The organism is Pseudomonas sp. TWI923 (assembly GCF_039673365.1).
In the GTDB taxonomy this organism is placed as follows: Bacteria; Pseudomonadota; Gammaproteobacteria; order Pseudomonadales; family Pseudomonadaceae; genus Aquipseudomonas; species Aquipseudomonas sichuanensis.
Map to the genome: position 1 here is coordinate 1 of NZ_JBDJLM010000023.1, position 57,671 is coordinate 57,671.

At 65.4% G+C, this 57,671-nt stretch carries 49 protein-coding genes and 1 pseudogene (1 of these 50 running past the window's edge); 18 read left to right on the forward strand and 32 right to left on the reverse strand.

Annotated features, from left to right (window positions below):
• Positions 1–150 precede the first annotated feature (150 nt).
• The 6 genes from paaK to paaF form a co-directional block, all read right to left on the reverse strand.
• The gene (gene paaK, locus ABE459_RS11735) at positions 151–1,470 is read right to left on the reverse strand and encodes a phenylacetate--CoA ligase PaaK (protein ID WP_125464039.1); all 1,320 of its coding nucleotides are present in this window, start codon (positions 1,468–1,470) and stop codon (positions 151–153) included.
• Positions 1,471–1,564: 94 nt separating this feature from the next.
• Positions 1,565–2,785, reverse strand: coding sequence for a 3-oxoadipyl-CoA thiolase (pcaF, locus tag ABE459_RS11740; protein ID WP_323831074.1), 1,221 nt, complete (start codon positions 2,783–2,785; stop codon positions 1,565–1,567).
• Positions 2,778–3,218: a hydroxyphenylacetyl-CoA thioesterase PaaI gene (gene paaI, locus ABE459_RS11745; RefSeq protein WP_125466197.1), complete on the reverse strand. Its 441-nt coding sequence runs from the start codon at positions 3,216–3,218 to the stop codon at positions 2,778–2,780. Before paaI ends, pcaF begins: the two co-directional genes overlap by 8 nt.
• A gap of 1 nt (position 3,219) precedes the next feature.
• On the reverse strand, positions 3,220–4,737 hold the full coding sequence (gene paaH / locus ABE459_RS11750; protein ID WP_323831075.1) for a 3-hydroxyacyl-CoA dehydrogenase PaaH: 1,518 nt from the start codon (positions 4,735–4,737) through the stop codon (positions 3,220–3,222).
• A 2-nt stretch (positions 4,738–4,739) separates the two neighbouring features.
• The gene (gene paaG / locus ABE459_RS11755; RefSeq protein WP_125464042.1) at positions 4,740–5,534 is read right to left on the reverse strand and encodes a 2-(1,2-epoxy-1,2-dihydrophenyl)acetyl-CoA isomerase PaaG; all 795 of its coding nucleotides are present in this window, start codon (positions 5,532–5,534) and stop codon (positions 4,740–4,742) included.
• Between the two features lie 32 nt (positions 5,535–5,566).
• A complete protein-coding gene (paaF, locus tag ABE459_RS11760; protein WP_323831076.1) occupies positions 5,567–6,340 on the reverse strand; it encodes a 2,3-dehydroadipyl-CoA hydratase PaaF in 774 nt (257 codons plus the stop codon).
• A gap of 343 nt (positions 6,341–6,683) precedes the next feature.
• Here paaF and paaY point away from each other — a divergent pair, with 343 nt between their 5' ends.
• Together paaY and paaX are read left to right on the forward strand one after the other, a co-directional pair.
• A complete protein-coding gene (paaY, locus tag ABE459_RS11765) occupies positions 6,684–7,283 on the forward strand; it encodes a phenylacetic acid degradation protein PaaY (RefSeq protein WP_323831077.1) in 600 nt (199 codons plus the stop codon).
• A gap of 59 nt (positions 7,284–7,342) precedes the next feature.
• Entirely contained in the window at positions 7,343–8,266 is a 924-nt protein-coding gene (gene paaX / locus ABE459_RS11770; RefSeq protein WP_125464045.1) for a phenylacetic acid degradation operon negative regulatory protein PaaX, read from the forward strand.
• On the opposite strand, the gene ABE459_RS11775 is transcribed toward paaX, so the two are convergent.
• Entirely contained in the window at positions 8,267–8,764 is a 498-nt protein-coding gene (locus ABE459_RS11775; protein WP_323831078.1) for a DUF4019 domain-containing protein, read from the reverse strand. It abuts the gene before it with no gap.
• Positions 8,765–8,965: 201 nt separating this feature from the next.
• Here ABE459_RS11775 and ABE459_RS11780 point away from each other — a divergent pair, with 201 nt between their 5' ends.
• From ABE459_RS11780 to ABE459_RS11795, 4 genes are all read left to right on the forward strand, one after another.
• Complete coding sequence (locus ABE459_RS11780) at positions 8,966–9,976, forward strand: aldo/keto reductase (RefSeq protein ID WP_125464047.1); 1,011 nt, start codon at positions 8,966–8,968, stop codon at positions 9,974–9,976.
• A gap of 72 nt (positions 9,977–10,048) precedes the next feature.
• Positions 10,049–10,459, forward strand: a complete 411-nt coding sequence (locus ABE459_RS11785; RefSeq protein WP_125464048.1) for an SRPBCC family protein — start codon at positions 10,049–10,051, stop codon at positions 10,457–10,459.
• A gap of 88 nt (positions 10,460–10,547) precedes the next feature.
• Positions 10,548–11,444 carry a LysR family transcriptional regulator gene (locus tag ABE459_RS11790; protein ID WP_323831079.1) on the forward strand — a complete coding sequence of 299 codons (897 nt, stop codon included), beginning with the start codon at positions 10,548–10,550 and terminating at the stop codon, positions 11,442–11,444.
• Between the two features lie 7 nt (positions 11,445–11,451).
• The gene (locus ABE459_RS11795) at positions 11,452–12,372 is read left to right on the forward strand and encodes a LysR family transcriptional regulator (RefSeq protein ID WP_125858590.1); all 921 of its coding nucleotides are present in this window, start codon (positions 11,452–11,454) and stop codon (positions 12,370–12,372) included.
• A 34-nt stretch (positions 12,373–12,406) separates the two neighbouring features.
• Here ABE459_RS11795 and ABE459_RS11800 read toward each other — a convergent pair whose 3' ends face one another.
• Positions 12,407–13,708: an MFS transporter gene (locus tag ABE459_RS11800; RefSeq protein ID WP_323831080.1), complete on the reverse strand. Its 1,302-nt coding sequence runs from the start codon at positions 13,706–13,708 to the stop codon at positions 12,407–12,409.
• Positions 13,709–13,987: 279 nt separating this feature from the next.
• Here ABE459_RS11800 and ABE459_RS11805 point away from each other — a divergent pair, with 279 nt between their 5' ends.
• The 4 genes from ABE459_RS11805 to ABE459_RS11820 all read left to right on the forward strand — a co-directional run bounded on the left by ABE459_RS11805 (position 13,988) and on the right by ABE459_RS11820 (position 17,972).
• The gene (locus ABE459_RS11805) at positions 13,988–15,151 is read left to right on the forward strand and encodes an iron-containing alcohol dehydrogenase (protein WP_323831081.1); all 1,164 of its coding nucleotides are present in this window, start codon (positions 13,988–13,990) and stop codon (positions 15,149–15,151) included.
• Positions 15,152–15,188: 37 nt separating this feature from the next.
• Positions 15,189–15,503 (forward strand): NIPSNAP family protein, encoded by a 315-nt coding sequence (locus tag ABE459_RS11810; protein WP_125858593.1) that lies wholly within the window; start codon positions 15,189–15,191, stop codon positions 15,501–15,503.
• A 26-nt stretch (positions 15,504–15,529) separates the two neighbouring features.
• The gene (locus ABE459_RS11815; protein WP_323831082.1) at positions 15,530–17,104 is read left to right on the forward strand and encodes an aldehyde dehydrogenase (NADP(+)); all 1,575 of its coding nucleotides are present in this window, start codon (positions 15,530–15,532) and stop codon (positions 17,102–17,104) included.
• 82 nt (positions 17,105–17,186) lie between these two features.
• Positions 17,187–17,972: an SDR family oxidoreductase gene (locus tag ABE459_RS11820; protein ID WP_125858595.1), complete on the forward strand. Its 786-nt coding sequence runs from the start codon at positions 17,187–17,189 to the stop codon at positions 17,970–17,972.
• A gap of 29 nt (positions 17,973–18,001) precedes the next feature.
• On the opposite strand, the gene ABE459_RS11825 is transcribed toward ABE459_RS11820, so the two are convergent.
• The 7 genes from ABE459_RS11825 to ABE459_RS11855 form a co-directional block, all read right to left on the reverse strand.
• Positions 18,002–18,988 (reverse strand): zinc-binding dehydrogenase, encoded by a 987-nt coding sequence (locus tag ABE459_RS11825; RefSeq protein ID WP_323831083.1) that lies wholly within the window; start codon positions 18,986–18,988, stop codon positions 18,002–18,004.
• A gap of 87 nt (positions 18,989–19,075) precedes the next feature.
• A complete protein-coding gene (locus ABE459_RS11830) occupies positions 19,076–19,873 on the reverse strand; it encodes an SDR family oxidoreductase (RefSeq protein WP_258646516.1) in 798 nt (265 codons plus the stop codon).
• A gap of 85 nt (positions 19,874–19,958) precedes the next feature.
• Entirely contained in the window at positions 19,959–20,870 is a 912-nt protein-coding gene (locus tag ABE459_RS11835) for a LysR substrate-binding domain-containing protein (protein WP_323831084.1), read from the reverse strand.
• A 76-nt stretch (positions 20,871–20,946) separates the two neighbouring features.
• On the reverse strand, positions 20,947–22,119 hold the full coding sequence (locus ABE459_RS11840; RefSeq protein ID WP_323831085.1) for an MFS transporter: 1,173 nt from the start codon (positions 22,117–22,119) through the stop codon (positions 20,947–20,949).
• Positions 22,116–22,466, reverse strand: a complete 351-nt coding sequence (locus tag ABE459_RS11845; protein ID WP_323831086.1) for an adenylate cyclase — start codon at positions 22,464–22,466, stop codon at positions 22,116–22,118. Before ABE459_RS11845 ends, ABE459_RS11840 begins: the two co-directional genes overlap by 4 nt.
• Positions 22,467–22,662: 196 nt before the next feature.
• A complete protein-coding gene (locus ABE459_RS11850) occupies positions 22,663–23,601 on the reverse strand; it encodes a cyclase family protein (RefSeq protein ID WP_323831087.1) in 939 nt (312 codons plus the stop codon).
• A gap of 447 nt (positions 23,602–24,048) precedes the next feature.
• A complete protein-coding gene (locus tag ABE459_RS11855; RefSeq protein ID WP_323831088.1) occupies positions 24,049–24,954 on the reverse strand; it encodes a LysR substrate-binding domain-containing protein in 906 nt (301 codons plus the stop codon).
• 117 nt (positions 24,955–25,071) lie between these two features.
• On the opposite strand from ABE459_RS11855, the gene ABE459_RS11860 reads away from it, so the two are divergent.
• The gene (locus ABE459_RS11860) at positions 25,072–26,397 is read left to right on the forward strand and encodes a serine hydrolase (protein ID WP_323831089.1); all 1,326 of its coding nucleotides are present in this window, start codon (positions 25,072–25,074) and stop codon (positions 26,395–26,397) included.
• A 161-nt stretch (positions 26,398–26,558) separates the two neighbouring features.
• Here the strand turns inward: ABE459_RS11860 and ABE459_RS11865 are convergent, their stop codons facing one another.
• The 5 genes from ABE459_RS11865 to ABE459_RS11885 form a co-directional block, all read right to left on the reverse strand.
• Complete coding sequence (locus ABE459_RS11865) at positions 26,559–27,125, reverse strand: isochorismatase family protein (protein WP_346648032.1); 567 nt, start codon at positions 27,123–27,125, stop codon at positions 26,559–26,561.
• An 86-nt stretch (positions 27,126–27,211) separates the two neighbouring features.
• Complete coding sequence (locus ABE459_RS11870) at positions 27,212–27,634, reverse strand: hypothetical protein (protein ID WP_258706568.1); 423 nt, start codon at positions 27,632–27,634, stop codon at positions 27,212–27,214.
• Positions 27,635–27,696: 62 nt separating this feature from the next.
• Positions 27,697–28,623 (reverse strand): copper homeostasis membrane protein CopD, encoded by a 927-nt coding sequence (copD, locus tag ABE459_RS11875; protein WP_323831091.1) that lies wholly within the window; start codon positions 28,621–28,623, stop codon positions 27,697–27,699.
• 3 nt (positions 28,624–28,626) lie between these two features.
• Positions 28,627–29,010, reverse strand: coding sequence for a copper homeostasis periplasmic binding protein CopC (copC, locus tag ABE459_RS11880; RefSeq protein ID WP_125858614.1), 384 nt, complete (start codon positions 29,008–29,010; stop codon positions 28,627–28,629).
• Between the two features lie 709 nt (positions 29,011–29,719).
• Positions 29,720–30,334: a dTMP kinase gene (locus tag ABE459_RS11885; protein ID WP_323831092.1), complete on the reverse strand. Its 615-nt coding sequence runs from the start codon at positions 30,332–30,334 to the stop codon at positions 29,720–29,722.
• 211 nt (positions 30,335–30,545) lie between these two features.
• On the opposite strand from ABE459_RS11885, the gene ABE459_RS11890 reads away from it, so the two are divergent.
• A complete protein-coding gene (locus ABE459_RS11890) occupies positions 30,546–30,716 on the forward strand; it encodes a hypothetical protein (RefSeq protein ID WP_189654471.1) in 171 nt (56 codons plus the stop codon).
• A 143-nt stretch (positions 30,717–30,859) separates the two neighbouring features.
• Positions 30,860–32,146, forward strand: a complete 1,287-nt coding sequence (locus tag ABE459_RS11895) for an outer membrane protein transport protein (protein WP_323831094.1) — start codon at positions 30,860–30,862, stop codon at positions 32,144–32,146.
• Here the strand turns inward: ABE459_RS11895 and ABE459_RS11900 are convergent, their stop codons facing one another.
• From ABE459_RS11900 to ABE459_RS11955, 12 genes are all read right to left on the reverse strand, one after another.
• Positions 32,147–34,678 (reverse strand): fused MFS/spermidine synthase, encoded by a 2,532-nt coding sequence (locus tag ABE459_RS11900; protein WP_323831095.1) that lies wholly within the window; start codon positions 34,676–34,678, stop codon positions 32,147–32,149.
• A 41-nt stretch (positions 34,679–34,719) separates the two neighbouring features.
• Positions 34,720–36,276, reverse strand: a complete 1,557-nt coding sequence (locus tag ABE459_RS11905) for an arylsulfatase (RefSeq protein WP_323831096.1) — start codon at positions 36,274–36,276, stop codon at positions 34,720–34,722.
• 104 nt (positions 36,277–36,380) lie between these two features.
• Complete coding sequence (locus ABE459_RS11910; RefSeq protein WP_323831097.1) at positions 36,381–37,382, reverse strand: HAD family hydrolase; 1,002 nt, start codon at positions 37,380–37,382, stop codon at positions 36,381–36,383.
• A gap of 42 nt (positions 37,383–37,424) precedes the next feature.
• Entirely contained in the window at positions 37,425–38,708 is a 1,284-nt protein-coding gene (locus ABE459_RS11915) for a hypothetical protein (RefSeq protein ID WP_346648033.1), read from the reverse strand.
• Positions 38,705–40,303, reverse strand: coding sequence for a VWA domain-containing protein (locus tag ABE459_RS11920; protein ID WP_323831099.1), 1,599 nt, complete (start codon positions 40,301–40,303; stop codon positions 38,705–38,707). Before ABE459_RS11920 ends, ABE459_RS11915 begins: the two co-directional genes overlap by 4 nt.
• 2 nt (positions 40,304–40,305) lie before the next feature.
• A complete protein-coding gene (locus ABE459_RS11925; protein WP_323831100.1) occupies positions 40,306–41,289 on the reverse strand; it encodes a VWA domain-containing protein in 984 nt (327 codons plus the stop codon).
• Positions 41,276–41,767 carry a DUF4381 domain-containing protein gene (locus tag ABE459_RS11930; protein WP_322360391.1) on the reverse strand — a complete coding sequence of 164 codons (492 nt, stop codon included), beginning with the start codon at positions 41,765–41,767 and terminating at the stop codon, positions 41,276–41,278. Before ABE459_RS11930 ends, ABE459_RS11925 begins: the two co-directional genes overlap by 14 nt.
• Positions 41,764–42,714: a DUF58 domain-containing protein gene (locus ABE459_RS11935; RefSeq protein ID WP_125858623.1), complete on the reverse strand. Its 951-nt coding sequence runs from the start codon at positions 42,712–42,714 to the stop codon at positions 41,764–41,766. The genes ABE459_RS11930 and ABE459_RS11935 overlap by 4 nt, the downstream gene beginning before the upstream one ends.
• Positions 42,715–42,724: 10 nt before the next feature.
• Positions 42,725–43,690, reverse strand: coding sequence for a MoxR family ATPase (locus ABE459_RS11940; RefSeq protein WP_323831101.1), 966 nt, complete (start codon positions 43,688–43,690; stop codon positions 42,725–42,727).
• A 75-nt stretch (positions 43,691–43,765) separates the two neighbouring features.
• Complete coding sequence (locus ABE459_RS11945; RefSeq protein ID WP_323831102.1) at positions 43,766–46,051, reverse strand: tetratricopeptide repeat protein; 2,286 nt, start codon at positions 46,049–46,051, stop codon at positions 43,766–43,768.
• 58 nt (positions 46,052–46,109) lie between these two features.
• Positions 46,110–47,726 carry a mechanosensitive ion channel domain-containing protein gene (locus ABE459_RS11950; RefSeq protein ID WP_323831103.1) on the reverse strand — a complete coding sequence of 539 codons (1,617 nt, stop codon included), beginning with the start codon at positions 47,724–47,726 and terminating at the stop codon, positions 46,110–46,112.
• Between the two features lie 16 nt (positions 47,727–47,742).
• Positions 47,743–48,825, reverse strand: a complete 1,083-nt coding sequence (locus ABE459_RS11955; RefSeq protein ID WP_125464085.1) for an AI-2E family transporter — start codon at positions 48,823–48,825, stop codon at positions 47,743–47,745.
• 192 nt (positions 48,826–49,017) lie between these two features.
• On the opposite strand from ABE459_RS11955, the gene wecB reads away from it, so the two are divergent.
• The 5 genes and pseudogenes from wecB to ABE459_RS11980 form a co-directional block, all read left to right on the forward strand.
• Positions 49,018–50,154 carry a UDP-N-acetylglucosamine 2-epimerase (non-hydrolyzing) gene (gene wecB, locus ABE459_RS11960; RefSeq protein ID WP_323831104.1) on the forward strand — a complete coding sequence of 379 codons (1,137 nt, stop codon included), beginning with the start codon at positions 49,018–49,020 and terminating at the stop codon, positions 50,152–50,154.
• A gap of 299 nt (positions 50,155–50,453) precedes the next feature.
• The gene (locus ABE459_RS11965; protein ID WP_323831105.1) at positions 50,454–52,634 is read left to right on the forward strand and encodes a hypothetical protein; all 2,181 of its coding nucleotides are present in this window, start codon (positions 50,454–50,456) and stop codon (positions 52,632–52,634) included.
• Between the two features lie 16 nt (positions 52,635–52,650).
• Positions 52,651–54,291, forward strand: a pseudogene (locus ABE459_RS11970) (glycosyl transferase family protein); the annotation flags it as partial.
• A gap of 83 nt (positions 54,292–54,374) precedes the next feature.
• Positions 54,375–57,131 (forward strand): hypothetical protein, encoded by a 2,757-nt coding sequence (locus ABE459_RS11975; protein ID WP_258704199.1) that lies wholly within the window; start codon positions 54,375–54,377, stop codon positions 57,129–57,131.
• 11 nt (positions 57,132–57,142) lie between these two features.
• Positions 57,143–57,671, forward strand: partial view of a twin-arginine translocation pathway signal gene (locus tag ABE459_RS11980; RefSeq protein WP_323831106.1) — the 5' portion only. The gene runs 467 nt beyond the window's last position; the window shows 529 of its 996 coding nt (coding positions 1–529); it begins with the start codon at positions 57,143–57,145; its stop codon lies beyond the right edge, outside the window.

Consider the following 57,671-nt stretch of genomic DNA (forward strand, 5'->3'; position numbering starts at 1 on the left):
CTTTCGCGACACACGGCCGCCCATCCATTCGCACGCGCCCCCCCTTTTGGTGCGGCTTTTTGTCGCGAAAGGGGCGCAAAGCGCCCCCAGCTTTCATACAGGCAAAAAAAAGCCCCGGACCATGCCGGGGCTCGATGGACAGCTGCCGAGTCAGCCAGCCAAACGCTTGTCGTACACGTGGCAAGCCTTGCCCTCGGAACGCTTCAGCGCCCCGCACGGCTGCAGGTGCACCTGGGTGCTGATGCCGATATAGGTCTTGATCTGCTTCGCCAGCTCACCCACCACCTGCTTGCGCTGGCCTTCATCCAGGTACTGGCTGTCAGCGCGCAACTCCACATGCACCTCGACGCTGTCGAGGTTGCCATTGCGATACAGATGAATCTCATACAGCTCAGAAAGCTGTTTGATTTTCAGTACCTGCTCTTCGATCTGCGTGGGGAACACGTTGACCCCGCGGATGATCAGCATGTCGTCGCTGCGCCCGGTGATCTTGCCGATGCGCCGCATCGGCCGGGCGGTACCGGGCAGCAGGCGGGTGAGGTCGCGGGTGCGGTAGCGCACCATCGGTAGTGCCTCCTTGCTCAGCGAGGTGAACACCAGCTCGCCGAGCTGGCCGTCCGGCAGCACGGCGCCGGTTACCGGGTCGATGATCTCGGGGTAGAAGTGGTCTTCCCAGATGGTCGGACCGTCCTTGGTCTCGATGCACTCCATGGCAACGCCCGGGCCCATGATTTCCGACAGGCCATAGATGTCCAGGGCGTCGATGCCCAGGCGCTGCTCGATGGAGCGGCGCAGTTCATCGGTCCAGGGCTCGGCACCGAAGATGCCCAGGCGCAGCTTGAGGTCTTCGGGGGCAATGCCCTGGCGCTCGATCTCGTCGGCCAGGTTGAGCATGTACGACGGCGTGACCATGATGATGTCGGGCTGGAAGTCGCGGATCAGCTGCACCTGCTTTTCGGTCTGGCCGCCAGACATGGGGATCACCGTGCAGCCCAGGCGCTCAGCGCCGTAGTGGGCGCCGAGGCCGCCGGTGAACAGGCCGTAGCCGTAGGAAACATGCACCTTGTCGCCCTTGCGCCCGCCGGCGGCGCGGATCGAGCGCGCCACCACGTTGGCCCAGGTGTCGATGTCGTTCTGGGTATAGCCGACCACGGTCGGCTTGCCGGTGGTGCCGCTGGACGCATGCAGGCGCACCACCTGGTCCTGGGGCACGGCGAACATCCCGTAGGGGTAGTTGTCGCGCAGGTCGTTCTTGCCGGTGAAGGGGAACTTGGCCAGGTCGTCCAGTGTGTGCAGGTCGTCCGGGTGGGCGCCGCAGGCGTCGAAACGCTGGCGGTACAAAGGAACGTTCTGGTAGGCGTGCAGCAGGCTCCAGCGCAGGCGCTCCAGCTGGTGCTGGCGCAGCGCGTCGAGGCTGGCGGTTTCCATCGGGTCGAGCAGGGCGCGTTCGGCTTTGGCGTAGTGGTTCATGGTCTCACTCGAATTGTTCTTGTCGTGGGCCGGGGCCCTGAGTGTCATGGGGGCAGCATACTGCCCGCGTTGCATTGCGTCTCTGGGCGGCTGATCAGAGGCGCTCGATCACCAGGGCGATGCCTTGGCCCACGCCGATGCACATGGTGCACAGCGCGTAGCGGCCACCGCTGTGCTCAAGCTGGTGCAGGGCGGTGGTGACCAGCCGCGCACCGCTCATGCCCAGCGGGTGGCCCAGGGCGATGGCGCCGCCATTGGGGTTGACCCGAGGGTCGTCGTCGGCCAGGCCCAGTTCGCGCAACACGGCCAGGCCCTGGGCGGCGAAGGCTTCGTTGAGTTCGATGACGTCCATGTCGGCCAGCGCCAGGCCGGTCAGCTCCAGCACCTTGTGGGTTGCCGGCACTGGCCCGATGCCCATGATGCGCGGTTCGACCCCGGCCACCGCCAGCCCCAGTACCCGGCCGCGGGCCTTGAGGTTGTGCCGGCGGGCGGCCTCGGGGCTGGCCAGCAGCAGCGCGCAGGCGCCGTCGTTGACCCCGGAGGCATTGCCAGCGGTGACGCTGCCGCCCTCACGGAACGGCGTACCCAGGCGCGCCAGTTGCTCAAGGGTGGTGTCGCCACGGGGGTGTTCGTCGTGCTCGATGCATTTGGCCGGGCCTTTGCGCTGAGGAATCTCGACCGGCACGATCTCCTCGGCCAGGCGCCCGCTGGCCTGGGCGGCGGCGGCTTTGTGCTGGCTGCGCAGGGCAAAGGCGTCCTGGTCCGCACGGCTGATGCCGAACTGCTCGGCGACGTTCTCGGCGGTCTCGGGCATCGAGTCGATGCCGTATTGCGCTTGCATCAGTTTGTTGACGAATCGCCAGCCGATGGTGGTGTCGTACAGCTCGGCGCTACGGCCGAAGGCCTGCTCGGATTTGCCCATCACGAACGGCGCCCGCGACATCGACTCGACCCCGCCGGCCAGCATCAGCCCGGCTTCACCGCAACGCAGGGCGCGGGCGGCATTACCGATGGCGTCCAGGCCCGAGCCGCACAGGCGGTTGAGGGTGGTGCCGGGCACGCTGATCGGCAACCCGGCCAGCAGGCTGGCCATGCGCGCGACGTTGCGGTTGTCTTCGCCGGCCTGGTTGGCGCAGCCGAGGATCACATCGTCGACCTGGCTCCAGTCCAGTTCGGGGTGGCGCGCCATCAGCGCCTTGAGCGGTATCGCGGCGAGGTCGTCGGGGCGCACGCCGGACAGGGCGCCGCCGTAGCGGCCAATGGGGGTACGCACCGCATCGATGATCAGTGCGTAGGGCTGGCGGGTGTCAGTCATGGGTGTTCTCCGGTGCCAGCACGCTGCCGCGCACCTTGTAGGATTTGCCGTGGAACAGGGCGATCAGCTCGCCATGCTGGTTTTCGATGCGCACGTCGTAGTTGCCGGTGCGGCCTTTGCGGCTCAGTTCGGTCGCGCTGGCGACGAGCTGGTCGCCACGTTTGGCCGGCGCGATGTAGTCGATGCTGCAACCCAAGGCCACGGTGGCTTCGTCATGGCTGTTGCAGGCGAAGGCAAAGGCCGAGTCGGCAAGGGCAAACAGAAAGCCGCCATGGCAGGTGCCGTGGCCCTGGATCATGTCGGCGCGCACGCTCATGGCCAGGCGCGCACTGCCGGGGCCGGCGTCGAGCAGTTCGATGCCCAGGCCCTGGCTGGCTGCGTCACGGGCGAACATGGCCTCGGCGCAGGCACGCGCCAGGGCTTGGGGGGACAGATCAGGCATGCAGGCGGCCTCCTTGGACGTGGGTGCGGCGTAGCAGCAGGGAAGGGCGGTAGCGTTCCTCGCCGTAGCTGCGTTGCAGGTTGTCGAGTACGCGCAGGGTGTAGCCGACACCGAGGCTGTCGGCCCAGGCCAGCGGGCCACGGGGGTAATTGACCCCGGCGCGCATGGCCAGGTCGATGTCCTGCGGCGTGCCAACCCCTTGCAGCACCGCGTCGGCCGCTTCGTTGGCGAGCATGGCGACGGTGCGCAGCACCACCAGGCCGGGCAGGTCGGCAACGGCGCTGACCTCGAGCCCGGCGCTGCGCAGCAAGGCAATCGCCTGGTCGCGAGCCTCGGCGGTGCAGTTGGCGGCGTGGCTGATGGCAAGGCGGGTAGCGCTGGCATAGTCCTGGGCCAGATCGAGCAGGACCAGGTTGCTCAGGCCGTCCTCGCGGGCACGCTGGCTAGCCAGGCGACCGTCGGAAAGCGCCAGGGTGGCGTCGCCGACCCGCAGCAAGCCTGTGCCTGCGCGTTCGGTCACGCTGATGCCGGCGCCGCGCAAGCGCTCCACCAGGGTGCGCAGCACGCCAAGGTCGCCTTCTGCCACGCAGCAATCCACATTCGCCTGGCTGGCCAGGCTGAGCGGTTGCGGCTTTTGCGCGCCCTCGGCATAGCTATAGAAGCCCTGCCCGGACTTGCGCCCCAGGCGCCCGGCATCCACCAGCGCCTTCTGCACCAGCGACGGCTGGAAGCGCAAGTCGCCATAGAAGGCCTCGAACACTGAGCAGGTCACGGCGTAGTTGACGTCATGCCCGATCAGGTCGGTGAGCTCGAAAGCGCCCATGCGAAAACCGCCGGCCTCGCGCAGCAGGGCGTCGAGGGTGGCGCAGTCGGCGGCGCCTTCCTGCAGCAGGCGCAGGCTTTCGGCATAGAAAGGGCGCGCTACGCGGTTGACGATGAAGCCCGGCGTAGACTGCGTGTGCACCGGCTCCTTGCCCCAGACCTTGGCCGTTTCATACAAGGTGGCGGCGACGGCGGGATCGCTGGCCAGGCCCGAGACAATCTCCACCAGGGCCATCAACGGCGCCGGGTTGAAGAAGTGCATGCCGATCACTTGCTGCGGGCGCTTCAGGCCGGCGGCCAGGCTGGTGATCGACAGCGACGAGGTGTTGCTGGCGAGTATGCAGTCCTCGCCACACACGGCTTCGAGCTGGTGCAGCAGGCCTTGTTTTACCGTCAGGTTCTCGACGATGGCTTCGATGACCAGGCGCGCGGGGGCGAGGGCATCGAGGGTTTCCACAGGCAGCAGGCGGGCGCTGATGGCTGCGCGCTCGGTGGCGGGCAGCTTGCCTTTTTCCACCAGGCGGCCGAGCTGCCGGTCGATGCCTGCAACGGCTTGCGCGGCGGCGCCTGGGCGGTTGTCGTAGAGGCAAACCGGGTGGCCGGCCTGGGCGGCTACCTGGGCGATTCCGGCGCCCATGGCGCCGGCACCAATGACTGCCACCAGCGTGTTGCGGTCGAGTGCAGCCATGATCAACGCCCCTTGAACGCGGGGACGCGCTTGTTCATGAAGGCGCTGACGCCTTCGCGGTAGTCCTCGCTGCGCCCGGCCAGGCGCTGCAGGTCGCGCTCCAGCTCCAGCTGCTGGTCAAAACGGTTGTCGTAGCTCTGGTTCAGTGCGCGCTTGATCAGGGCCAGGCCGTAGGTGGGCTGGGTCGCCAGCTGGCGGGCCAGGGTCAGGGCCTCGTCACGCAGGGCGGCATCGTCGACCACGCGATGGATCAGCCCCCACTGTTCGGCCTGTTCGGCGCTCAGGCGCTCGCCGAGCAATGCCAGCGCCTTGGCCCGGGCCATGCCGATCAGGCGCGGCAGCAGCCAGGTGCCGCCGGAGTCGGGAACCAGGCCAATCTTGCAGAACGCCTGGATGAAGCTGGCAGAACGCGCTGCCAGCACCAGGTCGCAGGCCAGCGGCAGGTTGGCGCCGGCGCCGGCGGCCACGCCATTGACGGCACAGATCACCGGCAGCGGCAGGTCGCGCAGGCTGCGCACCAAGGGGTTGTAGAACTTTTCGATGGATTCGCCCAGGTCGGGCATCTCGGCGCCGGGGGCGACATTGCGATCGGACAGGTCCTGGCCTGCGCAGAAGCCGCGGCCTTCCCCGGTCAGCAGCAGTACTCGGGCGTGTTCGCTCTGGCGCACTTGCTTGAGGGCTTCGCGCACTTCCAGGTGCATGGCGCTGTTGAAGCTGTTCAGTTGCTCGGGCCGGTTGAGGCTGAGCAGGGCGACACCGTCGTCGTCGATGGAAAACAGGATGTGCTGGAAAGGCATGCTGGAAGCGCTCCGTCGGTGGAGGGGAGGGGTCACTGGCCGAGGAAGCGGGCCGGGCGTTTTTCCTGGAAGGCGCGGATGCCTTCATTGCGGTCGGCAGTGCCGGCCAGCAGGGTGAAAGCGTGGCGCTCGAAACGCAGGCCGGTGGCCAGGTCGGTGTCCTGGGCCTTGAGCAGCGCCTCCTTGGCCAGGCGCACGGCCAGCGGCGCCTTGGCGGCGATGGCGCGGGCCACCTGCAGGGCGCGCTCGACCGTCAGTTCAGGCTCGGTGACTTCGCTGACCAGGCCGGCCTGCAAGGCGTGGCGGGCGTCGATCGCCTCGCCGCTGAGCACCATCTGCATGGCCAGCGGCTTGCCCACTGCGCGCAGCAGGCGCTGGGTGCCGCCGGCGCCGGGGATGATGCCGAGATTGATTTCGGGTTGGCCGAACCGTGCATCGCTGCCGGCAATGACGATATCGGCGCACATCACCAGTTCGCAGCCGCCACCCAGGGCGTAGCCGTTGACGGCGGCGATCAGTGGCTTGGCGAAGGCGGCGATGCGTTGCCAGTGGGATACGCGGGGGTCGTTGAGGATACCGACCAGATCGCGCTCGGCCATTTCGTTGACATCGGCGCCGGCGGCGAAGGCCTTGCGGCTGCCGGTGATGATCACGGCGCGGGTGTGTTCGTCGCGTTCTGCGGCGTCGAGTTCGGCGGCTAGCTCGGCCAGCAGCTCGGTGCTCAAGGCGTTGAGGGCTTGCGGGCGGTGCAGGGTGATCAGACGGACGCCGTCCGCTGGGGGCTGCACAAGGAGGTTGCTGGGCATGGTGGTACCTCAGGCTGCACGTTCGGCGCCAGCTGGAGCTGGCTTTTCTTGGAGTTGTTGGCGGTGCTGGGGCAAGTATAGATTCAAAGCGATACCGCAATGCAACATATAAATTGAATGTGTGTATCTCATTATGTTCTTGGCCTCGCTCGCTCGGTGCATCGCCGACAAGCCGGCCCTCACAGAGCATAGAGCCTGAAAGCTGGCGATTAGGCCTTTTGGAAGCTGCTTTGCCGGCAATGAATCGCAGCCATCAAAGCGATACACGTCTGGATGAATTGACTGAACCAATTGAAGTGATACAAGATCGGATTGCCATCCGAATCACATTGAGAAACAACCTATGCCCTGCTACCGCCTCGACGGCCTGACCCCTGTGGTTCATCCCAGTGCCTATGTCCATCCCAGCGCAGTCCTGATCGGTGACGTGATCATCGGCCCCGATTGCTATGTCGGCCCGCTGGCCTCATTGCGCGGCGATTTCGGGCGTATCGTCCTGGAGCATGGCGCCAACCTGCAGGACACCTGCGTGATGCATGGCTTCCCCGGGGGCGACACGGTGGTGGAGCGCAATGGCCACGTCGGCCACGGCGCGGTGTTGCACGGTTGCCGGGTGGGCGAGGATGCCTTGGTGGGGATGAATGCGGTGGTGATGGATGGGGCGCATATCGCGCCGCGCTGCATCGTCGCCGCCACGGCCTTCGTCAAGGCCGGCTTCCAGTGCCCGGAGCAGAGCCTGGTGGTGGGGGCGCCGGCCGAGGTCAAGCGCTCGCTCAGCGACCAGGAGCTGGCCTGGAAGCAACGCGGCACTGCCCAGTACCACAGCCTGACCCGACGCTGCATGGCCTCGATGGTGGAGTGCCCGCCATTGAGCGAAGCAGAGGCGCAGCGCCCGCGCATGGGTGATTCAGGTTTCCGGCCCAAGGCCGAGGGTGGCGCATGAACCTTGCACGGCCACGGCAGGCAGGTATAGTCGAGGCTTTAGCCGCGCCGCGTCCCCTCATGAGCAGCCTTGCCCCCCTGAATCACCTGATCACCCGCTTCCAGGAGCAGACGCCGATCCGCGCCAGCTCGCTGATCATCACGCTCTATGGCGATGCCATCGAACCCCATGGCGGCACGGTCTGGCTGGGTAGCCTGATCAACCTGCTGGAGCCGATGGGCATCAATGAGCGGCTGATCCGTACCTCGATCTTTCGCCTGACCAAGGAAGGCTGGCTGACCGCCGAGAAGGTGGGGCGGCGCAGCTACTACAGCCTGACCGGCACCGGCCGTCGGCGATTCGAGAAAGCCTTCAAGCGTGTCTACAGCGCCAACCTGCCGGCCTGGAACGGCGCGTGGACGCTGGTGCTGCTGTCGCAGCTCGATGCCGCCAAGCGCAAGGCCGTGCGTGAAGAGCTCGAGTGGCAAGGTTTCGGCGCCATGGGCCCGAACCTGCTGGGCTGCCCACGCAGCGACCGTGCCGACCTTGCAGCGACACTGCGCGAGTTGGACGCCGAGGATGACAGCATCGTGTTCGAGACCCACGCCCAGGAAGTGCTGGCCTCCAAGGCCCTGCGCGCCCAGGTGCGCGAGAGCTGGAATATCGATGAGCTAGGGCAGCATTACAGCGAGTTCATTCGCTTGTTCCGCCCTTTGTGGCAGGCGATGAAAGAGTTGGAGGCGCCCGATGCCGCAGACTGCTTCCTGGCCCGCACCTTGCTCATCCACGAGTACCGCCGCCTGCTGCTGCGCGATCCGCAACTGCCGGACGAGTTGTTGCCAGGCGACTGGGAAGGCCGAGCGGCTCGGCAACTCTGCCGCAACCTGTATCGGCTGGTGCAAGGCAGGGCAGAGGAATACCTTGCCACTGCGCTGGAGACCGCGGACGGGCCGTTGCCGGATGCCAACAGCAGCTATTACAAAAGGTTCGGTGGGTTGAGCTGACTAGAAAAGCCGAATCCCTGCGGAAACCTCGACGGCTTTGCTGATGTTGTAGCCGACAACCCGCCATTGATCAGCTTCTTCGCTGAGCAGCACGGCCTCGGTGACGGTCATGTTTGCGAAGGTTGATTGGGTCTGGACGGCGGCGTAATGACCAGGCGGCGCATCCGGCAGTTGTTTGGTGAACGCCACCTGGTATTGATTACGCTGCTGCAGCTCGCCAAGCCCCATGCGTAATCCGCTGATGCCTTTGACCCAGTTTGGCTCGGTGGTAGCTGCTTTGAGGACTGAGCCTGCCGACGCCCAGGTCATGTCGGCTCTTCCCGCGTCCAGCAACAGCAGGAACTCGTTCGCCGTATCCGCTATCTGTTTCTGCTGTTGCGCAGGGCCAGGCTGGGAGAGCACTACCGCCGACGTATTCGTTGCGGGAGCGTTTGTATTGATGGAGACATCACAGCCTGCGAGCAACAGCAAACCGACCAGTAAAACACCATGCTTCATGCAAAAACCTCGAGAGTAGAGGGGGTCAGCGGGCTATTAAACCGAAAAGCGGGCGCGTTGGACACCCGCAAGGCCATACACAGCACATTGCTCAAAAGGTCTCAAGTCTGTCGAATTATGACTTGGACGATCTTGGTAGGGGCGCAATAGGATTGCCGCCATCGGAGTTCATAACCAACTCCCCTAATCAGGAAAACCCAGATGAACCTCAAATCCCTTATCGCCAATCCACTGGGCTTCGGCACCGCCCCCCTGGGCAACATGTTCCGCAATGTGCCAGAGGCCGAGGTGCAAGCCACTGTCGACGCCGCCTGGAACAACGGTGTGCGCTACTTCGACACCGCGCCGTTCTACGGTGCCGGCCTCTCCGAATCGCGTCTGGGCAACGCCCTGGTCGGTCGTCCGCGTGACGAATACGTGCTCAGCACCAAGGTCGGTCGGATCATCCTCGACGAACTGGAAGACCCTACCAGCCGTGAGCTGGGCGAGAAGAGCGGCTTGTTCGAACACGGCAACCGCAACCGCATCGTCAACGACTACAGCGCCGACGCCACCTTGCGCTCCATCGAGGACAGCCTGCGTCGCCTGAAGACCGACCGCCTGGACATTGTCTGGATCCACGACATCGCCCAGGACTTCTATGGTGACGAGTGGCTGGAGCGTTTCGAAACCGCACGCAAAGGGGCCTTCCGAGTCCTCACCCGCCTGCGTGAAGAAGGCGTGATCAAGGCGTGGGGCCTGGGTGTGAACCGGGTCGAGCCGATCGAGCTGACCCTCGACCTGGACGAGCCGCGTCCAGACGGCTTCCTGCTCGCCGGTCGTTACTCGCTGCTGGATCACGATCGCGCCCTGCAACGTGTCATGCCGCAAGCCGTGGAGCAGGGCGTTGGCATCGTCGTCGGCGGGCCATACAGCTCTGGCGTCACTGCCGGTGGCGAGCACTTCGAATACCAGAAGGCCACCCAGGCGGTGCTGGAGAAGCTCGAGCGCATTCGTGCGGTCGCCCGTGCCCATGGCGTCGACGTCAAGGCCGCCGCCCTGCAGTTCGCCCTGGCCCACCCGGCCGTGGTCGCAGCAATCCCGGGTTCGACCCGTCCGCTGCACGCCAACGAAGACCATGCAGCCCTGAGCGCTGTCATCCCCAGCGCGTTCTGGAATGACCTGCGTCAACAAGGCCTGATCAACGCCCTGGCGCCTGTTCCAACCGTTTGAACTGACTTTGCGGGGCCGCGTCGCGGCCCTGTCCTTAACGCATCATCGGGGTTGAACCCCAGGAGAAACATCATGGCTACTGCACAATCGTCCATCGACCTTGACATCAATGCCGACCGTGTCTGGCAACTGATTGGCGGCTTCGACGCACTGCCCGACTGGCTGCCGTTCATTCCACAAAGCATCCTGAGCGAAGGCGGCCGCGTGCGCACGCTCAAGAGCATCGACGGCGACACCATCATCGAGCGTCTGCTGGACTTCAACGAAGCCGGGCGCAGCTACAGCTACACCATCCTTCAAGGCCCGGCACCGGTTCGCGACTACCAGTCGACTCTGCGCGTGGTGTCGGTAGGCCAGGGGGCCCGTGTGGAATGGTCCGGCTCGTTCGTGCCGGTCGGTATCAGCGATGCCGAAGCGAGCGCGATGTTCGCCACTATCTACCAGGATGGCCTGGCTGCACTGAAGCAAGCACTGAAAGGTTGATGGATGGCTAGGGGCCGCAAGGCGGCCCCTAGCCTGAGCAGCCCCCCGAGCCGTGTTTCCACGGCCTTACTCATTTTCGAAGACTCATATGCTGGACTTCAGACAACTCCGTTATTTCGTCGCCGTGGCTGAGTTGGAACACGTGGGCAAGGCGGCGGAGCAACTGCACATCTCCCAGTCGCCGCTCAGCCGGCAGATTGCCCAGCTTGAGGAGCGCCTGGGGCTGCAGCTGTTCGAACGCAGTCAGCAACGGCTACGCATCACCTCCGACGGTCGCACCTTCCTGTACGAGGCCAAGGCCCTGCTCAAACACGCCGAACGCCTGGAGTCACTCGGCCGCCGATTGGGCCGGGGCGAGACGGGCGGGCTGTGCATCGGCTACGTCAGCCACGCCATCCATGCTGGGGTATTGCCCAAGGCGTTGCGCCAGGTGCGTGAGGAACGGCCGGGCATCCATATCGCCCTGTACAACCTGACGGCCCAAGAGCAATTCGAGGGGTTGCGCCAGCGCAGCCTCGATATCGCGCTGGTGTGCGAGCCGATACCGGTGGGGGATCTGGACCTGCTGGCAATACCGGTATTCCAGGACCCGCTCTATCTCGCGCTACCCATTGGGCATCCACTGGCAGACAAGGCGCAGATCGACCCTGCCGACCTTCACGAGCAGGATTGGATCATGGTCGACGGGCACGCGACCCCCAACCGTCGCGAGCGTTTCATGGCCCGTTGCGTGGAGGCAGGCTTTACCCCGCAGATCCGGCTGGAGGCCGCCGAACCGCTGAGTGCGCTGGGGCTGGTATCCGCAGGGTTAGGCTTGGCGCTGATACAGCAGAGCATCGGCGCTGGCAGCACCCCTGAGGTGGTGCTGCGCGAGTTGCCGTGGTTACAGCAAAGCATCGGCCTCTGGGCAGCCTGGCACCGAGTTGACCTGCGCCCGATAGTAGGCGAGTTTCGTCAGATCGTATTGGCTGGCGCAGAGTACTGAGGACCCTATGATTCCCTCCCTGGACAGTATTTTCGCCCGACTGCGTTTGCGTCAGTTGCGTCTGCTTATCGAGCTGGATCGCTGTGGCTCACTGCACAAGGCCGCCGAGGCCATGGCCATTTCCCAGCCCGGTGCGACCAAGGCCTTGCGTGAAGTCGAGGAGATCCTCGGCGTGCCGTTGTTCGTGCGCCAGCCCAGCGGCCTGATGGCCAACGACGCCGGGCGCTGCATGGTGCGCTATGCGCGGTTGATCCACAGCGATCTGGGGCATTTGCGCGACGAGATGCTGGGCATCGTGCAGGGGCAGGGCGGGCACCTGGCGGTGGGCAGCATCATGGGGGCCATGCCGATGCTGGTGGGGGCGCTGGGGCGGTTGCGGCGAAAGCAGGCGCAGTTGTCGGTGGAAATTGCCGAGAACACCAGCGCCAACCTGCTCGAGCAACTGGACGAAGGGCGCCTGGACCTGGCGATCTGCCGTCCCGGCGTTGGGCGTAATACGTCCGACTACGTGTTCATGGAGTTGGCGCAGGAGCCGCTGGCGGTGGTGGCCCACCCGCAGCACCCATTGGCCAGTGCGCAGGCCCTGGAAATCGGCGACCTGAGCCACTACCGGTGGATCGTCTACCCGGCCAACATGCCTATGCGCCAGGCCCTGGAGCGCGAGTTGAACGAGGCTGGCGTGGAAGTGCCGCGCTATCCGCTGGAGACTTCGTCCACCTTCGCAACCTTCATGTTGCTGGAGGAAGACCCGAGCCTGGTGGCGGTGATTCCCAGCGCGGTGGCGGCCTTTGCCGAGCAGCGTGGCCTGCTGGTGTCGCTTGCGGTGCGCTTGCGGGCGTTGAGCGAGCCGTTCGGGGTGGTACACCGGGTGGGCTCGCCACTGTCCCATGCGGCGCAACTGCTGGTCGAAGAGTTGCTCGCGCCCTGAGTGCAGAGGGGCCGCAAAGCGGCCCCAGGCACCGTCAGAACTGCCGCTCGCGGTAGTCGATCAGGCTCGAGAACAGGGCAATCAGCAGCGCCGCGACCACGAAGAAGATCAAGGCGAAGAAGTACTCGCCGGTGAACTGCACGATCAGGCCGATGATGATCGGCACCAGCACGCCCGCCATGTTGCCGCAGAAGTTCATGGTCCCGCCCAGCACGCCGGTGCGCGACGGGCCGCCGATGATCGCCGGCAGGCACCAGTACATGCCGCACCAACGAATGAAGAACATCGCCACGCACAGCAGGGTGATCACCGGGCCGGTGCTGGCGACGAAGGCCGCCGCGAGGATACACGCCGCCGCGACCAGTGCCGAGCCGCTGAACATCGAGCGCATCACCAGGTTCGGCGAGGCGCCGCTGGCGCGCCACTTGTCACCGATCCAGCCGCCGACCAGCTCGCCGATGAAACCGCACATGAAGATCAGGAAGGTCGCTCCGCCCATGGCCGAGATGTCCAGGCCGTGGGCCTTGTGCAGGTAGCTGGGCATCCAGGTCAGCAGGCCGTAGAACACCGCGAGGATGCAGCTGTAGCCGGCGAACATGGCGAAGATCGAGCGGTCCTTGAGCAGCACGCGCAGGGATATGCCGGCCTTGGCCGCGGCATGGGCGCTGGCGTTGCCTTCGGTGATATGGCGCAGTTCGGCTTCGTTGACGCCTGGATGCTCGCTGGGGTGGTTGCGGATGTATTTCCACGCCAGGATGCCGGCCAGGATGGTGCCCACCCCGGCAACCACGAAGGCCAGGCGCCAGGAGCCGAGCCAGGCGATCAGCCCGGAGATGAGAATCGCGCCCAGGGCGCTGCCCAGCGGAGCACCTCCATCGACCAGCACCGCGCCACGACCGCGCTCGTTCGGGGTGAGCCAGGAGCCGTTGAGCTTGGCGCCTGCGGGCATGATCGGCGATTCGGCCACACCCAGGCCGATCCGCGTGAACAGCAGCACCAGCCAGTGATGCGAGACCGCGCCCAAGGCCTGGAAGGCGCCCCAGGCGATGGTCGCGGCGCCGATGATGCCGCGGGTGTGGAAGCGGTCCAGCAACAGGCCGCCAGGGATCTGCATCAGTGCATACGACCAAAAGAAAGCGCTGAGCATCAGCCCCTCCATGGCCGGTGTCAGGTTGAACTCCGGCGCGATCAACGGCAGGGCCACCGACAGCGAGGCGCGGTCGATGTAGTTGATCGCGGTGAGCAGCAACAGGATCAGGAAGATGCGCCAGCGCACCGTGGTCATGGGAGCGTTGGCGTCCAGCGCCAGGTCAGCCGGGGAGGAGGTCGTCTTCATCGCAGTGCTCGTTCTTGTGATTATCGGGAGGCACATCCTGCGCACCCTGTGCGCAGGCCTTGTGCGCCCCGATTGTTGGAGCCGCTGGCAACCTTGGGTAATGAAAAGAGCTGATCCAGGGATAACGCCTGCTTATCGATAAGCGTTGGTTATCCCCGGATCAGCTCTTTTCATTATCTGGCGCGTTTGCATCGCCCCTAGATTGCCCAGGCACGGCTCGCCGCCACTCACGGCGGGTTCAACAAGAACAACGCGGCTCCACGTGCCTGAGGATCTTCCATGAGCAACTTCCAGTTCCATTTCCCCACCATCACCCAGTGCGGCGAAGGCTTGGCCAACCAGGCCGGCGCGCTGCTCAAACCCCATGTGCAGGGCGCCTTGCTGGTGGTGACCGACCAGGGCCTGATCGACGCTGGCATCCTGGGCGGTTTCTTCGCCTCCCTGGAGGAGGCCTGCATCGACTACCACCTGTTCTCGGCGGTGCAGGCCAACCCCAGCACCGACGTCCTCGACGCTGCCGTGCGCCTGCTGCGTGAGCATGATTGCAAGGCGGTGATCGGCGTGGGTGGCGGTAGCAGCATCGATACCGCCAAGGGCGTGGCGGCGATGGCCACCAACCCGGGCAGCATCCTCGACTACGAAGGCTACGACCGGCTGGTCAACCCGCCGCTGCCGATCTTCGCCATCCCGACCACCGCTGGCACCGGCAGCGAGTGCACCGCCTCGACGGTATTCACCAACAAGCAGACGTTGTTCAAGACCGTGATCATCAGCCCGCGGCTGTTCCCGCGCCTGGCCATCCTGGACCCTGCACTGACCCTGAACCTGCCGGCTTCGATCACCGCCGCCACCGGCATGGACGCATTGACCCATGCCATCGAGTCCTACGTATCGCGCCAGGCCAACCCGATCAGCCAGGCCATGGCCTTGCAGGCGATCCGCATGATCACGGGCAGCCTGGAGAAGTGCTACTTCGTCGGCACCGACATGGCCGCCCGGGAGCAGATGCTGCTGGGTTCGTTCCTGGCTGGCGTGGCGTTCTCCCAGTCCAAGCTGGGCAACGTGCACGCCATCTCCCACACCTTTGGTGGCGTGTTCAACATCCCCCACGGCATCGCCAACGCGGCGCTGCTGCCCTATGTGATCAAGTTCAACCTGCCGGCCTGCCCGGAACGATTCCGTGATATCGCCATCGCAATGGGCGCCGACATCACCGGCCTGAGCCTGGAGCAGGCTGCGGCCTGCACGGTGGAGCGCGTGGTGGCACTGAACCGTGCCATCGGCATCCCCGCGACCATCCGTGAGCTGGGCGTGGACCTGGACTTCCTGGCGCAGATGGTCAGCGACTCCATGCGCAGCGGCAATGTGCGGGTCAACCCGCGCCTGACCACGGCCCGCGATGTCGAGCAACTGATCACCGACGCCTACCACGGCAACCTCTGAACCCCATTACCCAACGCCTGCCCAGGAGTCCCTGTCCATGTTCTATGAAATGCGTACCTACACCCTGCACATCGGCAAGATGAAGGAGTACCTGGAACACTTCGAGAAAGAAGGTTTGCCGGTGATCTCGCGCTACGCGACGCTGGTTGGCTGGTGGTACACCGAGATCGGTGAGCTCAACCAGGTGGTGCACATCTGGGCCTATGAAAGCCTGGATGACCGCATCCGTCGCCGCGCCGCGCTCTACGAGGACCGCGACTGGCTCGAGCGCTTCATCCCCAAGGCCTTCCCCATGTTGATCCGCATGGAGTCCAAACTGCTGATGCCGGCGGCGTTCTCGCCGATCAAGTGACCCTGTTTTTTGCGAGTGAATTTTCCATGTCCGACGGATACAACTACATCGGCGGGCGCCGCAGCGGCCTGGGCGCGGTGTTGCTGAGCAGCATCGATGCCCATAGCGGCGAGCCTCTGCCCGGGTTCTTCTACCAGGCCACCGACACCGAAGTGGATGCCGCAGCACAGGCGGCGGCCACGGCTTACCCGGTTTACCGCGCCCTGGCGCCGGAGCGCCGGGCGTGCTTCCTGGAGGCCATCGCCGACGAGCTGGACGCCCTGGGGGGCGACTTTATCGCCTTGGTCGGGCGCGAGACCGCCTTGCCGGCACCGCGTGTCAATGGTGAGCGCGGGCGCACCAGCGGGCAGTTGCGCTTGTTCGCCCAGGTGCTGCGCAGGGGCGATTACCTGGGTGCGCGTATCGACCGCGCCTTGCCCCAGCGCCAGCCGCTGCCACGCCCGGACCTGCGTCAGTGCCGCCTGGGCGTAGGCCCGGTGGCGGTGTTCGGGGCCAGCAATTTCCCGCTGGCGTTCTCCACCGCCGGCGGCGATACCGCCGCCGCGCTGGCCGCGGGTTGCCCGGTGGTGGTCAAGGCCCACAGCGGCCACATGGCCACGGCCCAGCAGGTGGCCGATGCCATCGAGCGCGCGGCCCGTCGTACGCAGATGCCGACGGGTGTGTTCAACATGATCTTCGGCAGTGGCGTGGGCGAGCGCCTGGTGCGCCATCCGGCGATCCAGGCAGTAGGTTTTACCGGTTCGCTCAAGGGCGGTCGGGCCCTGTGTGACCTGGCAGCGGCGCGCCCCCAGCCGATCCCGGTGTTTGCCGAAATGAGCAGCATCAACCCGGTGCTGGTGCTGCCCGAGGCGCTGCGACGGCGGGGTGAGGTCATCGCCCGCGAGCTGAGCGCGTCGGTCGTGCAAGGGGCAGGGCAGTTCTGCACCAACCCTGGCCTTGTGATTGGCCTGCGCTCAGCCGAATTCAGCGCGTTCGTCGAGGCCTTGCGCCTGCAGTTGGACGACCAGCCGGCGCAGACCATGCTCAACTCCGGCACCCTGGCCAGCTACGCTGCAGGCTTGCACGCCCTGGCAGAGCACCCGCAGGTTCAGCGCTTGAGTGCCACCAGTCATGACGGCCCTCAGGCCTGCGCGCAATTATTCAAGGCCGATGTGCAGTTGTTGCTGGAAGGTGACGAGCTGTTGCAGGAGGAGGTGTTCGGCCCGGCCACTGTAGTGGTGGAAGCAGCTGACCGTGAGGAACTGCACCGGGCCTTGGCCGGGCTGCGGGGGCAACTGACCGCTACCTTGATTGCTGAACCGGCCGAACTGCTCGAAGCCGGCGACCTGCTGGCACGGCTGGAGGAGAAGGTCGGACGGGTGCTGGTCAACGGTTACCCGACTGGGGTCGAGGTCAGTGATGCCATGGTTCATGGCGGCCCGTACCCGGCCACATCGGATGCCCGCGGCACCTCGGTGGGTACTCTGGCCATCGACCGCTTCCTGCGGCCGGTGTGCTACCAGAACTTGCCCGACGCACTGCTGCCCGATGCATTGAAGAATGCCAACCCATTGGGTATCAACCGCCTGGTGGATGGGGTGTTCAGCCGCGAGCTGTTGTAGCACCATCGGGGCAATTTCACTGGCCCTGTCCTTGTGACAGGGCCAGTGACCTATGCGCGATTCATTCACTAAGGAGCCGATCATGGATCTAGGTATCAAAGGCCGCTGGGCGATCGTCTGCGCCGCCAGCCAAGGGCTGGGCAAGGGCTGCGCCGAGGCCCTGGCGGGCGAAGGCGTCAACCTGGTGATCAATGCGCGTACCGCCACTACCCTGGAGCAGACGGCTGCCGAGTTGCGTAGCCGCTTCCCGGCAATCGAGGTGGGCACGGTCGTCGGTGACGTGGCCGAGCCTGCGGTCCGCCAGGCGCTGCTCAGTGCCTGCCCGCAGGTCGATATCCTGGTCAACAATGCAGGCGGCCCGCCGCCGGGGGATTTCCGTGACTGGGGCCGGGATGACTGGCTCAAGGCGCTGGACGCCAATATGCTCACGCCCATCGAACTGATCAAGGCCGTGGTGGATGGCATGGCAGAGCGTGGCTTTGGCCGGGTGGTGAACATCACCTCCGGCGCGGTCAAGGCGCCGATCGACATCCTGGGCCTGTCCAATGGCGCACGTAGTGGCCTGACCGGCTTCATCGCCGGGCTTGCCCGCCAGCAGCGCCTGGCCGGGCGCAATGTGACCTTGAACAACTTGCTGCCAGGCGCATTCGACACGGCACGCCTGCACAAGACCCTGCAGGCTGCAAGCCAGGCAAGCGGCGACCTGCAGGCGACGACTCAGGCACGCCGCCAGGCGATACCGGCGGCGCGGTTCGGCAATGCCGAAGAGTTTGGGGCGTATTGTGCGTTCCTCTGCAGTGCCCATGGGGGCTATATCACCGGGCAGAACCTGCTGATCGATGGCGGGGCCTATCCAGGGACCTTCTGAGCACCAGCATCCGGGGGCGCGGCAAGCGATCAATCCAGCCGCGTCACCCACTTGCCGGACGCGCTGCCGTCCTTGAGCTGGCGCAACGCCTGCGGCAGCGTTTCGAAGGTAAAGTCCCGGCGCTCCGGTGCCAGTAGCCGCCCCTCGGCGACCATTTGCAGCAAACGCTCCCCCGCGACCTTCAACGCCTGACGATCGAGCAACCGGCCATGGGCATGGATGCTGTTGAGGGCTACTTCATGCAGTGAGATTGCTGTGCTGAAGGCGGCCAGCGGCGCGGTTTCCTGGCGGTCCTGGATGCACACCAGGTGGCCGTTGTAACCCAACAGGTGGGCCAGGCTTGCGGCATGCACACCGCTGACGGTGTCGAACAGCGCGTGCAGCGGGCGCTCGCCGAGGGCGGCCTGCAAGCGTGCCTGCCAGTCGCCGGCGCGATAGTCGAATACCTCGATCACGCCAATTTGCTTGAGGCGGGCATGATGTTTTTCGCCTGCAGTGGCCCACACCCGCAGACCGCGCTGCGCGGCGAGCTGTGCGAGGTAGAAGCCCACTGCGCCGCCCGCACCGACCACCAGTACGTCGCCGGATGCACCGTTGGCGACCTTGGCCAGCGCTTGCCAGGCGGTAAGCGCGGGGCAAGGCACCGCGGCAGCGGCGCTGGCTTCGAGGTTGCCCGGGACCTGCATCACCAGATCGGCGTCGAGCAGGCAGTACTCGGCGAAGCTGCCATCGCGGGACAGCGACTGGTGATAGGCGATGCGTGTCCCCAGTGGCAGGTCGACGCCTTCACCGACCGCGGCGACGATGCCGACGCCATCCACGCCCGGTACGGTGCCCTGGCGCCAGTCGGCATGGCCCCATTCACAGATTTTCCAGTCCACTGGGTTGAGGGCGATGGCGCGGTTGGCCACCAGCACTTGGCCAGGGCCGGGTTGCGGCAGGGGCTTATCGATGAGCTGCAAACCGTCCAGGCCGGCGTCCGGGGTCCAGCCCCAGGCTCGATAGGTGTTGCGCATAAGGAATCCTCGTAAAAGTAGGAGGGCAGGGGTAGCCATCAATGACAAAGGGCCGCTGTGCGGCCCTTGTGTTCAAGCAAGCTGGCTTCAAATTGCGAGGCTGTCGACCACACCGCCGTCGACCCGCAGCGCGGCGCCGGTAGTGGCGGAGGAGTAGGGGGACGCAAGGTAGACCACCAGGTGGGCGACTTCGTCGACCTCGGCGGCGCGCTGGATGATCGAGCTCGGACGGGCGCTGCGCACGAAATGGTCAGCCTCTTCGCGGATGCTGCGGCCGGAGGCCTTGGCGGCGTCGGCCACCAGGTTGGCGACGCCGTCGGTCAGGGTCGGCCCGGGCAGTACTGCGTTGACGGTGACGCCGGTACCTGCCAGACGCTTGGCCAGGCCGTGAGAGACGGCAAGGTTCGCGGCCTTTGTCACGCCGTAATTGATCATGTCGGCCGGGATGGCAATGCCGGACTCGGACGAGATGAACAGGATCCGCCCCCAGCCTTTTTCGACCATGGCCGGTGCGTAGTGGCGAGCCAGGCGCACACCGGACAGCACGTTGGTATCGTAGAAGCGACTCCACTCGCTGTCGGCTACCTCGAAGAAGTCTACGTCATCGTAGATGCCCAGGTTGTTGACCAGAATGTCGGCACTGGGATGGGCGTCGAACAGGGTCTGGGCGCCTTCGGCGGTGCCCAGGTCAGCAACGACACCGTGGACCTGACCACGCCCGCCTTGGGCGCGCAGTTCGGTGAGAGCGGCCTCCACCGATTTCTGGCTACGGCCGGCGATGACGACGTCGGCATGGGCACGGGCCAGGCCGCGAGCGATGGCCAGGCCAATACCGCCGGTCGAGCCGCTGATGATGGCGGTGCGTCCGCCGAGGTCGATGTTCATGGAATGGCTCCTGTGGGTGAGTTGCATCGATGAGGCCATGCTAGTGAGGCGCTAAAAGACTGTAAAAGACATAATCCGACTGGGTTCAGACCTTTTGGGTCTGTTCGGCTAGTGCCAACACCTGCTCGCGGAAAACTCCCACGATCGGCCGCAGGTCCACCTGGTGCCAGGCCGCCCAAAGCCGCACGCAGGGCCTGAACCAGTCCAGCTGGCGCAACACCACGGTAGGGCCCGCGCTGGCCGCCAGGCTACTCTGCACCATGGCCAGGCCCAGCCCTGCAGACACCAATCCGAGCACACTCAGCGGGTCGGTAGCCTCCAGCGACAGGCGTGGGGTGAAGCCGGCGTCGGCGCAGCGGGCGATGAAGTCATCGCGCTTGTTGACCTGGTCGGGCTGGCCGCCCGTGATGATCCACTCTTGTTCATGCAGGTCGTCGGGGGTGAGTTCGGCCTGGGACGCCAGCGGGTGTTCGGCGGGAATCGCCAGCAGCATGGGGTCGTCCAGCACGGGCAGGGCAAGTAGATCGGGATCGTTGTCGGGCGCAGGCTCGCAGACCAGGGCGATGTCCAGGCTACGTTGACGCAGGCCTTCGAACTGCTCGCCCGGTGTCATGTTGTAGAGGGCAATGTGGATCCGCGGACGACTGCCACGAATGGCCCGCACAGCCCCGGGCAGCACGCCGGCATGGATGGCGTGGTTGACGTAGCCGATACACAGGCCGCCTTCCTCGCCACGGCCCAGGCGTTTACCCAGCGACTCCAGACGTTCTGCGTGCTTGAGCAGGCCACGGGCTTCGGCCAGGAAGGTGCGCCCGTCAGTGGTGAGGAACAGCCGTTGGTTGCGTCGCTCGAACAGGGCCAGGCCGAGGTGGTCTTCGAGCTGGGCGATCTGCCGGCTCAGCGGGGATTGGGAAATGTGTAGCTGCTCCGCCGCGCGGCCGACGTTTTCACATTCGGCGACAGCGACGAAGTAGCGCAACTGACGTAGATCTTGCATGGGACCTCCAGGGGACTGCTCCACGTTTTACGAGGGCGGTCCCGATTTGGCCAGCCTCAGTGCACGCCAGGTGATGTCAGGCAGCCTCGCCGATGGTGTTGGCAGTGGCCTTGCCGCGCCCGCCAAGCCACACCAGCATCAGCCCGCCCGCTGCCAGCAGGCCACCGGCTACCGGTATTGCAGCATAGCCAAGCTCCAGGCTGATGACGCCACCACCCAGCGCCGCGCCCACCGCGTTGCCGAGGTTGAACGCGCCGACGTTGATCGAAGAAGCAAGGCCCGGCGCCTCGGCAGCGGCGGTCATCACGCGCATCTGCAGTGGCGGCACCACGGCGAAGGTGAACACGCCCCATACCAGCAAGGCCAGGGCGGCGCCGAGGTGGCTGCCCAGTACCATCGGCATCAGCAGCATGATCAAGGCCAGAGTGCCGAGGAAGATCCGTGCCGAGCCGTCCAGCGACCAGTCGGCCAGGCGACCGCCAAGGCTGTTGCCGAGCGTGAAACCTATGCCGATCAGCACAAGGCCGAGCGTGATGAAGCTGTCCGAGGCGCCGGTCAGTTCGGCCAGCACGGGGGCTACGTAGGTGTAGAGGGTAAACATCGCACCGGCGCCGAGCACGGTGGTGGCCATTGCCAGCAGCACCTTTGGCCGGGCGATCACGGCGAGTTCGCGGCGCACATCGGGCACGCTGCCACGCTCGCCCCTGGGCAAGGCATACCACAAGGCGGCCATGGCGAGGATGCCGAGCAGCGCGGTGCCGGCGAAGGCCAGGCGCCAGCCGACCTGCTGGCCGATCCAGGTGGCGGCGGGCACGCCACCGATGTTGGCGATGGTCAGGCCCATGAACATGGTGGCGATGGCGCTGGCCTGTTTCTCACGTGGCACCACGCTGGCAGCCACCACCGCACCCAGGCCGAAAAAGGCACCGTGGTTGAGGCTGGTGATCAGGCGCGAGGCGAGCAGGGTGGCGTAGCCCGGCGCCAGGGCCGAGAGCAGGTTGCCGAGGGTGAAGATGGCCATCAGTGCGATCAGCGCACCGCGCTTGCCGAAGCGGCTGAACAGCAGGGTCATGATCGGGGCGCCCAGCATCACGCCAATGGCATAGGCCGTCACCAGCATGCCGGCGCTGGGGATGCTGACGTCCATGCCTTGGGCAATCACCGGCAGCAGGCCCATGGGGGTGAACTCGGTAGTGCCGATGCCGAAGGCGCCGATGGCCAGGGCGGTCAAGACGTGCCCGGGTTTCATTGCGCGGACTCCTGTGCGGCGAGCTCTGTCAGCGGGCCTTGCATGCGGTGGAAGGTGAGGTCGGTGGCAGTGAAGAAGGCTTGGGAATGGCCAGTGGCGAAGTCGTCGACATGCACCACGGTGGCGCCGTCGGCCTCTTGCCAGGAGATCACATAGACGCCTTCGGCAATCTGCCGCCATTGGCAGGCGGCCTCGCCACTGGCCCCGGCATAGGGGCCCGAGACGATGGCGTAGCGCACGCTACGGGCATCGGCGGAGTAAATGTTGTGGGCGCCAAGGCCTTCGTACTCCACGTGGAAGCTGCGTCCGGCGAAGGTAGGTAATGGGGTCTGATCTTGCAGGCTCATCGGATGGCCTCCGGCTAGCGGTTGGTGTTGTGAGCAATGCGGGAACGGATCGCTTGGTGGGCGCAGTATCTCCACCTTGCGCAGATGGATTAAGTCATGACTGCGCCAATCACTTTTGACTTGATGTCACGGATCAAGGGAGGCAAGCCCGCAGCGAGAGAGTCAGCAGCGGGCAGGGATCTTGGTGGTAGAGCGATCAGTGAATCGCAACCGGATTGATGTTGACTTGAGTGGAGCCAACATAAAGCGGTTGGCCGAGCACAAACAGGAACTCCCAAACCTTGTCGTGCACCAATGCACGGCTGTCGATCAGTTCCAGGTTGTAGATACCGCGCTTGGCGAGCATGTACTGGTTGACCGGGAACTCGTCCTTGCCATGCGGGTTCGGATAGACCTCTGAGGCCCAGGTGTCGCCGCCGAAAGCGACGATTCCCTGGTCTGCCAGCCACTGCGCCGCTTCCATGCCGATGCCGGGTTCCACTTCCAGGAACTGCTTGTTGTCCTTGCCGATCAGTTCCAGCCAACCGGTGTTGAACAGCACTACATCGCCCTTGCGCAGGGTCAGGCCTTGCTTCTTCAACACAGCCTGGATGTCGGCCACGCTGAACTCTGTGCCGCCGGGCACGATGGCCTTGTTGTAATAAGCGGCCATGTCCAGCACCACGCCACGGGTCACGATCGGCGGCACTTTCTCGACCCCTAGTTTGGTGACGCCATCGACAGTCACAAAGTCGGCCGCTTTGTTGCCGTTGTAGTACAGGTTGTCGATGCCGATGTGGCCGATCCCGTTGAGCTGGGTGCCAACGCCGGTCCAGGCGTTTACCAGTTCATCGTTGAAGGTGAACTTGTTCGGGCCCAGCGATTTGCCGGCTTGCTGCCCGACCTGCACGTTGTACAGACGGAAGCTACGATGGCGGAATGCAGGAAGGTTCTTGTCTACGGGTACGGCCAACGGATAGGTCTTGCCCGTCTTGACCAGACCGACCGCCTGCTTGACCACGTCTGGGGTCAACAAGTTGGCAGCGCCGATCTCATCGTTTGGGCCGTAGGCAGAAGGGTACCAATCGGCTGCGGAGGCGGCCTGCATGGCAAGTGGTAGCAAGGCCGCCAGGGCGAATTTTGAAAAGGTTTTCATCGTGGTTCTCCAGTTGACGAAGGCCGTCAATGCAAGTGCGAACAGTGCAAGGGGATAATGCGGTCCAGTGGACTAAGCAATGGTTCGCAGTTTGCGGCGTTTACATTTGCGAATTAAGCCCTGTAGAAGCCAAATTTATTTGCCTTGAAGTCAAGAATTCAGGCTGCGCTAGAGGAGATGCTCCAGACAGAAGTTATCAGCGGAGTATTATCCTGGGGAGAGGGTAGGAGAGGGGGGGGCAGATGTCTTCGGTCTGGACTTGTACAATTCTATATAGAGTAATCTCGAACACTGATTTCGCATCTTCGAGATTGTTCGCCGCCATCTTCTCACTGCAATAAACAATGAGAATCCAGGTCTGGTCGCTATCGAATATTGAGGGGCAAGGCAACGTTCTTGACAAGAAATATATATAACTCAACTAAATAAACATTTAGTTGAGCTATATTAAGGGGTGTTCGAAGCACCGGGGAAGGCGGCCTTCAAGTGGCTTTCCAGCCAGTTCATGAACCATTGCGCATCGGCCGATGGCGGCTGGCCAGGGGTCAGTAGCTGGTAGCTTTCAAGCGGTACTGCCTGCGGCACGCAGCGTACCAGGCTGCCATCCTGCAGCTCACGGCCGACCAGCACCTCGGTGGCCAGTGCGATGCCTTGGCCGCGCTGCGCCAGGTTGAGCACCACATCGTTGCTCACGTGCGAAGTGTCCGAGTGCACCCGCACACGCAGGCCGTTGGCAGCAAACCAGCTGTTCCACCAGGTACCGTCGTCGACATGGATCAACGGGCATGCGGGCAAGTTCGCGGCATCCAGGCCAGCTGGCAGGCGGGCCAGTAAACCCGGTGAGCAAACCGGAAAAACCTGGGGGCGAATCAGCACCTGGTGCACCCCGGACAACTCGCCAGGCAAGCCATAGGCAATTCCCAGGTCGGCCTGGCGAGCGTCCACCGAGGTGAAGCGGGCATTCGGCTCGATGGCGATTTTCACGCCTGGGCGCAAGCTGCGCAGCTCTTCGATACGGGGTGTGAGCCAGCGCGAGGCGAACGCCGGCACGCAAAGGATACGCAGCCAGCGCTCGTCGTCACGCCGGGCCAGGCGCGCACCGGCGTCGGCGAGTATCTGCAATGCTTCGGCTGCCGCCTGGTAGTAGTGCGCACCTTGCTGGGTAAGGCTCACGCCCCGTGGCGAACGCTCGAGCAAGCGCACGCCCAGCCAGCCCTCGAGGTTTTTCACGTGGCGGCCGATCGCTGGCTGGGTCACATGCAGTGCTTGCGAGGCAGCTACATAACTGCCCAGACGGGCCGCAGCCTCGAAGGCGCGAACGGCGTTGAGCGGGGGCAGGCGTTGCAGGGACATGGACACCTCGGGTGTTATTTTTTGTAATAGTGAAGGCAAATTTATTGTGCTTTTACCCCAGGCTCAAGTTGTAGACACTCAAAACCGCGTAATTCCGCGCTTTTGAAGGAGCCCCTGATGCGGCCAACAACAATAAAGAAGTCGTTCACCGGCCTGTCCGTACTGGCCCTGGCGTTGCTGGCAACTGCCGCGCAAGCAGCCGAAAGCAAGGGCCCATGTGGCGTGCAAGGCCTTGAGCGCTGCCCGCAGCCGTTCGACAAGGTGCTGCCTGCGCCCAAGGACATGCTGACCTGGGACCAGGCCACACGGGTGGTGGGCTTTCGCAATACCTACCGGCTGTACGCTGGCGATGTGTTCAGCAGCCATGGCGCCAAGCCATACCCGCTGGCCGAAGCCGAGCACAAACTGAGCGACATCCAGTACACACTCGAAGGCAAGCAGCACAACCTGGCCGATTACCTGGCCAACCAGAGCGTCACAGGTTTGTTGGTGCTCAAGGACGGTAAAGTCGCCTACGAGCATTACGCCCAGGGCAACACCGCGCAAACCTTGTGGACCTCGCGCTCGGTGGCCAAGTCGGTGGTTAGCGTGATGGTGGGCGTGGCGCTGAAAGAAGGCAAGATCAAGTCCCTGGACGACAAAGTCAGCGCCTATGTGCCGGAACTCAAGGGCTCCGAGTGGCAGGACGTGACCCTGCATCAACTCATGCAGCACACCTCGGGCGTGCAGTGGGATGAAAACTACGCCTCCAAAGACTCCGACTTCTCCCACATGACCCAGTGCGAAGCCAGGCCAGCCCCTTATGACTGCGTGCTGCAGCTGGTGCGTTCGGTCAAACGCAACCCGGGCGTCAAACCCGGTGAGGTATGGTCGTACAACACTGGCGGCGCCTGGCTGGTGGGCCGCGTGCTGGAAAACGCCACCGGCATGACCCTGGCCAAGTACCTGGAAAGCCGCATCTGGAGCCGTTACGCCATGCAGCAGGATGGCGTATGGCACGCACTGGTGCCCGGCAAGGTCGACATGGGCGGACATGGTTTCAACGCCACGCTGCGTGACTGGGGCCGCTTCGGCCAGTTCGTGCTGAGCGGCGGCCAGTTGCCCGACGGTGAGAAACTGCTCCCGGACGACTGGATTGCGCGCTCGACGCATTGGACCCAAGCCAAAGGCTCGGTAACCGCCGCAGCGCCCAACGGCCAGTACGGCTACCAATGGTGGTACAACGCGCCGGCAGCGAATGCCAACAGCGCACCGAAGCGCACGGCAACCAGCGACAAGACGTTCTGGGCACTGGGAATCTTCGGGCAGACGATTGCGATCAATCCGGCCGAGAATCTGGTGGTGGTGCAATGGTCGACGTGGAAGAACGCAGAGACACCGAGTTCTCTGTATGACGAACAGGCGGTGTTCGTAAATGCGGTGAGCGAGGCGCTGGATCGGTAAAAAGCCTTGGGCGTGGTTTCGATTCTGGTGGGAACCGGGGCCACGCTGCAATGCCAAAATTCGCATAATGTATATTATGTTAAATTGTGTATTTGTAATGCTGCTGGCCAACGGTTAACCGCTCTCTGCTCCATGATTTCCATGCAACCCGATGTCAGGTTTCACAACGTGAACTGCGCAACCACTTCATCCGACGACATGACATCGGCATATTCCCCTCCGAGTATCGCCAAGGTCAGCTCATGAACGGTTATAGCGTCCCAGCGCTTTCCATTCGGCCCGACAACGGGCACGGCTGTCGTGGCGTCTGACGGAAGAATAATGCTGTACCCCAGTGCTTTTCCCGCACGGACGGTGGCGTCCATGCTGTTATGAATGACAACCCCCGTCAGCACCAAACGCTTTACCCGCATCTCGCCAAGCGTGACGTCGAGCTCGGTACCGATGAATGCGCAGTTTTCCTGTTTGATAATGACCGCTTCACCCTCGATCGGAGCAACCTCTTGCTTGATGCCATTCCACGGGCCATTTACGTAATAGCTGGATGTTGGCGTCCGCTCATCGTGCTTGACGTGCACAACAGGCCAGCCTTTTGATCGCCAGAGCGCGAGCAGTCGTTGGATCACTGCCAGATACCCAGGATTGCTTTTGCCATCCCAGTTCGGGCGATCAATGGCATCTTGTACGTCAAGGATCACAAGGGGCACAGCGCTGGATTGGTCCTTCATCCGATTTCAGTTCCTTTGGCTGACGATCAGGCCGAGTGTGCTGCAACAAGGTTCCGCCAGCAATGCCCAGCACCCACGGCTCATGCTCACATCAGGCAATAAAACTCACTGACCTCTGCAACGACTTTCCCTGCGCCGTCATACAACCGTGCCTCCGGGTTCAAGGCAATCGAACGAGCCTCGAGCACATAGCGTTGTCCCGCTGTGAAATGGCCGTAATTGACGGTCAGGTAGCATTCGCGTACCGAAGGCCCGCCCATCATGCTCATACCGCCACCGCCGCTGGTTTCATAGTCGAACTTCACCATCAATTCGTGGCTGCCGGGCGTAACCTGGAAAAAACGTCCGTCTTCAAGGCGTTGCTTGTCCAGGCGCTCGGCCAGTAACACTCTGTCGTTAGGAAACGGTATAGACAAGTCGACCCAGGCCATCTCTGGGTTGGCGGTCGGCATCGGCGTCTGGCAGCCCGCAATAACACTGGCTGCGACGAGCAAGATCATCCTGCGCATGATCAGCACCTCAAGGGGCCATATGATCAGCATAGCGTCCTACAGCCATTTCTATCCCGCGCTCATTCCACCTCAGGGCTCAAAGTGCCCAGCCATGCAACCAGGGCAATAATGAAGATGGCCATTGAAAGCTCGAATGCCAGGCTTCGACGCAAGGCACTCACCGCAACCGAATACTCGCCATTTCGAACCGAACGCTCCAGCAGCGGGCTCAAATGAAAACGATTGAGTGCAGCCAGCGCGTTCATTGCGCCAAACAACAGGACCTTCAAAAACAGCAAAGCACCATAGGTACTGAGCATGACGCCATCGATACGTGGGCCAACAATAAAGAGGTAATTGATTGCTCCAGTGAGCCCGATGACAACCACGATCACGGCGCCGACCGATTCAAAGCCAGTCAATACCCGGGCAAGAAGCCGCGCCTCATGTTCGCCTTTCAGTGATTTGCAGCGAAGCAACAAAGCGAACGCCGCCAACGCCCCTAGCCAGGCGCCCGCAGCCAGCAGATGGAGAACATCGCCGATGAGCTGCCAATAGCCACGACTCCCCTCGCCCATCGCCCCATGGCCGGTCCACGCCAGGCTGGCCAGTGCAACGGCTCCGGACGCAGTGACGACCCACAAGCTGGCGGTCGCAAAGCGCTTGTATTGCGAGATGCCGACAATAGCGACAAGCAGTGCGGCAATGCGGACCTGCCAGCTCAGGCCTACATCGGTGCCCATGAGAATCATCTGGAAAAAATGGTGATGCAGCTCCATGAAGCCCGACACACCGCTCATGGATTTCGCCAGAACACCCAGCGCGACCAGGGATAGCGCTATACCCAAGAGCGACGTGCAATACAGCAGCGACTCAAAGCGCAAGACCGTGTCCGACGCCCTCTCCTTCCCCTTCAGGCCATACAAGCCAAAAAGCGCCAAGCCAAATAGCATCATCAAGTCGAGATAAAGCGCGAAACGAATCGCGACAGTCAGCGAGTCGCCCATGGATCATTTCACTTTGAAGGAAAAACTGCCGGTAATCGGGTGAGTGTCCGAAGAAACAGCGCGCCATTCGACCTTGTAAGTGCCCGTGGTCAAGGGCGCTGCAGGCGTGATGATCATGGTCTTCGGATCACTGCCCCCGGCGACGGCTGCCTGTACTCCCATGGGCGAATCTGGCATTCCTGGCATGTCGGTCATGATCAGTTTTGCTCCCGAGAACTGGGTCGTAAGTTGCTCGGAAAAATGCAGCGCGATGGACGAAGGCGCCACGCCATCCGCACCTTCCGCCGGGGTCGATGAAAGGAGCCTGGGGTGCGCCTGGGCAACGGCGCTCAGAAACATCCCGGCGGTTAGCGCAAGTGTTGCAGCGGTGGCTTTATGGAAAGGCATGCAAGGCTCCTCACAGCAAGCGCTGTCAGTTCGAGTTTTTTAGGGAGTGGATATGGTGTCCGTGAAAGCGCTGAATCAGCGTCACAGTGCAGGTGCACGATGTCACAGGCGCAAGAATCGTGCGATTACATTTCAGTCAGCTTGAAAGGGGTCTGGCGCCGCTGGTTACGGGTATGAGCGCTTCGGGCAGATTGCCTGCCGTCATTCATATCAATTACGTAATAAATTGATAACAATCATCAGAAACCACCGCGAAGTGCTGTGGTGGTTTGGCTGATTATTCAAATTGGGTAATGGCCACCAGGAGCATGCCGATGGTTTTGCAGCGCTCTCAAGATCGAGCGCCGCCCGCGCGGCGCATCGCTGGCAAGCCAGCTCCCACATCTGTTTCGGGCCAGTCTCTCCTGTGCCATTACCTGGTCTGCCTTGTTGGTACGACGCGGTATTAAGGTGGGCACTACTGGCGCCTCGCCTGACTTGAGGCATGCACCAAGGCGGGCAGCGGTACTTTCACAGACATAATTGGCCCGAAACAGATGTGGGAGCTGGCTTGCCAGCGATGCGCCGCGCGGGCGGCGCTCGATCTCATAGGCGCTGCACATCTAACGCCGGGCATCTGGTCGCCCACATGCGATACCAAGACAGGCGCCTGGCCGCCATGGCGCATCGCGCGCACTATGCACCTCAGCACCAAAAGATACGTAATAAATTAGCGTACTAGTACACTACAAATCTCGGAAACCACCTGCCTCGTCGCCGCTTCAATCGTGCCTTCGTTACGACACAACACCCAGCCGTTTTCCTCGACCGCCCGCTCGAACGCCTGGGTACAGGCAACTTGCTCTTGCAGTTTATGAATCACCGTACTGCCCAGCCCACGTGTGCGTGCCGCCGCCCTCGCCCATGAAACTTCGGGGTCGGTGACAACCCCGACATGCAGGTCCGGCACGCGCACGTCGCGCTCCATGTTCAACCGCAGAATCTCGGCAAACGGGACTGTCCGGCGAAACGCGGCATCGGAGGGATACCAGCGGTCGATCAGGATGATGCTGCCCGACGGCTGCTTGGGCAGCACGTGCTGCGAAATCCACGCCCGGCTATCCGCCAGGCGCGCGCAAACCTGCAACTCCAGCTCCTGGCTGGGATGCCTGACGAGCCTGTTGACCAGGGCCATCGTTTCCCCTCTGAAGGGATCGCTTTTCTTCTCGCAAAGGCGGATCACCTTGTAGCCGTCGACCCTGAGCGCTTGTGTAATGGCCTCCAGCAGTGTGGTTTTGCCGGTTCCCTTGGGCCCATCCAGAGAAACAAATAGCGAACGATTCATACTTCACATGACGAATGATTGGAGGGGTTGGCGCAGCTGCGCCGATACTAAAGCCAATCGCCAGTGGCGGCTAAACAATCTAGGCATCAGTGCCATACCCGCGATGAGTGCCATTTTGCAGACGTTGTTTGCAGATATGCCCGCTGCATCAAAGCGTCTTGCGCGCTATGTTGGTGGCCTTATTCGAACCCAACCGCCATGGAGGGCTGTCATGGTGATGTTCTGCCGCCTCAGTTTGCTGATCCTGGTCGCCGGCACGCTGCTGGGCGATATCGTGATCGCCAGCGTCGGGCTACTGGCCCTCTGCGCGGCTGCCGTCTACCACAACATCCAGCAGGACACCCCGCAAGAAGAGCCTCAGGAGCCCGGGTTCACGGCGTAACACCGCAACCGCCGAACACATTGCATCGGCGGATTGCACCAACGCCGTCTAGGCTGGATACGTCAGGGCGGGCGCAACCGCGTCAACCAGGTTGCTCAGGCAGTGCCCTCGACTCCGTCCCCAGCCCTGTCAGGACCACGACCATGAGACGACGTCGGTTACTGCCCCTGCTCACCCTGTGCTGCACCACCGCCACCACCGGCACTGCCCTGGCCGGTGGCATCCTCATCTACGAAACCGGCCAGGAAGGCAACGGCCTGGCCAACGCCGGTGCCGCCGCACTGGCCAGCGACCCCAGTGTGCTGATGAGCAACCCCGCCGCCCTCACCCAGCTCAAGGGCACCCAGGTCAGCGCCAATGCCCAGGTCATCCTCGGCAACATCCGTTTCTCTCGTGACAGCGCCAACCAGTTCGACGGCAACGAAGGCGGCAATGCGCTGCAGTACCTGCCCGGCGCCAGCCTGTTCATCAGCCACCAGCTCGACGAGCGCGCGACCCTTGGCTTCGGCATGTACGGCAACTTCGGCCTGGCGCTGGACTATGACGATGACTGGGCCGGCCGCTATTTCACCCAGGAAGCGGCGGTGATCGGGGTGTCGTTCCAGCCCACCCTCGCCTACAAGCTCACCGACGACCTGTCGCTGGGCATCGGCCCGCGCATCCTGTACGGCTACTATCGCACCGAGATGGCCATCAACAACAACCTGCTGGGCCTGGCCGAGCGGCCGGACGGCCAGCTGGAATACCAGGACACCGACGTCGGGGTGGGCGTGAATCTGGGCCTGCACTATCGGCTCTCCCCCGCTACCCAACTGGGCCTGGCCTACACCAGCAAGGTGAAGCTCGAATTCAAGGACAAGCCCCACGTGACCGACGTCAGCAACCCCTTGCTCAATATCGCCTTGCGTCGCCTCGACGTGAACGAACTGGAACTGGACATGAACGTGCCGCAGACCGTGCTGCTGAGCATCGCCCATGACCTGGACCCGCAGTGGAAGCTGTTGGCCAGCCTCGGCTGGCAGGACTGGAGCGAATTCGGCGATATCGGCGTCGAGGTGGACAGCGATGCCGCCGGCAATGTCAGCCGCAGCGTCGATCGCAAATACAAGGACACCTGGCACGCCTCTCTCGGCACCCAGTACCAGGCCACCCCGCGCCTGCGCTGGAGCGCCGGGGTCGGCTACGACAGCTCGGCGGTGGACGACAGCGACCGCACCGTCGACAACCCCATGGGCGCCACCTGGCGCCTGGCCACGGGCGTCAACTACCAGCTGCGCGACGGCCTGGACCTGCACCTGGCCTACACCCTGATCTGGATGGGCGACATGGACGTCGAGCAGACCAAGGCCCGCTCGGGCGACAGTCTCTCCGGCAGCTACCGCAACGCCGCCCTGCACATCGTCGGCGGTGGCGCCACCTGGCGCTTCTGATCAAGGCTGCGGGCTGCCGAGGAACCAACGGAAATAGGGGTTGGCGCCATCGCTGCGGACCAATGCCCCGGCCTCCCGCGCCCAGGCCTGGCGATTGCCGTTGTAGGCGTGCAGGCTCAGGCTGTAGAAGCGTTGCAAGGTCAGCCACTGATCGTTCACCGCCCCGGCAAAGCCGGGGGCGGCACCCTGCAACGGCGGTGCCTGGCGTAGCGCCAGCAAGGCCGGTAACACCCGGGTGATCTCCCGTGGCCTTACCCACGGCGCATATTCGATGCGCGGCTGATCGTCGGTCACCGCCGCTGCGTCGCCGGCGTAACGGGCCAGCCCTGCCCGGTCGGTGATCCAGGTGGCCAACAGCGCCTGGGGCGAATCGATGCCGACTTCGGCCAGTGTCGAGGCCACGGAAGGCAGGGAGAATCGCTGGATGATCCGTGGCACGTCCAGTTGCAGCGGCTGCAACGAGCCGATCAGCAACATTTCGTGGAATTCCGTGCTCCACAGCGAGGCGTGGGGGAACACCTCGATGAAGCTGCGCACCAGCGCGCGGGTGTCTTCATCGTTCTGGGTCGGCAGCGGCAGCCATTGCGCCAACAAGCCACCGGGTTGCAGGCGGCTGGCGGCCAACTGGTAGAAATCGCGCGAATAAAGGTTGACCACACCGGCCGCCGAAGGCGGTGGCGGCTCCAGGGTGACCAGGTCGTAGCGTTCATCGCTGCGCAGCAACTCGCGGCGGCCATCGCGCAGGCGGATGTCCAGGCGCGGGTCCTGCACGGCATCGTAGTTGCCCTTGAATAACGGGGCGGCGGCCAGTACTTCGGGCAACAGTTCGGCCACTACCGGGCGTTCCAGCCCCGGGTAACGCAGCATCGCGCCGGCGGTGATGCCGGTGCCGAAGCCGATCACCAGCGCCGAACGCGGCTCGCCAGCGTGAATCAGCAACGGCAACAGCGCATGCAGGCGCATGTAGCGCAGCGATGGCATGGCATCGCCGGTATTGGACACGCCCTGGATGTACAGCCGGCTGAAGCCCTGCCCCTGGCGGGCCTGCTTGACCACCGCGACAGTGACGCCCTTGCCTTCGCGGTAAAAAGCCAGCTGGCCGTTGCGTGCCCCAGGCAGCAGCTCGGCCAGGCGCTGCGCCGGTGTCAGCACGCCCACCGCCACGCAGGCAATGGCCACCATCAGCACCATGGCCTTGGCCGGCCGCCCCACGGCGTTGCCACGCCATGCCGCAATCAACCCTACCAGCGCCGCCAGGCCGGCCAGCAGGGCCAGGGTGCGCACCAGGCCCACAGCCGGTATCAGCACGAAGCCGGTCAAGCCCACGCCCAGGATGCCGCCCAGGGTATTGAGCGCCACCACCGTGCCGACATCCCGGCCAACCCGCCGGCCATCCACCGCCAGGCGCACCGCCAGCGGGAACGCCGCGCCCAGCAGCACGGTGGGCAGCAACACCATGCTCATGGCCGCCACCGCAAAGCGTGCGCACATGCCGGCCAGCTCGTTGCCGGTAGCCAGCAGCACCAGCAGCTCAGCCTGGGTCTGAGCCAGCACCAGCCAGCGCCCGAGCCCGGCCAGCTGCAGCAGCGCCAGCAGCCCGGCACTGGCGATCAGCACCGCGAACAGCCCCCAGGGGTCGCGCAAACGGTCGGCCCGCCTGGCATACAGCGCGCTGCCGGCCGCCAGGCCGCACAGGTAGGTGGCCAGCACCAGCGCAAAGGCATGGGCGCGGGTACTCATGAACTGCACGATCGACTGGCTCCACACCACCTCGTAACCCAACGCCACCCCGCCGGCGATGCAGTACAACGCAATCGCCAGGCGCGCCTGGGCGCTTCGCGGCGCCTGTTCGTTGGCCTGAGCGTTACGTGGCAGCTGGTCATTGCGCCGAAGGACCCAGGCGCCCAGCCCAGCCAGCAGGTTCATCGAAGCTGCGGCCAGGGCGCTGCCGGTCACCCCGAGGTGCGGTAGCAACACAAAAGCGCCAAGCAAGGTGCCGGCAATGGCCCCGGCAGTATTGGCGGCGTAGAGTCGCCCGCTGGCCTGGGCCTGTTGGCCGGGCGCGGGCGCCATGGCGCGCACCAGCACCGGCAGGGTGCCGCCCATCAACAGCGCGGGCCCCCCGACCAGGGCACACGGCAGCCACCAGGCCAGCCAGCCGACACTGGCCTCCATCCGCGCGAACCACCCGGCCGAAGCTCCAAGGGCCAGCGTGCTGGCCACCCCGAGCACCGCGACCGCCACCTCCAGCAGCGCATACAAGCGCACCGGCCGGGCCAACTGGTCGGCCCAGCGCCCGAACAACCAGCCGCCCAGGGCCAAGCCTGCGAAAAAGGCGCTGATACCGGTGGTCACGGCGTGCACCTCCACGCCGACCACCAGTGACAGCTGCTTGATCCACAGCACCTGGTAAACCAGCGCCGCGCCGCCAGACAGCAGCAACAAGGCCGCAGGCAAGCGCAGGGCCAAACCCACCGCTGCCACACGATCGCAGCCAGCCGTGGGCAGGCTTGGCCTTGCGGGTGAAACCATCATCGCTGCCTTAGCGAGGTCGCGCCTCGCGGTTCACAGGGTCATTTGCCTTTCATCTTCTCTTCGATCTTCTTGTTCACATCGTCCTGGATCTGGTCGATGCTGAAGCTCGCCGGGCGCTGGCTGGGCGGGTAGTCGACGAAGGTCTGCAGGAACCGCGCGGCTTTCTGCGTGCCCTGGAAGAACAGGTAGTCGTTCTTCGTCAGCCAGTCGTAATACTGGTCAGACACGATATCGGCCCGCTCGTAGGGGTCCATCCGCAGGTTGAACAGCTTGGGCGCCCGCAAACAGGTGAACGGCTCGCTCCACACCGGGAAACCACCCGGCGCGCGCTGCTCGCAGTAGACAACCTTCCAGTCGTTGAAGCGCATGGCCACCAGTTGCGCGTCGTCGTTGAAATAGTAGAACTCGGTGCGCGCGCTCTTGTCGGTCTTGCCAGTCAGGTAATCGAGCTGGTTGTAACCGTCCAGGTGCACCTTGAAGTTCTTGCCGCCCACGTCGGCGCCCTTGAGCAGGCGGTCCTTGATATCGACGTCACCGGCAACCGCCAGCAAGGTCGGGAACCAGTCGAGCCCGGAGAACATCTGGGTGCTCACCGAGTCGGCCTTGATCTTGCCAGGCCAGCGCACCATGGCCGGCACACGGTAGGCGCCCTCCCAGTTGGAGTTCTTCTCGTTACGGAACGGCGTGGTCGCCGCATCCGGCCACGACCACTGGTTCGGGCCGTTGTCGGTGGTGTAGACGACAATGGTGTTGTCGGCGATCTTCAGGTCGTCCAGGGCCTTGAGCAGCTTGCCGACGTCGCCGTCGTGCTCAAGCATGCCGTCGGCGTATTCGTTGCCGATCATGCCACTCTGGTTGCGCATGGATTCGCGGACATGGGTAAAGGCATGCATGCGCGTGGTGTTCATCCACACGAAGAACGGCTTGTCGGCCTTGGCTTGCTTCTCGATGAAATTGATCGCGGCCTGGGTGGTCTCGTCGTCAATGGTCTCCATGCGTTTGCGGGTCAGCGCGCCGGTATCCTCGATCTTGCCGTCGGCACTGGACTTGATCACCCCGCGCGGGGTGGTGGCCTTGAGGAACTCCGGGTCGTCCTTGGGCCAGTAGGGCCGTTCCGGTTCCTCTTCGGCGTTGAGGTGGTACAGGTTGCCGAAGAACTCGTCGAAACCATGGTTGGTGGGCAGGTACTCGTCGCGGTCGCCCAGGTGGTTCTTGCCGAACTGGCCGGTGGCGTAGCCTTGTGCCTTGAGCGCCTGGGCGATGGTCACATCGCGCGCCTGCAGGCCCACCGGCACCCCCGGCATGCCCACCTTGGACAGGCCGGTGCGCTTGGCCACCTGCCCGGTGATGAAGGTCGAGCGCCCGGCGGTGCAACTGTTCTCGGCGTAGTAGTCGGTGAACAGCATGCCCTCCTTGGCGATGCGGTCGATGTTGGGCGTCTGGTAGCCGACCACGCCCTTGGAATAGGCACTGATGTTGGTCTGGCCGATGTCATCGCCGAAGATCACCAGGATGTTCGGCTTTTGGGCCGCCCCGGCCAAGGTGGCCGTGGTCGCCAGGGCGACGGCGGACCACCAGGTTGTACTGGACTTCATGACGTTGTTCTCCGTTCACGTTGCTGTCGCAAGTCCGCGACTGCGTGCACGAAGGATTCCGACTGCTGGCTGGGACCCAGTGCCCTGCGGTTCCGGTGTGGCATTCACTCCTTGTCGAAGGGATAGACACGGCGCCAGTCGCGGGCCATGTCCACCACGGTCCAACCCTGTCGGTTGGCGATATCCAGCGCCTTGTCCAGGCGCCCTACACTGCTTTGCCGGTCATACGCCCATTCGCGATTGGCGTCGGTATGGTGCACCAGCCCGGCAAAACGCCGGCCCGGCCCGGCCAGGGTCCATTGCAGCATCTGCAGGTCGCCGTCAGAGTTGCCGAAGGCCAGTACCGGCCGCCGGCCGATCACCGCCTCGATGCTCACCGGCTTGCCCGGGCCATCGTCGTTATGCAGCAACTTGGGCAGGCGCTGGATACTGAGCTGGCCGTCCTTGTCCTGGTACTCGGCGGCCAGGGTGGTGCCTATCACCTGTTCGAGGGGAATGCCGTAGACCTCTTCTGCGAAGGCGCGCATAAACGCCACCTCGCCGCCCGAGACGATGTAGGTGCGAAAACCCTTGTCACGCAGGTAACCGAGCAGTTCCAGCATCGGCTGGAACACCATCTCGGTATAAGGCCTGCCGGTCTTGGGGTGTCTGGCACTGGCCAGCCAGCTGCGGCTACGGGCCAGGAACTGCTCGGTGCTGATGCCTGAGTGGGTGGCTGCGACGATCTTCAGCAACCCGTCCATGCCCTGCTCCGCCAGCGCCTTGTGGTCGTTGTCCAGCACCGCCTTGAACGGCTGCTGGGTTTTCCATTGCGGATGCTCGGGTGCCAGGCGCCGTACTTCGTCCATGGAAAACAGCACTTCGAAGTACAGCGGTTGCTCGCTCCAAAGGGTGCCGTCGTTGTCGAACACGGCAATCCGCTCGGCGGGCGCCACATAATCCTTGCTGCCTTGATCGGTGACGGCCTCGACGAACGCCACGATGGCCTGGCGTGAGGGGCCGTCGCGCCAGGACGGCAAAGGCTCTGCCGCCAGCACCAGGCATGGCAGCAACAGCAACAGGCAAAGCACGCTGCGCAGGGCATGGGCGGCTGGGCGCGGCTGCATGTGGGGCTCCTTGCCATGGGCGGATGACGCGGTGAGTCCGGTTCAGCGGTTCAGAGGCTTCAGACCGCTGCGCTGTGGTTCGCTCGGATGCTGCGCAGGTGGTGTGCGCGGCAAGGCAATCGGCGCTTGTTCAGGCGCCGCCGACACCCCGAAACGGGACCTGAAAGAGGCTAGCAAACGATTCTTTATCGCGTCGGGAATTTGCGCCCGACCACACAGCAATCCGGGCTGGCCACTGCTGCGGCGCACCCACAGGTACAGCGCATCCAGCTTCGGCGGCTGCGCCGCGCATTGTGCACGGGCCTGGCGCCAGGCATAGCCCGGTGAGTCGAGCCAGGCCTGCTGGCGTCGGGCTTGCCAACGCCGCAAGCGCTGCCACAGCGCCTGCCAGCGGGCGCGCAGGCCCCAGCCCAGAGCGCCTGCGCCAAGCACCACGGCCACCACCAGCAGCCAGTGCCCGCCGAGCCGAAGCCGGGCCTGATGCCCCATGGCCCGCAGGTCGTCGTTGATGGAGAACGGCGCCTGATACGCACCTGCGCTAGCCTCCAACTCTACAGCCGGCACCTTCGTCTGGTGTACCTCGCCGCTCGTCGCATCGCGCCACTGATAGGTGATCTCGGGCAATTGGTAGCGCCCGGCGGTACCGATCACATAGGTCACCGTATCCTCGCGCTCGCCACCCAAGGTCCCGCCGCGGCCATCGCTCAACGGTCTGACCCCGGGCGTCTGCACGTAGCGCTTGAGCCCGGCGACCTCGGCCAGCACGGGGGCGTGCAACAGCATTGCCTGTGCCCCTGGGGCAACGATACGCAAGCGCCGGGTCACACTGTCACCCGCCCGCAGTGGCGTATGCGAGCGCTCCACCTGCTGGGTGAAGGTCAATTGCGCCGCCACCGGCTGCGCGCTGTCGGGGTTGCCACTGCCGCCCTTGGCCTCGAACGCCAGTGGCTGGCTGCTGACCGTGACCGGCCCGCTGGCTGGCCCGGGCTGCACCTGGAACGCCAGGGCCGGAATGTCGAAGTGCCGGGCCGCCTGTGGGGTGATGCGATAGCTGTAGCGCAGGCCGAAGAAGCGCTTGCCGTCGATGTCCTGGTTCAGGTGCTGGGCCTCGCCAGTGGGCGGGCTGACCACGGCGCCAGGCAGGTCGAGCGACGGCAGTACCGGTGCATCGGTGAACCAGGTATCGACCAGCAGGTCGATCTCCAGGCTGACCGTGCCGCCGACCATGATCGCGCCCTCCGGCACCAGGCGCTGCGCCACGCGCACCTCGGGGTCGGCCGCCAGCGCTGGCAGACACAGTAGCCACAGGGTCAGCAGGAGCTTCATGGCGTGCCCTCCTCGCCCGGCCGGCGCGCGGCCTGCTGGATCTGGAACTTGCGCTTGAGGAACTGCCCCGGCGAGGTGGCCAGGTTGTCCAGCCACAGCTGGTCGGAGGTGGCCTTGGCGGTGTGCTGTTGTTGCGCCTTGCCGCCCTGGAGCGGAGTCTGGTCTTCGATCACCTTGTCGGGCTTTGCGCCGGTGCTCTTCTGTTGTTGGTCCTGGTAGTCCTTGAGCAGGGCCTGGGCCAGCGCCAGGTTGGCGGCCGCTTCGGGGAATGCCGGTTGCAAGCGCAGCGCCTGCTGGTAGGCGGCAACTGCCTGGGCAAACTGGAACAGCCGCACATGGCTGTTGCCCTGGTAGAAATACGCCGGCGCGCTGTCCAGCGGCGCCAGGCTGGCCAACGCAGCCTTGTAGTCCGACGCTTCATAGGCCGCCACACCTTTCCAGTAAGGGTCATGGAAATGCTCGGCGGCTTGGGCATAGTGCCCCTGTTCATAGGCCCAGCGGCCCTGCTGGTCGGCGCTGAAAAAGGCGTCGGCCAGTTCGCCCGCCCACACCTGCCCGGGTGCGGCGCCCAACACACACAGCACGGCAAGGCCGGCCAGCCAGTTCACCCGCCAGCCTTTGCGCAGGCCGCCCAGGGCCAGCAACAGCAACGGCCAGCACAGCCAGTAGCCGGCATCCTTCCAGTGCAGCGTGGCACTGTCGCCCGTCGCGGCCTGGTAATGCTGGCGGGCGTGTAGTTCGATCCAGTCCAGGTCGTCGTCGTTCAAAGTCAGGCTGCCCAGCGGCGCATCGGCGGCCTTGGCCAGGCCTTGCAGGCCCTGCTTGTCGAAACGACCCTGCACGGCATTGCCCCCGGCATCGAGGCGCGGCAGGCCATTGGCATCGTGCAGCACCCCGCTGTCCTGGCTGCCCACTGCCAGCACCAGCACCTGCAGGTCGCTGTCGCTCAGGCGCTGGCCGAGTGCCTCGTACTGTGCGGGGTCGGCGCCATCGGTCAGCAGCACCAGGGTGCCGGGGCTATGTTCGGCGTCGAGCAGCCTTAGGGCGATGTTCACCACACCCAGCACGTCCTTGCCGGGCTTAGCGATCAGGTCGCTGGCCAGGGCCTGGATGAAGCTGTCGAGCAAGGCCGGGTCGTCGGTGGCCGGCAGTACCAGGTGGGCGCTGCCGGCATAGGCGATCAGCGCGGTCCGGGCCCCGGCCCGGCGTTGCACCAGATCATGCAAGGTGTGGCGCGCGGCGCCCAGGCGGCTGGGGGGCACATCGTCGGCGTCCATCGAGGTCGACAGGTCCACGGCCAGGATCAGCGGCGCGCGATTGTCGAGAAACGCCGGGATGTCCTGCTGCCAGGTGGGCCCGGCCGCCGCCAGCGCGCCGACTACCAGCAACGCCGCCAGCAGGTGCACCGGACGCAGGCGCCGGTCGTCGCGCGGGCGGATCAGCAAGTGCTCGACCAGGTGCGGGGCGATGATGCCGCGCAGTTGCCGCTTGAGGTCGCGCCGGCGCCGCCACAGCAGCGGCAGGCCGAGGCCTGGCAGCACCAGCAACAGCCACCAGGGGCGCAAGAAGTGCAAGGCGCCGAGGTCGATGTCCATGCTCAGGGCTCCTTGGCCGCAGCGGCTCGGGCGCCCAGTAGCGCCAGGCCCTGGCCGAGCAGCAGCACGGCCAGGGCTGTGCCCAGGGGCCAGACGAACAGGTCGCGCCGAGGTTGGTGGCTAAGGGTGGTGACGTCATGCGGGGTGATCTGGTCGAGCGTGGCATACACCTGCTGCAGCGCCGCGCGGTCATCGGCGCGGAAGAACCGCCCGCCGGTGGTCTGTGCGATCACCTGCAAGGTGTGCAGGTCGACCTTGTCCTCGCCGGTGGCAGCCGGGTCGCCGATACCGATCGCGTGCACCACGATGCCGTGCTCGCGGGCCAGCCGCGCGGCATGCTCGGGGGTGATGGCGCTGCCGGTGTCGTTGCCGTCGGTAAGCAGGATCAGCACCTTTTCCTGCTCCTTGGCAGGAGCCAACAACTTGATGGTCAGGCCGATGGCGTCGCCCAGGGCGGTGTTGGGCCCGGCCATGCCGACCCCGGCCTCGTCCAGCAACAACTGCAGGCTGCCATGGTCAAGGGTCAGCGGCGCCTGGGGGTAGGCGCCGCTGCCGAACAGGATCAGGCCGATGCGGTCGCCCTCGCGCTGGGCGATGAAGTCGCGGACCACGGCCTTCACAGCGGTCAAACGGTCACTGCGCTGGCCGTCGGCGCTGCTGTAGTCCTTGGCCTGCATGGATTGGGAGATATCGATGGCCAGCATCAGGTCGCGGCTGGGTTGCACATGGCGGATCGGCTGCTCGACCAGCACCGGGCGCGCACAGGCGACCAGCAGCAACACCCAGGCCAGCCCATTGAGCAGCAGTTGCCAGCCACCGGCGTTGACGGTGCTGCTGCCGGGGCCTTGGCCGAGGGCCTGGCGCAGGGCGCTGAAGAACGGCACGCGCAGCGCGCTGCGGGCTTCGTGGTAGGGCCTGAGCCAGCGGTAGGCCAGCCATGCCAGCGGCAACAGCAGGAATACCCAGGGGTAGTCAAAGCGCCACATGGTGCGCCTCGATCCACTGCCGGGTGACATCAAACAGGCGTTGCACGCTGGCGTCGTCCAGCGCGGCAAGCTGTGCATCCGGGGCGTAGGCCAGCAGTTGCAGTTGCGCCGCGAAGGTCGCCGGCAGCGGTTGCCGGGCGTGAGTGGCCAAAAATTGCTGCCAGGCCTGGCCGCCGAGCGTGCCAACGGCAGGTGCCCCGGGCATCGACAGGGCCACCCGTTTGAGCAGCTCGGGCAGTTCGCGCAAGGCCATCAGTCGTTGCTCTGCCGCAGCCGCCGCCAACTGGTCCAGGCGCAGCAATGCCTCGCGCCGGTAGCGATCACGTCGCCAGCGCCAGCAGCGCAGCACCGCCCAGGTCAGCAGGCCGGCCAGCAGCAGCCCCAGCAACAGCCCCCAGCCCCAGGTCTGCGGTAGGTAGCTGAACGGCGGCGCGCCCGGCGCCAGCTCTTGTAGCTGGTCGACCGCAGGCCCGCTCATCGCGCCCGCTCCGCCAGCCGCCCGAGCTCCTTGCGCAGTTGCTCCAGGCTGTCATCGCCGGTGCTGATCATCAGCAACGGCACCTGGCTGCGGCGTAGCAGTTCCGCGACCTCGCGCAGGCGCCCGGCCAGGTAATCGCCCAGTGGCCGGCGAACCTGGTTGCGGCCTATGTCCATAGCCACCTGCATGGCGCCCTGGGTCACGGTGAGCCGGCCCTTGTCCGGCAGTTGCAGGGCGATGGGGTCATACACCTGCAGCGCGATCACATCGTTGTGCTGGCGTAACTGGCGCAGCAGCGCCAGGGTCTGTTCGCCGACCCCGGCAAAGTCGCTGATCACGCACACCAGATGATCGTGCCCGGCGGCGCCGATGCAAGTACGCAGCAACGCGTCCAGGCGCCCGTCATCCGCCAGCGCCTCGCCGTGCGCCGACAACCGGTGATTGGCCCGTACCACCGCCGCGCACAAGGCCTGCACCCGGGCGCGGCTGCGCAGCGGGCGCAGGTGTTCGACACCGGCCTCGCCCAGCACCATGGCACCTACGCGGTCGCCGGCCTGCAGCGCCATCCACGCACACACGGCCGCCAGCTGGGCGGCGGTCACCGACTTGAAGTAGCGCTGCGAGCCGAAGAACATGCTCATGCGCTGGTCCACCAGCAACAAGGTCGGCCGATCGCGCTCCTCGCTGAAGGTCCGCACGAAAGGTTTGCCGTAGCGCAGCGAGGCGCGCCAGTCGAGGTGGCGCAGGTCGTCGCCGGGCACGTAGTGGCGCAGCTCGTCGAAGCTCAACCCGCGCCCGCGCAGGCGTGAGGCGTGGTTGCCCGACAAGATGCTCGACAGCGGCTGCCGGGCCACGAAACTCAGGCCCCGGGCACGCGGCTCCAGGGCCATCAGCTCGGCCAGCGAGGCGTAAACGAAGCCATCAGGCGTGCGGCGGGCGGTGGGCATGGCGGCACCCTCAGGCCGGTATGGCGACCTTGTCCAACAGCCGGTCGAGCACCTGGTCGGCCCCTACCCCATCGGTGATGGCGTCATAGGACAGTTGCAGGCGATGGCGCAACACCGGGTGCACGGCGGCGCGCACATCGTCCGGCGAGACGAAGTCCTGCCCGTTGAGCCAGGCATGTGCCCGCGCCACCCGGTCCAGGCTGATGCCGCCACGGGGGCTGGCGCCGATGCTGATCCAGCGCCCCAGTTCGGCATCGTGTTCTGCCGGGTGGCGCGTGGCGTTGACCAGGGCGACCAGGTAGTTGTCGATCGCCGGTGCCACGTGCACCTTGGCCACTTCGCGGCGCGCCGCGAAAATCACCTCCTGGGCCAGGCGCAGCGGTTCGCCCAGATTGGCCTGGTCCTCGGCGCGCACCAGCCGCAACACCTGGGCCTCGTCGGCGGGCGCGGGGTAATCAAGTTGCAGCTTCATCAGGAAGCGGTCCATCTGCGCCTCGGGCAAGGGGTAAGTGCCCTCCTGCTCGATGGGATTCTGGGTCGCCAGCACCATGAACAGGCCGGGCATCGGGTAGCACTGGCCGGCCACGGTGATCTGCCGCTCTTCCATGGCTTCGAGCAACGCCGCCTGTACCTTGGCCGGCGCACGGTTGATCTCGTCGGCGAGGATCACGTTGCCGAACAGCGGCCCGGGCTGGAAGCTGATGCGGTTGCCCTCGGCGGTCTGCTGCAGGATCTCGCCGCCGGTGATGTCCGAGGGCAGCAGGTCGGGGGTGAACTGGATGCGCCGCATCTGCGCGTCCAGGTGGCTGGCCAGGGCCTTGACCGTGCGGGTCTTGGCCAACCCCGGCAGGCTTTCCAGCAGCACATGGCCGTTGGCGAGCAGCGCCAGGATCACCTGGTGAATGGTGTCGGCCTGGCCGAGTACCTGCTCGGCGACCGACGCTTGCAGTGCTTTGACCTGCTCATGAGTGTCCACCTGCCCGCTCCCTGTCCTCGTTTGCGGTCAAGCAACTGTAGTTGCCGTGCCCATTGACGCAAGATCCCGAAACATCTACTGCGTTTGCCGCCAGTAAGGCTCGATAGCCTGCAGGCGCGGATCGTCCGGCGCCGCCGCGCGCATACGCTGTACGTAGCCGAAGGCGGCTTCGCGCTCGCCGGCCAGGGCATGCAGGTAGATCAACGAGTACAGCAGGTCGGCGTCGTCCGGCGACTGCGCAAGGCCGCTGCGCAGTGCCTGCAAGGCTTCATCACGGCGGTTCAGGCGCGACAGCAGCAGGCCCTGGTTGTAGCGGATCCGCGCATTACCCGGCAGCGCCGTGGCGGCGTGGTCCATCCATTCCAGGCCCTCCTCGTTGCGGCCGTGCTCGACCAGCAGCAGGGCCAGCATGTACGCCAGGTTGCCACGGTCGCTCGGCGGCATCTTGTCCAATGCCGCCCCCTCGCGCAGCAGCGCTTCGGCTTCTGCGGGGCGATTGGCGGCGCTGGCCAGGGTCACCAGGTTGACCCGCGCCGGGACAAAATACGGGTCCATGCGCAGGGCCTGCCGGTAATGCGCCATCGCCTCCTCGTCACGCCCCTGGCGCGATAGCAGCACCGCCAGGTTCAAGCGCCCGCCCGGCAGGTCGGCATTGCCGCGCAGGCGCTGCTCATAGTCGCTGAGCAGGGCCTTGAAACTGGCCTGCCGGGCCTCGGGCAGCTGCGCCAGCGCGATATCGGCCATGGCCCGCACGGTTTCATCGCGCACCGCCAGGCGCGGATCGGCCAGTAACGGCAGCAAAGGCTTGAGTCGCTGCTCGGCGGGCAGGCTGCTGAAGCCTGCCACGGCATAGGCGCGGATCAGCGGGTCGGCGTCCTGCAGGGCCCAGCGCAGGTTGCTGACGGCGCCCGGCCCGAGGTCCGCCAGCTGGTCGGCGGCGGTGGCGCGGACGATGGCCGGGTTGGCCTTGTCGGCCAGCAGGTAGCCCAGGCGGCTCATGGCTGTGCCCGGGTCTTCGCGCACGCCTTGCAGCGCCTGCCCGTAATGGGCCGGTCGTTGCGGCGTGCCGTACCACTGGTCGATGGCGCTGGCGGCCCAGGCCGGCGCGCGGTCCGTGTGGCAGGCCGTGCAGGCGTCCGGGCTGCCGGTCTGGGCGGCGAGGTCCGGGCGTGGGATGCGCAGGCTGTGGTCGCGGCGCGGGTCGACCACCATGTAGGTCTTGCTCGGCATATGGCAGCTCACGCACTGCGCGCCAGGCGAGCCTGCGGCGTGATGGTGGTGCGCCGGGCTGTCGTAGTCCTTGGCCTGCAAACCGGCGAAGCGCGCGGTGTTGGGCTGGGTGTTGTGGCACTGCAGGCACAGGCCGTTGCCTTCGATGCGCACCTTGGTGGTGTGCGGGTTGTGGCAATCGGTACAGCCGACCCCGGCGGCGTACATCCGGCTCTGGCTGAACGAGCCGAACTCGTAGACCTCGCCGTCGATCTGCCCGTCTGCATGATAAAGGCCGCTGCGCAGGGTCGCGGGCAGGCTCTGGTCAAGCTGCGGATGGCCGGGCGTCTGGCCGTTGCCCAGGGTTTGCCGACGGCTGTGGCAAAACGCGCACTGCTCGACCTGGCCCTTGCTGCCGAGCGCCTTGTAATCGACCACCAGCCCTTTGCCCGGCTGATTGCCGGCGGGCGTGGCACTGGCCCAGTCGACATGCGCCTGGCCGGGGCCATGGCAGCCCTGGCAGCCCACGGTTGGTTCCTGCCAGGTGCTGGCGAAGCTGTCCTGCTGGTCGTCGTAGTGCTTGAGCAGCCGGGTGGAATGGCAGTCGGCGCACATGGCGTTCCAGTTCTGGTAGCGGCCGGTCCAGTGCAGCGGGTCGTCGGGGGTGAAGCGCTGGCCGGGGTACAGGGAGAACCAGCGTTGCCCGCCCTGGGCCTGGGGCCGGCTGTCCCAGGCGATGGTCAGGGCCTGCAAGCGCCCACGGGACAGCGCCACCAGATACTGCTGCAATGGCTGGTGGCCAAAGGTATAGAGGATGCGCAGGTCCGCAGGCTTGCCGTCCTCGCCCTCGATGTTGACGTAATAGGCATCGCCCTTGCGGTAGAACCGCGCCTTGACGCCATCCTGGTCGAAGCGCGCATCGTCGAAGTTGCCCAGTACATTGCCCGCCTTGGCCTCGCGCAGCGCCCAGGCATGGTCCGAATGCTGCCACTGCCCGGCCTGTTCGGCATGGCAGCCCTGGCAACTCTCAGGCTTGGCGTAGCCTTCGCGGTCCTTGGCCGCTGTCGGCAACGGGTCACCTGCGGCGCTGCCTGTGGCAAGCAGTGCAAGTATCAGCACGCCCCTTCTCAGTCCTTCTGCCAGCCATCCCATCGCCCAGCTCCATGATCAGGTCCAGTCACCCTTTGCGGGCGTCGGCAAACCGCTTGCGTCACTCGTTCGCCTCGTTGGGCCTGGCCGCCGGCGCGCTGTACCACTGCTCCTTGGGCACCACTTTGTCCTGCGCGGGGTCCCCCAGGTAGTGCGGCGACATGATCTGCACGCCGAACTCGTTGAACACATCCTGGATATTGGCGTGCAACAGGGTCAGCAGCTCGGCCCGCGGCCGTGGCTCGCTGGGCACGGCCTGGGCCACCAGGCGGTACTCGGGGTAGAAGTCCGACAAGGCGGTCTGGAACACCTGTGGGCGGGGTGAGTCGAGCACCCCATCGGTGCGCCGCGCGGCCTCCAGCAGCATCGCCTCGACCTGGCGCCACGGCGTGTCGTAGCCGATGGTGACCGTGGTGTCGACCACATAGCCCTGGCCCTGCACCACCCGCGAGTAGTTCTTGGTCACCGCCCCGGTAATCATCGAATTGGGCAGCGTCAGCACCTCGCCCAGCCCGGTGCGGATGGTGGTGGTGAACATGCCCAGCTCGGTCACCGTGCCCTCGTGCTCGCCGATGCGCACGTACTCGCCGGGCCGCAGGGTACGGGTATACGTGAGGATCAGCCCGGCGGCGGCCTGGCCGACCACACTGGTGGCGCCCAGCGAGATCATCAGGCCTATCAGCACCGACAAGCCTTTGAACGCTTCGGTGTCGGCGCCCGGCAGGTACGGGTAGGCCATGGCCAGGGCGAACAGCCAGATCGCCAGCGAGGTCAGGCGGGTGGTGGGTTGCAGGGTTTCCTGGGTCAGCCAGCTGATCGAGCCCGGCCGCGCCAGGCGCTCGAGCAGGCGCTTGCTGAAGGCGCTGATGCCACGGGCGATGAAGAAGATCAGCAAGGCGATCAGCAACCCCGGGATGGCGTCGATGATGCCGGTCAGCACATGCCGCAGCAGCCCCAGCAGGTACAGGTTCAGGCTTTCGCCCCAGGGCCGGGTGTAGGGGAAGCGCTGCAGGACGAAGCTCAGCCATTCGTAGGTCAGCAACAGCACCAGGGTCCAGCGCACCAGGGCCAGCAGGCGCCGCAACAGCGGGTAAAGGTTGCTGGAATCGACCAGTTGCGTGTGGCCGATGCGCAAGGCACTGGCGTGTTTGCGCACGCGCTTGGGCAGCCAGGACAAGGCCTTGTGGTGCAGCCATACGCAGAGCTTGACCAGCAGGATGTACACCAGCGTGGCGGCGGCGCTAAGCCCGGCGGCGGTCAGCAGAAAACGCGGGCTGCGGGCCTGCTGCGCCTCGTCGACCACCTGGCGCAGGCGTTGCGCGGCGGCCTCGGCGCCCTGCCGGGTGTCGAGGTCGGTGCCGACCAGGTCCCTGGGCGAGACGATGAAGGCGCGGCGGTCGCCCAGCAGCACCAGGAAGCTGTCCTGGACGGTGTCCAGGCTGACCCTACTGTCCACGCCTTCATCCAGCCGTTCATTGATCACCGCCTCGGCACGCCGGGCCCGAGCGGCAGGCGCCTCACCAAGCACAGTGGCATGGAACACCATGATGCTGCGGTTGGCGACCTTGAGTTCGGCGGGCTCGGCCGCCGGCACGCTGGCCTGCTCGTTGGCCTGGCTGGCCAGGCTGATGAGCAGCAGCGCGAGCAGGCAGCACCCTGCGACGATTCGCTTAGCCATGGGCTCCCTCGCTCGATCACGCGTTGCCAACGGCCGGCCCCTGCTCCACCCACTGCCAGAACAGCATGTAGCCGATGGCCAGGATCACCGGGCCGATGAACAAGCCGATGATGCCTTCGGCGACCATGCCCCCCAACGCACCGATCAGCACCACCGGCATCGGTACATTCACCCCGCGCCCCAGCAACAGGGGCTTGAGCACGTTGTCGACCATGCCGGCCAACACGCTGTACACGGCGAACACCACGGCGCCGACACTGGCGCCTTCGGTGAAGAACACAAAGGCCACCACCGGCAGCGTGATCAGCAATACCGGTAGCTGCATGATCCCCAGCAGCAACACCAGAATGGCCAGCAGGCCGGCGCCGGGGATACCCATGAACACGAAACCAAGCCCCACCAGCAGCATCTGGATGAAGGCGATGCCGACCACGCCCTGGGCCACCGCGCGGATGGTCGCGGTGCACAGCTCGGCAATCAGCGGGCCGCGTTCGGCGCCGGAGATGCGCGTGGCGATTTGCACCGCGCTGCGCTCACCGTTGTCGCCAAAGGCCATGACCACGCCCGACAGGATCAAGGCGCCGATGAACAGCAAAAAGCCGGTGCCGACTCCGGCCAGCTTGCCCAGCACCACCATGCCGATGCCTTTGAGGTGCGGGGTGACGCTCTGGATCAGGCTGGTGACATCAGTGGCGGCCTGTTGCCAGAAGCCGTACAGCGGCGGCCCCACCAGCGGCCAGGTGGCCACCACCGGGTTGGCCTGCGGCACATGCCAGGCCCCGCTCTTGAACAGCTCCATCGCCGCGGACACCGACGCTGCGATGGAGTCGCCCAGCAGGTAGATCGGCACCATCAGGATCAGCAGCGTGACCAGGATGATCAGGCTCGCCGCATGCCCGCTTTTCAAGCCAAGCCTGGCGCGCAAACGCCCATGCAGTGGGTAGAAGGTGATGGCCAGGATCACCGCCCAGAGCATCAGGCTCAGAAACGGGCGGAACACCGCAAAGCAGGTGACCACCAGCGCGGCCACCAGGCCTGCGCGTATCAGCACGTCCAGCAAAGCCCGGGACAGCTTGAGTTCGTTAGGCAAAGGCAACATGGGCCACCTCCTGATCGGTGGCAGGCAATGCCAGCCACGGGTATCAGCAGCCTAGTACGGCGTCGGCAAGTCGCAAACGGCGACAGGGCGCAGGATAAATGGCGTCTTCTGGCATCAGATCAATGCACTGCAATATCAATCCGGTATCATCCGCGCCATTCAACCGTTCGTTTAACAGTGGAGTCGTGCGTGATGAAAGTTCTGACGTTGTTCGGCACCCGCCCAGAAGCCATCAAGATGGCGCCTTTGGTCAAGGTCCTGGCCCGGACCGAGGGTGTCGAAAGCATCGTCTGCAGCACCGGCCAGCACCGGCAGATGCTCGACCAGGTACTGCAGCTGTTTGCCGTGCCGGTCGACCACGACCTCGACGTGATGGTCCCGGGGCAAACCCTCAATGGCCTGTTCGCCCGCCTGATGACCCGCATCGACGCCCTGCTCGACGAACTCAAGCCTGATTGCGTGCTGGTACACGGCGACACCACCACCGCCGCCGCCTGCAGCATGGCCGCGTTCCACCGCGGCATTGCCATCGGCCATGTCGAGGCCGGCCTGCGCACCGGCGACCTGGCCCAGCCCTTCCCCGAGGAAATGAACCGCCGCGTGGTGGACGTGATGGCCCGCTGGCTGTTCGCCCCCACCGTCACCTCGCGCAGCAACCTGTTGCAGGAGAACCTGCAGGGGCAGGTCCACATTACCGGCAACACCGTGATCGACGCGCTGGACCTGATCCTGCAGAAGCTCGACCGCGAACCCGAGATTGGCGAAGGCTTCGCCAGCCGCTATCCGTGGCTCGACGCCAACCGCCGGCTGATCCTGGTCACCGGCCACCGCCGGGAGAACTTCGGCGACGGTTTCCGGCAAATCTGCCAGGCCCTGGGCGAGCTGGCCAAGCGCGACGATGTGCAGATCGTCTACCCAGTGCATCTCAACCCGCAGGTGCGCGATGTGGTCATGACGGTGTTGGGCGACAACCCCAACGTGCAGTTGATCGACCCGCTGGACTACCTGGAGTTCGTCTGGTTCATGCAGCGCGCCCACCTGGTGCTGACCGACTCCGGCGGCGTGCAGGAAGAAGCCCCGCACCTGGGCAAGCCGGTGCTGGTCATGCGCAACACCACCGAGCGCCCGGAAGCCGTGGCCGCCGGCACCGTCAAGCTGGTGGGCACCGACAGTGCGCGGATCGTCCAGGCGGTGCAGGCCATGCTGGATGATCACGCGCTTTATGCCCAGGTGGCGCGCAGCGTCAACCCGTATGGCGACGGCAACGCCAGCGAGCGCATCGTCAATGCCCTGCTGGGGCGCCCGTTCACGCCCTTCCAGGTGCGCTGAAGGCGCATAAGCGTCAATAAAACGGCGACGTCATTTGCTCTGACGTCGCCGGTCGAATTTTCTTACAAAAAAGCATCAAAATATTGACATGGGCACTTTGATATTAGAGAGTACGACCCCGATGTCTTGACGAAGTGGCATCGCGCTCGAACGACCGTTTGACAGCGTTCGCTTCCCCAATCGTCACTGATTACCCGAATAGCCACGCGAAGACCTGCGCCTTAAAACGCCTGTCGGCGCACACGTTTGCACGCCCGCTGTGCGCTGCCAACGCCACTGAACCTTCAAGGACTAGATCGTTGAGTAACACGACTCGCCGCTTGCAGTTCGCCGTTCTGGGCACTGCCCTTACCTCCCCGATCCTCGCCCATGCCACCCCTGCCAGCGATGCCTTGCAAGCGCTCATGGCCCAGGATTGGGTGTCCCGCAGCGTTTCGCTCAAGGACCTGGGCATTACCAACCCAGTGGTGCTCGACCAGGCCGACAACCGCCAGGCGTTCTTCCTGCCGGTGCCCAAGGGCGTGGCGATCAGCGATGCGCAGATCGAGCTCAAGGGCCAGTTCATCAAGGGTGAAGAGCAGCCCGCCACCCTGCGCCTGGCCGTCGATGGCCAGCCCCGCGTGGCCGAACGCGTCAACCGCGCCGAAGGCGACCTCAGCCGCAGCCTGGCAGTGGACAGCGGCAAGCATGCCAGTGGCTTCGTCAACTTCAGCCTGGACTGGAGCTCGCCGGTTTCGGAGGACTTCTGCGCCCCGCCACGGGCCACCGCCAACGTGCTGACCTTGTCGCCACAGACGCGCCTGAGCTACCGCTACTCGATGTCGGCCCTGGGCAGCCTGGCTGAAGCCTGGAGCAGCCTGCCGGGTGAGCCGGTGATTCTGGTCGCGGGTGGTGCGCTCGAGCGCACCAGCTTCGACAGCGCCTGGCGCCTGGGCGTGGCCCTGGAGCGCAGCGCCCGCCGCGCCCAGGTACGTGCCTTGCCGCAAGTCGGCGACAGCCTGTCGCTGGCCGGCATCGAGGTACCGGCAGCCCTGGCTAAAGTCCCGGCCTTCGCCGCCCTGACCGGCCAGGCCAGCCACACCCTGGCCAGCCCGGCCGAGCTGGGTGCCCTGCTGCTGCTCGATGCCCCGGCGATCCGCGCCGACCTGGCCATCGCCGACAGCGCGCTGGTGGCACAGCTCAACACTGCCCTGGACGCCCTCGCGCAACAGCTGCAGGACGACCAGGCCGCCCTCGCCGCCCTGGCGCAATGGCGCAAGCAGAAGGCCAGCCTGGCCGCAGGCGCCCTGCCCAGCCAGCAACTGCAACTGCTCAGCCTGGGCCGCCAGGCCTTGGTGGCCGTGGCTGCCGACGCCGGCGCCAAGGCCGCCGGCGTGTTCGACGCGAGCTGGCGCAATGTGTTGGTGTCGCGCGAGGCGCAGGTCAAGGAAGTGGGTGACGCGCTGCGCAACGAACACGGCCATCTGCGCCTGAGCGCCCTGGGCGGCAATTTCGGCACCTTCGATGTGGTCAGCCGTGGCGAGTGGACTGCCACCTTCCCGCTCAGCGCCGTGTCGACCAACGGCCGCATGCCGGGGGAGCTCAACCTCGACCTCGCCGCCGCGCCGGGCGCCTCGCCTACCCCGCCGGTCGCCTCGGTGATCTGGAACAACGTGCTGCTCAACGCCGCGCAACTGGATGCCGATGGCAGCCCCGAGCGGTTGAAGGCGCGCATCCCGGGCTACGCCCTGGGCGTCACCAATACCGTGCAGGTGCGCTTCCAGCGTCAGCCAAGCTCGCCAAACTGCGCCGAGATTCCTCAGGCCTACCCGGTCAACGTGCTGCCCAGCAGCTACCTGAGCTCGGCCGACGCCGAACCCGACGGCACCTTCATCGGCCTGCTGCCACTGCTGGCCGGCAAACCCCAGGTGATCGTCGACCAGGCCGTCCTGCAAACGCCGGTGGCCAACCTGGGCAAACTGATCCGCCTGGCCAGCGCCGCCTCACTGTCGCCGGTCAACGCCGAGCTGGTGCTGGCTGACGGCAAGGCAGAGGTCGCGCCGTCGCGGCCGTTCCTGGCCGTGGACGTGCAGCTGCCAGGCGCCAAGCCGCTGCTGGGCGTCGCCGAGCTGCAGCGCCTGCAGGCCCAGGGCAACCAGCAACTGGCCCTCGACCTGCAGGGGCCGCAAGGCCTGGGCACCTTGTCGGTGGTCGACTCCAGCGGCCAGCACGGCGTGCTCTGGAACAGCCTGGGCAACCCGGCCATGGTGCCGCAGGTGCCGTTCCTGCTGACCCAGGGCAATGCCGTGGTGATTGGCGAGCAAGGCCCGTTGACCTGGGTCGACACCACCGACCCGGAACTCAACCTGGCCGGCACGCCGTTCCACCAGTGGCGCAAGCAACTGGTGTGGGCGTTGCCCACCCTGTCCGGCATCGTCCTCTTGCTGGTGCTGCTGGGTGTAATCGCCCGCCGGCTGCGTCTGAAGCACAAAGGCAAGTAGGCCGGGGTAAGCACGCATGTTCTCACTCTATTGGCCGTACCTGCTGGCGGAGTATTACCGGGGGCTGGAGATCGTCACCGCCGTCGTCGGTGTGCTGATCCTGCTGTCCAGCCTCGATGACCTGTTCATCGATACCTGGTACTGGGTGCGCCAGACGTACCGCAAGCTGCTGATCCGTCGCAAGCGCTACCAGGCGCTGACGGTGGAGCAACTGCGCGCCAAGCCCGAGCAGCCGCTGGCGATCATGATCCCGGCGTGGCTGGAGTACGACGTGATCGCGCCGATGCTGGAGAACATGGTCGGCTCGCTGGACTACAAGAACTACTACATCTTCGTCGGCACCTACTGCAACGACCAGCGCACCATCGACGAGGTGGAGCGCATGCGCCGGCGTTACAAGCAGTTGATCCGGGTCGAAGTACCCCATGACGGCCCGACCTGCAAGGCCGACTGCCTGAACTGGATCATCCAGGCGATCTTCGCCCAGGACGCGCGCATGCCCGAGCCCTTCGCCGGGATGATCCTGCACGACAGCGAAGACGTGCTGCACCGTCTGGAGCTGCACTACTTCAACTACCTGCTGCCGCGCATCGACTTCATCCAGTTGCCGGTCACCTCCCTGGAGCGTGACTGGTACGAACTGGTGGCCGGCACCTACATGGACGAGTTCGCCGAATGGCACACCAAGGACCTGGTGGTGCGCGAGAGCATGTCGCGCATGGTGCCGTCGGCCGGTGTCGGCACCTGCTTCTCGCGCAAGGCGCTGCTGGAGCTGTCCGCCGAGACCAACAACCAGCCGTTCAACACCGACACCCTCACCGAGGACTACGACATCGGCGCACGCCTGGCGCGGCGCGGCATGAAGCAGATCTTCGGCAAGTTCCCGGTGGACTACGTGGCCAAGCGCACCACCTGGTTCGGCAACGGCAAGGAAAAGCTGGTGGCCGTACACATGCCCCTGGGCGTGCGTGAGTACTTCCCCGACACCTTCCGCACCGCCTACCGGCAAAAGGCCCGCTGGACCCTGGGCATCGGCCTGCAAGGCTGGAGCCAGGTGGGCTGGGAAGGCTCGCTGGCGACCAAGTACCTGCTGTTCCGCGACCGCAAGGGCTTGATCACCTCGTTCGTCGCCATCCTCGCCTACGTGTTGCTGTTCCAGCACCTGATCTTCCTGGGGATCAGCGCCACCGGCCACTGGAAGGTGTTCTTTCCGTCGGTGTTCTCGCCCAACAGCCTGCTGCTCGACCTGATGTGGGCCAACACCCTGGCCCTGAGCCTGCGCATCCTGCAGCGCGCGTACTTCGTCGGCCGCCTGTATGGCTGGGAGCACGCCCTGCTGTCGGGGCCGCGGATGATCATCGGCAACTTCATCAATGCCATGGCCGCGGCACGCGCCTGGCGCCTGTACCTGGGCTACCTGTTCCTGGGCAAGAAGCTGGTCTGGGACAAGACCATGCACGACTTCCCCTCGGCCGACCAGTTGCACCAGCAGCGCCTGCGCCTTGGCGAACTGCTGCTGTCGTGGCGCGCCATCGACGACGACATCCTGGCCCAGGCCCTCAAGGCCCAGGCCGAAGAACACAAGCCGCTGGGGCAGATCCTGCTCGAACACGGCTATCTGGATGCGGACACGCTCAACGAGGCCATCCTGTTCCAGCAGGAAAACGGCGAGCCCGCAGCGTCCTTCCCCGAAACCAAGCCCGCTACGGCGGCGAACAAGACCCAGGCTGCCGCACTGACATGACCCCTGCTCGCCCCGCCATCCTGTTGTTCGGTGCCTGGCTTGCCTGCGCCAACCTGCCCACCGCCCTGGCCGCCGAGGTGCCGCTTGAAGGCGTGGCCTGGGAACAGGCCGACCAGGCCTACCGTAGCTACCAGTCGGGGCGCTACCGCGATGCCCTGCAACAGGTGGATGCTGCCCTCAAGCTGCGCCCCGACGTGGCCCGGCTGAACCTGCTCAAGGTCTACACCCTGCAGAAGCTCGGCCGCCGTAACGAAGCCCGCCAGGCGGCGCAAAGCGCGCTCAAGCGCGGCGTGCGCGACCCCGGCCTGCAGGCGGCAGTGACCAACCTGCAACAAAATGCCCCGGCCGCCAGCGGCCCGGCCCCTTCGGCGGCTTACCAGCGTGGCTTCCCGCTGGCGACCAAGGCCTACGCGGCCTACAACGCCGGCGACATGGCCGCCGCCGAGCGCGATGGCGAGCGGGCGTTCCGCACCGACCCAAGCCAAGGTGCCTGGGCCCTGCTCTGGCTCGACAGCCTGGAAGCGCAGCAACGCTGGGCCGAGGCCGCCACCGCCGCCGGCACCGCGATCAGCCTGGGCGCCCCCAACACCAGCGACCTGGAAGCCCGCCGCCAGACCCTGAACCGACGCATGGCCGTGCGCCCGGCCGAGCAGGCCTATCAGGCGCTGATCGCCAACCGCCCCGGCGATGCCGTGCCGCTGGCCCGCGAAGCCGTGCGCCTGGCGCCGGACATCGCCAGCCACCGCCTGCTGCTGGTGACCGTGCTGCTGCTGGACAACCAGCCCGCCGCCGCCGAGCAGGCCGCCAACCAAGCGCTCGAAGCCGATGACGAAAGCACCGTAATGCTGGTGATGCGCGGCTACCTGCGCCAGTACCAGGGCAACGCCCAGGCGGCCGGCAGCGACTTCGACAGCGCCCTGGCCCAGGACTGGCTTGACGAAGAGCAACTGCGCAACGTGCGCCTGATCGCCATCGACGCGGCCCTGGCCGGCGGTGACAAGGCCCGCGCCACGGCCCTGCTGGCGCCCATGGACGCCACTGACGAGGCCGTGGGCAAACGCCAGCAGGCCCTGGCCGATGCTCGCACCCCGGCCACCGCGCTGAACCTGAGCACCTACCCGGCGCCGCGCCAGTCGTGCCAGGACACCCCCTACGGCACCCAGTGCGAACTGCTGCCCGCCGATGCCGGCGGCGCCGCCGGCCCGGCCTCCGAGGCCTATGCCGCCTACGCCCGCCAGGATTACCAGGAAGCGATCGCCCAGGCGCGCAAGGCCGTCGAACAGGACCCGGACAACCTCGAGTTCCAGCGCCTGCTCACCACTGCCCTGGCCGCCGGCAACCCGCAGCAGGCCGCCGAAGCCGAGCAGCGCCTGAGCGACGCCATCGCCCGTACCCCAAGCGACGCCGAGCTGCTGATGCAGCGCGGCTACCTGCGCATGCGCACGGCCCAGCCCGCCCGCGCCCGTGAGGACTTCCGCGCCGCCCGCGACACCGGCAAGGCGCCGAAGACCGTGGTGCTCGACGAGGCCTATGCGCTGTCGGCCATGGGTGAAAAACCGGCCGCCGTTCGCCAGCTCAAGCACGCCATCGACATGGACGATGCCGGCACCCTGCAGCTGGATGAACAGCAGCGCCACAACACCCGCAGCGCCATCACCGCCTATGACCGCGAATGGGGTGCCACCGTGACCGCCAGCTACCGCGGCGCGCGCCCGAGCACCACCATCGCCAACGCCGGGCAAAGTTCGGCCGGCGACTCGATCTTCAGCACCGCCGAACTGTACTGGCGGCCTAGCCAGTTCAATGACCAGAACGGCGTGCTGGAGGTCTATGGGCGGATAAGCAATACCCTGTGGGATGAAGGTGGCAAGTTCCGCTCCAGCGGCGCGGTCGATCCCTGCACCAAGCAGGCTCTGGATGCCGGTGGAGTCAGCGATTCGCAGTCGGTGACCGGTTTCCCCAGCACCATCGGTGCCCTGGGCGTGCGCTACACCCTGTCCGACACCGGCTTCACCTTCGGCATCGAGCGGCGCTTCCTGCTGGGCAGCGCCACCCGCGAAGGCACCGCCAACCCGGGCAAGAACACCGATCGCTGCGATTTCCAGACAGCCAGCCAGGCCTCCGGCATGAACGGCGCGCTGCTGCGCTACAAACTCAAGGACAGCGCCGGTGGCTGGCTCACCTACGCCACCTATGGCTTCTACCGCGGCACCGAACTGCGTTTCGACGAGAGTAGCTGGTGGACCGTGGATGCCTATTCGCAACTGGGTTATTCGCTGGAGGACAACCCGGCCAAGTGGACGGTCTATGACGTCGATACCCGGGGCTCTCGTACCGAAGCACAGGCCCAGGCCGACGGCCGCCTGAAGCGCGAGCAGCTGTTCCTCAGCAACGAAATCCGCCTGGGCCGCAGCTACAAGCTGCTGCCAGATGTCGTGCTGTTCCCCCATGTCGTCGGGGCCGCCGACTGGATCTGGCAGAAAGACCAGGCCACCGGGCTACACGGTGCCACGGGCAGCAACGAGATCATGGCGGCGCAGCTGGAGGGCCAGAGTTTCTCCCTGACCCGCGACCAGGGCTCCTGGTCCATGGCCGCCGGCCCTGGCGTCGCCCTGCGCTACTACTTCCGCGAAGACCATTACCATACGCCCCGCTCGTACCTGGACTGGACGGCCCAATACCGCTTCGCCATCGGCGGCGGTGCCTCCGACCGGGCCGAGGGCCTGTTCATGAACCTGACACTGTCGTATTGAGGACCCCCGCCATGCTGCCGTCTTCTGTGCTCACCCGCTCTTTCAAAGGCCTCGCCGCCAGCCTGCTGGCCGCCAGCATCGGCTTTGCCGTGCCCGCCGCCCAGGCCGATGACTCGTCGATCGTGCTGCGTGGCAACGACGGCTGGCTGTTCCCTGGCTGGGGCAGCCTCACCGAGGTCGACAGCCGCGGCATCGAAGCCTCCACCGCGCTGATCAAGGACGCCCAGCAGGCCCTGGCCGCCCGCGGCGTGCAGTTGCAGGTGCTGGTGCTGCCCGACAAGACCCGCTTCTACCAGGACAAGCTGCCCGCCGGCAAAGCCCTGAGCCCTGCCGTGCAGCAGCGCTACCAGACCATCCTGGCCAGCCTGCGCAAGGCCGGCATCAGCGCCATCGACGACGAGGCCGTGCTGCGCCAGCTCAAGGACGCCGGCAAGGACGTGTTCTACCGCACCGACCAGCACTGGACCCAGGCCGCCGCCGACGCCACGGCGCAAGCCACCGCCGAGCAGGCCCGCCGCGATGTGCCGGCGCTCAAGGGCA

Coding starts and splice junctions, on each gene's coding strand:
- paaK (WP_125464039.1), bottom strand. CDS start 1,470: ATGAACCACTACGCCAAAGCCGAACGCGCCCTGCTCGACCCGATGGAA.
- pcaF (WP_323831074.1), bottom strand. CDS start 2,785: ATGACTGACACCCGCCAGCCCTACGCACTGATCATCGATGCGGTGCGT.
- paaH (WP_323831075.1), bottom strand. CDS start 4,737: ATGGCTGCACTCGACCGCAACACGCTGGTGGCAGTCATTGGTGCCGGC.
- paaG (WP_125464042.1), bottom strand. CDS start 5,534: ATGCCTTTCCAGCACATCCTGTTTTCCATCGACGACGACGGTGTCGCC.
- paaF (WP_323831076.1), bottom strand. CDS start 6,340: ATGCCCAGCAACCTCCTTGTGCAGCCCCCAGCGGACGGCGTCCGTCTG.
- paaY (WP_323831077.1), top strand. CDS start 6,684: ATGCCCTGCTACCGCCTCGACGGCCTGACCCCTGTGGTTCATCCCAGT.
- paaX (WP_125464045.1), top strand. CDS start 7,343: ATGAGCAGCCTTGCCCCCCTGAATCACCTGATCACCCGCTTCCAGGAG.
- ABE459_RS11775 (WP_323831078.1), bottom strand. CDS start 8,764: ATGAAGCATGGTGTTTTACTGGTCGGTTTGCTGTTGCTCGCAGGCTGT.
- ABE459_RS11780 (WP_125464047.1), top strand. CDS start 8,966: ATGAACCTCAAATCCCTTATCGCCAATCCACTGGGCTTCGGCACCGCC.
- ABE459_RS11785 (WP_125464048.1), top strand. CDS start 10,049: ATGGCTACTGCACAATCGTCCATCGACCTTGACATCAATGCCGACCGT.
- ABE459_RS11790 (WP_323831079.1), top strand. CDS start 10,548: ATGCTGGACTTCAGACAACTCCGTTATTTCGTCGCCGTGGCTGAGTTG.
- ABE459_RS11795 (WP_125858590.1), top strand. CDS start 11,452: ATGATTCCCTCCCTGGACAGTATTTTCGCCCGACTGCGTTTGCGTCAG.
- ABE459_RS11800 (WP_323831080.1), bottom strand. CDS start 13,708: ATGAAGACGACCTCCTCCCCGGCTGACCTGGCGCTGGACGCCAACGCT.
- ABE459_RS11805 (WP_323831081.1), top strand. CDS start 13,988: ATGAGCAACTTCCAGTTCCATTTCCCCACCATCACCCAGTGCGGCGAA.
- ABE459_RS11810 (WP_125858593.1), top strand. CDS start 15,189: ATGTTCTATGAAATGCGTACCTACACCCTGCACATCGGCAAGATGAAG.
- ABE459_RS11815 (WP_323831082.1), top strand. CDS start 15,530: ATGTCCGACGGATACAACTACATCGGCGGGCGCCGCAGCGGCCTGGGC.
- ABE459_RS11820 (WP_125858595.1), top strand. CDS start 17,187: ATGGATCTAGGTATCAAAGGCCGCTGGGCGATCGTCTGCGCCGCCAGC.
- ABE459_RS11825 (WP_323831083.1), bottom strand. CDS start 18,988: ATGCGCAACACCTATCGAGCCTGGGGCTGGACCCCGGACGCCGGCCTG.
- ABE459_RS11830 (WP_258646516.1), bottom strand. CDS start 19,873: ATGAACATCGACCTCGGCGGACGCACCGCCATCATCAGCGGCTCGACC.
- ABE459_RS11835 (WP_323831084.1), bottom strand. CDS start 20,870: ATGCAAGATCTACGTCAGTTGCGCTACTTCGTCGCTGTCGCCGAATGT.
- ABE459_RS11840 (WP_323831085.1), bottom strand. CDS start 22,119: ATGAAACCCGGGCACGTCTTGACCGCCCTGGCCATCGGCGCCTTCGGC.
- ABE459_RS11845 (WP_323831086.1), bottom strand. CDS start 22,466: ATGAGCCTGCAAGATCAGACCCCATTACCTACCTTCGCCGGACGCAGC.
- ABE459_RS11850 (WP_323831087.1), bottom strand. CDS start 23,601: ATGAAAACCTTTTCAAAATTCGCCCTGGCGGCCTTGCTACCACTTGCC.
- ABE459_RS11855 (WP_323831088.1), bottom strand. CDS start 24,954: ATGTCCCTGCAACGCCTGCCCCCGCTCAACGCCGTTCGCGCCTTCGAG.
- ABE459_RS11860 (WP_323831089.1), top strand. CDS start 25,072: ATGCGGCCAACAACAATAAAGAAGTCGTTCACCGGCCTGTCCGTACTG.
- ABE459_RS11865 (WP_346648032.1), bottom strand. CDS start 27,125: ATGAAGGACCAATCCAGCGCTGTGCCCCTTGTGATCCTTGACGTACAA.
- ABE459_RS11870 (WP_258706568.1), bottom strand. CDS start 27,634: ATGCGCAGGATGATCTTGCTCGTCGCAGCCAGTGTTATTGCGGGCTGC.
- copD (WP_323831091.1), bottom strand. CDS start 28,623: ATGGGCGACTCGCTGACTGTCGCGATTCGTTTCGCGCTTTATCTCGAC.
- copC (WP_125858614.1), bottom strand. CDS start 29,010: ATGCCTTTCCATAAAGCCACCGCTGCAACACTTGCGCTAACCGCCGGG.
- ABE459_RS11885 (WP_323831092.1), bottom strand. CDS start 30,334: ATGAATCGTTCGCTATTTGTTTCTCTGGATGGGCCCAAGGGAACCGGC.
- ABE459_RS11890 (WP_189654471.1), top strand. CDS start 30,546: ATGGTGATGTTCTGCCGCCTCAGTTTGCTGATCCTGGTCGCCGGCACG.
- ABE459_RS11895 (WP_323831094.1), top strand. CDS start 30,860: ATGAGACGACGTCGGTTACTGCCCCTGCTCACCCTGTGCTGCACCACC.
- ABE459_RS11900 (WP_323831095.1), bottom strand. CDS start 34,678: ATGGTTTCACCCGCAAGGCCAAGCCTGCCCACGGCTGGCTGCGATCGT.
- ABE459_RS11905 (WP_323831096.1), bottom strand. CDS start 36,276: ATGAAGTCCAGTACAACCTGGTGGTCCGCCGTCGCCCTGGCGACCACG.
- ABE459_RS11910 (WP_323831097.1), bottom strand. CDS start 37,382: ATGCAGCCGCGCCCAGCCGCCCATGCCCTGCGCAGCGTGCTTTGCCTG.
- ABE459_RS11915 (WP_346648033.1), bottom strand. CDS start 38,708: ATGAAGCTCCTGCTGACCCTGTGGCTACTGTGTCTGCCAGCGCTGGCG.
- ABE459_RS11920 (WP_323831099.1), bottom strand. CDS start 40,303: ATGGACATCGACCTCGGCGCCTTGCACTTCTTGCGCCCCTGGTGGCTG.
- ABE459_RS11925 (WP_323831100.1), bottom strand. CDS start 41,289: ATGTGGCGCTTTGACTACCCCTGGGTATTCCTGCTGTTGCCGCTGGCA.
- ABE459_RS11930 (WP_322360391.1), bottom strand. CDS start 41,767: ATGAGCGGGCCTGCGGTCGACCAGCTACAAGAGCTGGCGCCGGGCGCG.
- ABE459_RS11935 (WP_125858623.1), bottom strand. CDS start 42,714: ATGCCCACCGCCCGCCGCACGCCTGATGGCTTCGTTTACGCCTCGCTG.
- ABE459_RS11945 (WP_323831102.1), bottom strand. CDS start 46,051: ATGGGATGGCTGGCAGAAGGACTGAGAAGGGGCGTGCTGATACTTGCA.
- ABE459_RS11950 (WP_323831103.1), bottom strand. CDS start 47,726: ATGGCTAAGCGAATCGTCGCAGGGTGCTGCCTGCTCGCGCTGCTGCTC.
- ABE459_RS11955 (WP_125464085.1), bottom strand. CDS start 48,825: ATGTTGCCTTTGCCTAACGAACTCAAGCTGTCCCGGGCTTTGCTGGAC.
- wecB (WP_323831104.1), top strand. CDS start 49,018: ATGAAAGTTCTGACGTTGTTCGGCACCCGCCCAGAAGCCATCAAGATG.
- ABE459_RS11975 (WP_258704199.1), top strand. CDS start 54,375: ATGACCCCTGCTCGCCCCGCCATCCTGTTGTTCGGTGCCTGGCTTGCC.